Source organism: Meiothermus ruber DSM 1279, from assembly GCF_000024425.1.
Classification (GTDB): domain Bacteria; phylum Deinococcota; class Deinococci; order Deinococcales; family Thermaceae; genus Meiothermus; species Meiothermus ruber.
In genome coordinates, this window is sequence record NC_013946.1 from 1,046,991 (window position 1) to 1,102,996 (window position 56,006).

Here is a 56,006-nt window from a genome sequence, read left to right on the forward strand (position 1 = left end):
GCAATTTTGGGGTGGCCTACGCCGAGCCGGGCAGCCGGGGTAAGTTTTTTGCAAGCTTCGAAGTAACGCTGCTCGAGCGCCTGGCCGGGATGCTGGCGGGGGGACTGGAGCGGCACCGGCTGGCTGTGGCCGAGCAGCGGGTGCGCCGGGCGCTGGAGCGGCTGGCCCAGGTGCCCCCGGGCGACCTCGAGGCGCTGGTGCGGGCCCTGGGGGAGAGCCTGGGGGTGCGCTGGGCTTTTATCGACCGACTGATCACGCCCGAGCGGGCCCTGGCGGTAGCGGTCTATGGCGGGGCCTCCTTTGAGTACGACCTGCCAGGCACCCCATGCGCCGATGTTTTTGCTGGCAATTTCTGTGAGTACCCGCGGGGGGTCACGGCCTGTTTTCCGGAGGATCGGCTGGCTGCCGAAATGGGGGCGGAGGCCTACCTTGGGGTTCCTCTGCGCGGTGAGGGCGGGCGGGTGCTGGGCATCCTGGTGGCCATGCACGACGCCCCGCTACCCGAGGACGAACGCGACCTGCGACGGGAAATTGTACTGGCCTACGCCCAGCGGGCTGCGCTGGAGCTGGGGCAACAGGAGAACCGCGCCCGCCTCGAGGCCACCGCCCGGGTGCACAGCCTGCTGCGCCCGGCCCAGAACAGCCAGGAGGTGATTCAGATCGCTGTGGAGGCCGTGCTGCGGGAGACCCGGGCCACCACCGCCCTGCTCTCGCTGTACCGTGAGAACGGGGACTATCTGGAAGTGGTGGCGGCGGCGGGCTACCTGGCCGAGGTCGCGCGGGGACGGCGGATGGAACGGGGAATGGGCTTGTCCTGGCGGGTGTTTGAAGAGGAGAAGCCCCTTTACTTCGAGGACGCCTCGCAAACATCCCAGGCCATTTTCTTTTCTGGAAAGCCCAGCCGGGCGGCCTACCTGGGGGTTCCGCTGCGCGATGCGCAGGGGCGAATTCTGGGGGTGCTATCCGCCGATACCGCTGAGCAAGGCGGCGTGTTGTTCCCCGAGGATCGCCACTTTCTGGTGGCCCTGGCCGAGGCCACCGGGGCGGCCATGGCCCGCCTGGACGCGCTGCACCAGGCCCAGATGGAGGCCCGACGCTTCCGGGTTCTGGCCGAGCTCTCGGCCCGGCTGGAGGGATTGGAGGCCCCCAAAGAGATCCTGGAGGAGGCCCTGGAAGCCCTGTACCGCATCAGCGGCTTCCAGGTGGCCTGTTTTCATGAGGTTGCCCCGGAAGGCCTGCGGCTTTTGATGGTGGCTGGAGAGCCCTCGGAGGACTGGCTCCAGCGGGCCTGGCATGAGACATACCCCCCCGGCCACGGACTGCGGGGCCGGGTGCTGCTAACCGGGGAAGCCCTGTACGTTCCGCACTATCCGGATCACCCCCTGGCCCTGGCTGCTTCGGTGGCGATGGGGCTCAAGTGCGCTGCTTATGCACCGGTGCGTTTTTCCGAGCGGACGGTGGGGGTGTTGAGCCTGCTGGATTTCCGTACGGCCTACCTCGAGGATCCGCTGCCCTTGCTCAATTTCGCGGCCCGCCGGCTGGCCAACGCCCTGGAGAAAGCGGAAAACCTGCAACAGCTCCGCACCACCCGTGAAGAGGCCCTTAAGGCCCTGGGTCTGGCGCTGGAGTACCGCGACCTCGAGACCGCCGGGCACACCGAGCGGGTAACGCGGCTGGCCCTGGAGCTGGCCGAGGGGATGGGCCTGAGCGAGCCAACCCTCACGCATCTGCGCTGGGGGGCCTATCTGCACGACCTGGGTAAGCTCGCTATCCCCGATGGCATCCTGAAGAAGCCGGAAAAACTGACGCTTGAGGAGTGGGAGCAGATGAAGGCCCACACCGTTCTGGGTGAGGAGATGGCCCGGCGCATGGGCTTCCTACCCCCGGCCACCCTAGCGGTTATTCGCCATCACCACGAGCGCTGGGACGGCTCGGGCTACCCCGACGGGCTGGCCGGGGAGGCCATCCCCTTGCTGGCCCGCATCTTTGCCCTGGCCGACGTGTACGACGCGCTCACCTCCCAGCGGCCCTACAAACGGGCCTGGCGCCCCGAAGAGGCCCTGGCCGAGATCGCAGCCCAGGCTGGGCGGCACTTCGACCCAACGCTGTGCCGGATCTTCCTCCAGCGGGTGGGGGGCTAAAGGCTGAATAGCGCCCAGCGCCTGGTGTGGGCCGCAGTTGGTTATGGCTTGCGTCGAAGCGCTTTTCTTCACGGCGGCTACGGGTGTGCGGATGGATCGAGCCTTCCAAAGGTAACGCTGCATGTAGCGCTCCGGTTCCGTACACTGTAGCTATGCTGCACACGCTGGGGGGGTTGCGGCTGGCCGGGAGCAACTTTGGGCGTGAGAAGCCCCTGTTGCTGCTGGCCTACCTGGCCCTGGAGGGCCCCAAGCCCCGGCGGTTTCTGGCCGAGCTGTTCTGGTCGGAGGCCGCCGACCCCCTGAACTCGCTGGCGGTGGCACTGGCTAAGCTGCGCAAGCTGGGGGTGGCCTACAGCGATGAGAGCCGGGCCTGGGTAGACCTCGAGTGCGACGCCCTGGCTTTACAGGACGCGCTACGGGCGGGCCGTTGGGAGGAGGGCATCGCCCTGTACAAGGGGCCCTTTGCCGAGGGGTTGCGATCGGGCGAGGTGGGGAGCGAGCTCGAGGAGTGGGTCTACGAGGTGCGCGAGCGCCTGGCCCGCGAGGTGCGCCAGGCCTGCTTGGTGCTGGCTGAGAAAGCGGCTACCCAGGCCAACTTTGCCGAGGCCGCGGGCTATGCTGAGCAGGCCTACCGGGTGGCTGGAGCGCCGCCCCTGGAGCCCGAGGAGCTGCCCAGGGTCTACCGCTTGCTGCTGGCGGGCGAGCACCCCCTGGCCGAGACCCTCGAGCGCGAGGCCAGGGAACTGGGGATTACCCTGGGGGGCTCGAGCCAGGCCGCGCGGGGCCGTCTGCGCCAGGAGCTGGTGGGGCGGGAGCGCGAGCTGGCGGCCCTGCTGGCCCTGGAGGAGGGGGCCTGGGCCTGGGTGCGGGGTGGGGCGGGGCTGGGTAAAACCGCTTTGCTGCGCGAGCTCGAGGTGCGCACGGGCTGGCTTTACCTGCCGGCCCGGTCTGGGCTGCCCTATGCCACCCTCGAGCCCCTGCTGGAAAACCCGCAGGGCGGCGAGGAGGCTTTGCTGCGGCGGGCAGTGCAGTTGCGCGAAAACCTTTTGCTCGACGACTGGGAGCAGATGGATAGCGAAAGCCAGCGGATATTGACCCGTTTGCGCGGCCTGCGTCCCCCCATACGGGTGGTGATGGCGGGTCAGGACGCGCCGCCTTTTGCCATAGATAAGCTGGTAGAGCTGGAACCGCTCACCGCCGAAGAACTGGCTGGTTTTCCCGGTGCCCTCGAGGCCACCGGGGGCATCCCGGCCTTGGTGGGGGCCTGGTTGCGGGGAGAACCCATCCAGACCGCACTGGAAGCCCGCCTCCTGGGCCTAAGCGAGCAGGCCCGCCAGGTCTATATGAGCTTGGCGCTGCTGGAAACTCCAGATCTCTTTTTGGTGCGGCAAGCCCTCAATCTGAGCGCCAGTGAGATGGCCCAGGCCGTAGACACCCTCCTCTCAGCCGGCCTGATTGACCTCAGCGGGGCTGTGTTCGGGCGCGAGGCGGCCCAGCGCTACATCGCCGAGCGCCCCACCCTCGAGGCCAGACTCAGCCTGGGGCTGGCCCGCCTGCTCAAGCCCCAACAGGCCCTCCCGCTTTACCGCCGCGCCAAGGCCCTGCTTGAAGATGCCGACCTACCCCGGCTTCAGCAGGCCTATATCACCTGGGCCCAGGAGCTGATTTGCCGGGGTTTCCCCAGGCGTGCTGCCGAAGAACTGAAGGAAGCACCCAACCACCCCGAGATCACCCTGCTGCGGGCCCGCGCCTTCGAGCGAGCAGGCCTGTACAAAGAAGCCCTGGAAGTGATGCGCTTCATGCCGGATACTCCCGAGCACCTGGCCCTCAAAGCCACCCTCTACCATCGTTTGGGCCGGGCCGACGAGGCCCAGGCCTGCGCCGAGCGAGCCCTGTCGGGTGGAATTGAGGCCAGGGCTGAGGCGCAGAACACGCTGGGCTTGATTTTTCATGCCCGGGGCGATTTCCAGAATGCTGCGTCTGCATTTCGTCGTGCGGCTGCACTCTGGCTGGCTTTGGGGGATGAAAACCGGCGTTTGGGCGCATTGAACAACCTGGCTGTGGTGCGTTCAAGAATGGGAGAAGATGTTGAGCAGGTCTACCGGGAAGTATTTGAGATAGCAAAAGACAACCCAAGAGTCCAAGCCCAAATACTGATTAACCTTGGGAAAGAGTTCGAGCGACAAAAGCGTTTTGTGGAAGCGCTGGAAAGTTACCAGCAAGCCGAGCGGGTTGCCCAGGAATCGGGCAACCTAAGACAGGCTGCTTTGGCTCAGAACAACATAGGCGTTGTTTTTCACATTACAAAAGAAGTGGACAGTGCCCGCATTTATTATCACCGGGCTATTCAAGCTGCACGTGAAGCCGGGGAGGTCAACGTATTGGCGATGGCCCTGGGTAACTTGGCCGAACTGGATGGCGATGTTGAAGTCTGGAAGGAAGCCATCGCCGTCTCGGAGAACGCAGGCAACTACGATCTAGCCCAACAACACAAGGATCTCTTGCGGGCGTTCATGGAGCGTTCAGGCTAGCTCTGCAAGCATTTACCCATGCCATTGAGCGCGTACCTACTGGACGAAATACTCTGGCTGGAGGTAGATGATGCGATGGGGAATTCACATGTTTTTGCTGATGAGCTTGCTTGGCTGTGGCCCTACTGGGGAGATGGCTGGGCCACCCGTTACGGGTACTGTCTACCCCTCACCCCGCAGGGCTACCTGGATGGAAGAGGTGAGGGTAACCATCCCCTGGACATCGCGTTCGACCCCGGCAGCGAAGCTGGCGGAGGTTCCGCTGGAAGTGCGCACTGAGCCCGCTCCTTCGGGAGCAGGCAGCGTGGTGATTTTCAAAGTGCCCGACAACTTTTGGGGGGGGCCGCAGAATTTTGAAATTGTGGAAGGGGCCAACCGGGTGACCGGAAGTCTCACCGTGCTGGGCCAGACTGTGTTCGAACAACCCGAACCCGAAGCCCTGGCCGTTATTCAACCCTCGGTTCCTGATAGCGGTTTCGAACAGAAAATCGCAGATGGCGGTTTGCGGGTCGTTCCGTTTTCGGGGGGGAGTAAATCGGTTCCGCTGGGTGGCCGATCGGGCCCCTGTGCCGGTAGGTTGGTTAGGGTAGCGCGCGACCCAGCCAGGCTGACCAGCCCTGTTTCCATCGGGGCCTTGCTCGAGCGGCTCGAGCAGAGCGGGGGGAGTTCTGTGGTGGATGTGGATGGGGTTTTAGGGATTGATCCGGTTTCTGGACATGATCTCGACCCCACCATCCTAACCGACCCTTCCCCAAATACCAAACCCATCAACGCCCGCACAGCCGTAAAAGCGCGGCAGGGAAGCAACTATACCGGGGTGGGAGCCACCATCGCGGTGGTGGATTCCGGTGTTAGTAACTTGACCGGCTTGACCCTGCGGAGCGGCGGGGCCGACTTTGTCAATCCAGACACACCCAACCCCCTGCAAGACGAGTACACCCAGGGCGGGGTGGTGGTGGGCCACGGCACCGCGGCGGCGGTGCTGGCCGCGCACGCGACCTACGGCATCGCCCCAGGGGCCGGCATCCTGCCGATTAAGAGTTGCGACAAAGACGGGAAGTGTCGGCTCGAGGCGGTCATCCGGGGCATCTGCCACGCGGTGGCCTATGCAGAGAAGAACCCCCAGGAGCAGCTGGTGCTCAACCTGAGCCTGGGCAGTGACACCCCCAGTGAGATTGTCTACATCATCCTCAAGGATGCCCTGATGAAGCGTGGTGTAAACGGGATCTCGGTGGTGGCGGCAGCGGGCAACGACTGGGCCATCCGCAGCAGCAAGAGCGGGGTGCTGCACCACTTTCCGGCTTCTTTTGGCGGCAACCGGGGGCTTTCCGTGCGGCGCGAGCCGGGGCGCTCCATGGCCGTGCTCAAGGGGCTGTTCAGCGTGGGGGCGGTGGGGGATTACTCCGGCACCTTGCGGGTGAGCGGGTTTAGCGGCCAGGGCGACTTTGTAGACCTGGTGGCCCCCGGCGAGCGGGTCTTGAGCCTGAGCCCTGCGGGCAGCCCGAGGGAGTATACCGGCACCTCGTTCGCCGCGCCCATTGTGAGTGGGGCGGTGGCGGTTATTCGGCAGGCCACCAGCCTGGTGCCCCTTACCCCGGAGGCGCTCGAGCTCGCTTTTCTTGCCAACTACACCAACCCAACCACCCTTGGTGCACCCGAAGAGGCCCAGGGCCGGGGCCTGCTGGACTTGACTCGAGCTCCCTAGATGAGCACGCTCACCGACTGGTTGGTATGCACCCGCCGGATGGCCTGGGCTAGCAGGGGGGCGGTGGGCAGGATGGTATAGCCTAGGGCCGGATTAAGTGCGATGGTATCAGTAAAAACCACCTCGCGGATGGCAGGGTGGGCCAGGTTCTCGCGGGCGTTGCCCACCAGCACGGCGTGTGAGGCCATTACAATCACTTCCGGGGCCGCGCCCGCGGCAAGCAGGGCCTCCACTCCGCGCCGGATGGTGCCGCCGGTGGAGATGATGTCGTCAATAATCAGGGGACGCTTGCCCGCCACGTCCCCAATCACATAGCTCACCTGGGTTTCGCGGGGGCCGGTGCGGCGTTTGGCCAGGATGGCCAGCGGCAGGTTCAGGCGCTCGGAGAGCCGTCGGGCCTGCTCGGCCCGCCCCGAGTCGGGCGAGACCACCACCGCGTTTTCGGTGAGGTTCTGACGCTCCAGATACTCAGCAAAAAGCCGCACCGCCGAGAGCTCGTCCACCGGTTGATAAAAGAAGCCCTGAATCTGTGGGGCGTGCAGGTCTACGGTGATCACCCGGTGGATGCCCACGTGCTCCAAAAGCCCCGCCACCAGGCGCGCGGTGATGGGCTCGCGCCCCTGGGTCTGTTTGTCCTGACGGGCGTAGCCGAAATAAGGAATCACCGCGTTGATGCGCCCCGCGCTGCTGCGGCGCGCTGCGTCGGCTAGCACCAGAAGTTCCATCAGGTGGTCGTTGACTGGAGGGGCGGTGGACTGCAGCAGATACACGTCGTCGCCGCGGATGCTCTCCAAAAGCCGCACCTGCACCTCGCCGTCGGGGAAGCGTTCTACGGTGGCCTTGCCGAGCGAGATGCCCAGGGCCCGGGCCACCGCCTCGGCCAAGGGACGGTTGGCGTTGCCGCAAAACAATTTGACCTGCCCACCGTTGGCGTGCCGTATTTCTTCTGCCTGTTCTGATCCCAGCCACTCTGTTATCGATGCGCCCCCCATGCTGTCTCCTCCTCGAGTACTAGCAAGCCGACCCCATCTGCTCTATCTGGTGTTTTCAGTATACCTTGGGTAACTGACCCCAAAACCCTGGCAGCCCCCGGAACTGGCCTTAATCAAAGGCATCCTGGTCAAACCAGCCTGAGAGGAGCATTGCTGCGGGGTCTGACTGCCAGAGCGAGAAGCGCTTGGCCCCTACCTAACTGCTTAGAACCTGGCTGATTAACTGAGCCAGACGTTCGGAGGCCCTTTCTAAAAAGGTCTCGAATGCGATGGGGGCCTCGCTGCCTGCCTGGTCGGTAATGGCCCGCAGAAGGGCCATGGGCAAGCCCAAGCGTCTGGCTGTCCACAAAGCAGCGGCCCCCTCCATCTCCACGGCATCGGCGGCGAATACCCGGCGCACCTCTTCGGCCTCACCGCGGTGGGCCAGGAAGCGGTCGGCGCTGGCAATTCGCCCTAGTTGAATGGGTAGGCCCATGGCCTGGGCAGTACGCAACACCTTTGAGGTGAGCCCGGCGTCGGCGGGGATGAAGCGCTCACCGGTGGCCAGCTCGCCTGGGGCACGCCCGAAAGCCGTGATGTCCACATCGTACTGCACAGCGTCCTGGGCCAGTATGAGATCCATTGTTTTGAGTGTGGGGTTCAAAGCCCCAGCAACCCCTACCCAGAAGGCCTGCGCAGGGTTAAATCGAACCTTGGCATAGGCCACCGCGGCGGAGGCGGCCACCTTGCCCACCCCGGTTTCCACCAGCACCACGGGATAGCGCCCCAGCGATCCTTGGTGAATGATCCAGGGGCCGTCCAAAGTCTCTTTTAGGCTCAATAAGCGGCGCAAAGCCTGGGCCTCGAGGCCCTCGGCAGCGAACAGGGCAACCATGGGCATACCAGGCTAGACTAACATTCACCACCGGCCTATGCCAGCGCGCTGAGCCCGCTTGCTGCATCACCATAGCCCCCTGTGGGGTTCTAAGATACTTTTTGATCTAAGTATAGAGTTTATTGTGAAATTTGCACCAAAAATGCAGCCAGTGCAGTTATGCCAAGTAACACGAGGCCCCTATCCGGGGGGTGCTTAATTGGGGTGACTTATGCCAATCTGTACTTAAGACGCATAAACGGAGAGGACTATGAAGATAGGTCGTATTAAACCAATAGGGCTGAGACCCGCTGGGAATGCACTTGTCATCACAGTCTTGGTGGCTCTGATTATGGTTATTTCGCTGCTTTCCATTACCACCAGCCTGACCGTGAGCAACCGCCAAGTGGCAACCAACCAGGGGCTGGCTAACCGCGCACAGTTTGCCGCCGAGTCTGGGTTGCTTAGGGGGCTACAGAGCTACCAGATGGCCCTTAATTACCTGAAAGGAATCAGGGTAGATCTGTCCGGGGGCAACGCGGCGGCTGTGCGCGCGGCTTATGTGCAAGCGCTGTATCGCTTCTGCTATGGCAACAGCACCGCTGGGCCCTCCTTGAGCGCTTTCGAGAACACCCTAAATACCATGCAGACCGGCACCTTGTGCGAGGCTTTACCCATAGACCCCACCCTTTCCCCGGCTGAGGTCGGCAACGAGCGCCTGGCCATCCTCATCAATCCCTTGCTATTCGACAACACTGTTTACAACGGCCAGGTGAGCAACCCAGCAGAGTACTGGGGCCGCCTGGCCCTGGGCATGGGGGGCTCGGAGGGTGTGCTGGGTTCGTCAGATGGCCTGGAAGACCGTTACGTGGTGCAGGTCGATTTTACGCCGCGCCGTATTCTCATCCAAAATAGCGCGCCAGTGCTGGTGTTTGGTGATCCCAACAATGCCATTATCGCTACGGGCCGTGTCGTGCAGGGGACCACAGTGCTGGCCGAACGCCGGGTGGCTCGAGGTGTGTCCACGGCCGGCAGCCTGGGGGTTACCAGCGTCACCATCCAGAACCCCAGCTTCTCCTACTTCGCTTTTTTCGTAAACAACACCGTGCGTTCCAATGGTAGCCGGGTGGTGCTGCGCGATGGCTTTACCGTGAATGGCCCTGCTTTTACCAATGGTCGTTGGGCCTTTGAGCAGCGCGTACCCGCGGCTACCTTCAACTTTGGCGGGCAGTTTGGCAGCGCGGGTTGTGAACAGGGCGCCGAGAGCTGTACCGAAGCCCAACGCCTGGCCGGTAAAGGCTACTACCTGGGGGACGGGAACACCACCAGCACGTTTGCAACCGTCCCGGAAAACGACTCAGCCACCGGGCTGGCTGGGATTAATCCCAGTTTTGCCCGCCTGCGGAACCCTGCGGGGAACTTTTTGTGCCGCGACGAAAACGGGGGGCAGGTGGTCTGTGCTGACGATGCCCCGGCCAGCACCTGGCTGTACGATGTGAACTGGCAACGTAACCCAATTCCTATGCCGGGCCGCGATGCCATTGCACGCTTTGAGCAGAACGCGGCCGGTGGCACCCCTACCACCAGCAGAGACGATAACGGCAACCTGCTTCGCGATGCCAACGGACGGATTGTGGTAAGCAACCCTACCGATACCGCTGGGTTCTTTATCGACAGCAGTCTGTTCACGGCCTCAACCAGCAACCAGGCTTCTAGCGGCTGGAGAAATGTTTCAGGTGGTACGGTGGTGATCAACCCGGCGACGGTTCCCCAGCCGAGTGCCAGCGTGCTGCAAAACAACACCGGCCGCTATGTGGGAACGCCAACCGTTCGCGTGTACGTAGAAAATGGCCGTCAGCGCATCAGTGTGACGGCTACCTACGTCACTGGATACGCCCTGGCGGTGCAACAAGAATGCTACACGCCCCCTCCTCCCGGTGGTGGTGGCGGCGGCGGTGGTGGCGGCGGCGGCGGTGGCGGCGGCGGCGGTGGCGGTGGCGGCGGCGGCGGCGGCGGGGTATGGCTGCCTGAGCTGCAAAAACTGGCCGACTACCTTTTCAACTTGGGCTCCATGGCCCACGCCCAGAGCTTCACCATCACCATCACCTGCTCCCGTGGTGGAACGCCGCGCTACCGCACCTACTGGACCAACAACCCGAACGACCCTAATATCATCCAGAACCCCAGGCCCACCCTACGCCAGACCATTACTGTGGTCTACGAGGTGGATGAGCAGGGCCAGGTTAGCAAGATAGCCGATAACAGCGCAGGTGTTCAGACCCTTCCCAGCGGCGGCCTTATCTTGAGCAACAGTGCGGTGCCCAGGTCGGCCATTCCTCCCATCCAGGGGCCGCCCCCGGGGGGACGCTTCAACGGTGTGATTTACAGCAGTGGTAACCTGGCCGTGCGTAGCGTAAGCGATGTTAATAACGCCAGCGAGGCCAGCAACATCCGGGCTGTGGCCAGCTACCAGCAGCTATCCATTGCTGCAAGAAACCACATCCTGATTCAGTCAAACCTGCGCTACCAGAGCCCTATCCCCGATCCCCTGCCGGCTGACCCTGGCCAGTGGCCGCGCAACCTCCTGGGTTTGTATGCGGGTCAGGACGTGCGGCTTGATCCTCAAGGCTATCTATCTATTACCAGCAACAGCAACCGCAACTTGCTGGTAGACGGCGTGGTCATGGCCCAGAATGGGGAGGTGCGGGGGCATAATTCCGCCTTCGATGCTTGTGCCAATGCCGCTGATTTGCGGGATGGCGGTAGTTTTCGGGTGTTTGGGGGTGTGATCCAGAATCGCTTGGGAGCCATTAACTGTGGAACGGTGGGTGGGGTCTTCCGCGGGTATCGTTCCAACCACACCTACGACCGGCGGCTGCTTGATCCGGCCTACCGACCGCCCAGCTTCCCGGAGGTGAGCAATGCCACCCTCAACACAACGGTTAACACGGTTTTGCAAGGCAATGCGGGCTCGGCAGGTAGCCAAGGCTTTTGGCGCTTAATTGGTCAGTAGGTTATGCAGATCAGGCGTCTCGAGCCCATCCTGCCCAGAAGATCGGGCCTCACGCTGGTTGAGATACTGGTGGTGATGGCTATTCTGGGTGTTTTGCTGGCCATTGCCTCGGTTAATCTCAACGGGGCGCGCCAACGGGCGCTGGTGCGCGAAGCAGCGGCCTCAGTGGCCACAGCGCTGCTGCAGGCCCGCAGCGAAGCCCAGCGCTACAACAGCAACGTGGTGGTGAGGTTGGAAGTGGACGGCAGCGTGTTTACCATTACCCAGGTTCGCAACGGCACACTGGTTAGTCGCACGGTGCGACTGCCCGCTGGAACAGTGGCCTTTGTGCCGGCTGGGGGGCCGAACACCCTAACCTACCGGGCGCCGTTTGGGGTGCTGGAGGGGGGAGGGGCTGCGTTCTGCTTCAAGCTGGCCAGCCAGAATCCGCCCTGCGACACGACGACAACCTCGATGCCCCGCAGCATTGTGAGTGTGGTGGGGTTGGTTGGGAAGGTGGTGGTCTTCAATTAGAGCGGTAGGTAAGCAGCAAATGTGCGTCCCAACCGGGGTGACCCTGGTTGAGTTGCTTATATCCATTGTTTTGTTGGGGGCTTTGCTGGCTGCTGTGGCTGGGGCTGTGGCGACCATGTTTGGAGCTACCCGCAGCGCGCAATCGGGCATCAACGCCAACGCCCAGGCTCGAGAGGTGATGGAAACCCTTAGGGCTCAGTGGACCAACGGTTCAGCGGCCCGGGCGGCTTACGATGCCAACTGTATCAAGATCGCCCTGCCAGATGGGGCCATCGTTACGGTGGGGGCGGTAAACCCTGCGACCAATACCTATACGCCACAGCCGGTCAACGTTGTACCTCCTGAGGGCATCTGTCCGGCTGGAGGCTATAACCAGTCGCTCAAACGTATACAGGTGACCATACAGCACAATGGGCGAGCGCTAAGCCATCTAACCCTGGAACTGCCCCGGCCCTAGGAGAAGCCTATGCGTAAACCTGGGATTACCCTTGTCGAACTGCTGGTGGCCCTGGCCATCCTGGGGGTTTTGATGGCAGCGTTTGCCGGGTTTTTCGTATCCACACTGCGTACCACCAGCGACCTGGATCGTCGTAATGAGCTGCTACTGGATGGTCAGATTGCCCACCAATTGCTGGTCTCAAGGCTCCAGGAGGCTTGGTTTGTATATCCCAGCGGGCAGGCTGTTACCCTTAACGCACCTGCAGCATGGCAAAGCACCAACCCGAGCTCGGGAAGTAATCTCTGGACTGTGGGCAGCAACTTCGTGGCGGCGGTGCTGCCCCCCTTGCGGGTAGGTTCTGCCTGCAGCCCTGCCAGGCCCGATCAGACCGACGGCTGCTACCGTTTTTTTGCTTACTATCCCCTCCACCGGGCGGCCTATGTGGCCAATACGGCCAACGACATCCTGGCCCGCTTACCAGCCGAACCGGCCAACGCGGGGGGCTGGGTGCTGATGCAGTACACGGCTTTTCTAGAACCCTCGGCGGTGGTATCGGGTAGCACCTCCCCCACGGCGGGGGCCTTGAGTACCATGGGTGGGGCGACGACGGCTTTGGTGGCCGATTATCTGACGCCCGGTGGCTCTCTTTTCACTGTGGTGGATGTGGCCGCGGGGCCGCCAGCCATTCGTCAGATAAAGGTAACCCTGCAGCTTAGCCGCACCGTCCAGGGGCGAACCATTGCCGTGGGTGGGCCCGGCACCTCGCTGAGCTCGACCGTGCAGCCCCGCAACCAGGGGGTCTTGGCGCCGTAGGCGCTCTTGTTAGGCCTCCTGGGCGATCTCGATGGTTTCCTGCACATGGAGGTTGCTATGCAGCAGCCGTTCGGCCCAGGCCTTGGCGCTTTGGGGGTCGTGGTCGCGGTAGTTGCCGCACTCGAGCTCGCTCACCCCTGGCACCGGCTCGGTGTGGTTGACCACGTCCTGTAGTGTAGCCCTAAAAGCCTCCAGCACCTTTTGGGGCCCCGGCTGGCCCAGCACCACCAGGTAAAAGCCGGTACGGCAGCCCATGGGTGAGATATCCACCACCCCTTCCAGGTGGCTGCGGATATAGGTGGCCAGGAGGTGCTCGAGGGTGTGGATGGCCCCGGTGCTGAGGGCCTCCTGGTTGGGCTGGGCGAAGCGCAGGTCGTACTTTTCGATCAGGTCGCCTTTGGGGGTTTCCTTCACCCCGGCCAGCCGCACATACGGAGCCCGGACTTTGGTGTGGTCGAGGCGAAAAGACTCGGGGATCACAAGGGGTTTGGGCATACCCCCAGTTTACCGCCTTGCGGGGCTTTAGCCTTTAAGCTTCCGCCACAGCTCTGGGGTCAGCAGCAAGAAGACCGGAATCAGCTCGATGCGCCCCGCCCACATCTGAACAATCAGGATCAGCTTGGAGAGGGGCTCGAGGCCGGCGTAGCTGCCCATGGGCCCCACCTCGCCCAGCCCCGGCCCGATGTTGCCCACCGCCTGGGCGCTGGCGGTAAAACCCACCACAAAGTCGTTTTCGAGCAGGGAGATAAGCACCGCGCCCGCCGCTACCAAAGCCGCGTAGAGGGTGATGAAAGCGGCCACCGAGCGCATTACGTCCTCTCCCAGGCTTTTGTTGCCCAGGCGCAGGGTCATGACCGCCTGGGGGTGCAGTGAGCGGATCAGTTCCCGTCGCACAATTGCCCCCACCACCAGCCAGCGAATCACCTTGATGCCACCCGCCCCCGAGCCTGCACAACCCCCCACGAACATGGCCGCCACCAGAATGGCCTGGGCTGCCGGAGCCCACAGCGCAAAGTCGGCGCTGGCGTAGCCGGTGGTGGTGATGATGGAGGTGACGTTAAAGAAGGCATGGCGGATGGCGTCGCTCCAGGTATAGTTCATGTCCTGGGCGTGGTGGGTTATCAGAAAGGCGGCCAGTGCTGTGCTAAACACCAGAACAATAAGGGTATAGACCCGCAACTCCACATCCCTCAGGAGCGGGCGGGGGTCGCGGGTGAAGAAAAGCCGGTACTGCAACACGAACCCCGCGCCCCCCAAGAACATGAACAAGGTACCGAACCACTGGGCCAGTGGGCTGTAGGTCTCGAAGCTGCGCGGGTTGGGACTAAACCCGGCGGCGGGCAGGGTGGTGAGAGCGTTGCAGATGGCCTCAAAGGCCGGCACCCCGGCGATCCAGTAGCATAGAGCAGCCGCCAGGGTGAGGCTGGTATACACCTTGAGAATGCTCAGCGCGGCGGTGCGCAAACGGGGGGTAAAGGGTTCTTTCTGGATGCCGGTGCTCTCGGTGATGAAAAGCTGACGGCCCGCCACGGCCAGATGGGCCAGCAACGCCACCACCAGCACCAGAATCCCCACGCCCCCGAACCACTGCATCAGGCTGCGCCAGAAAAACAGGCTGTAGCCGAACTGCTCAAAGTTGGCCAGCACCGTCGCGCCGGTGGTGGTGAACCCGGACATGGCCTCGAACACTGCATCGAGGTAGTTCATGCCGCCCGCCACCCAGAAGGGAATTGCGCCCAGCAGGGGCACCAGCAGCCAGATCAGGGCGATGGAGAGCAGAGCCTCGGCGCGTCCCGGTTCGTGCCTGGGGTCGCCCAGGCTACGGAACCACCAGCCCAGCGAAAGCCCCACCGCGGTGCCCAGAAGAAACCCCCAGGGCGACTCGCCCAGCGCCAGCGAGAGCACCTCGAGCCCCAGCATGACCGCGCCCAGGGCCAGGTAGACCACGCCCAGGAAGTAGTAGGCAAAGCGCAGGTTGGTTATCAGCCAGGGTTTTGTTTTTCTTTTCATGGGGTTGGTTCCTCAGGCCCTGAGCCGGCGCCAAAGCTCAGGCGTAAATAGCGAAAATACTGCAATAAGCTCGATGCGCCCAGCCCACATCTGGAAGATCATCACGGCTTTGGAGATGGGGTGCAGGTCGCCGTAGTGGGCCATGGGCCCCACCGCGCCCAGCCCCGGCCCCACATTCCCAATGGCCGCGGCTGAAGCCGAAAAAGCCACCACGAAGTCTTCCTCCAGTATCCCCATCACCAGCACCCCCAGGGCAAACAGGCTCACGTACAGGGTGATGAAAGCCGCCACCGAGCGCATTACGTCCTCGCCGATGTTCTTGTTGCCTACCCGCAAGGGCAGTACCGCCTGGGGGTGCAGGGCCCGCTGCAGCTCCCGCCGCACCAGGGCCCCTATAATCAGCCAACGGATGACTTTGATGCTGCCCCCCACGCTGCCGGCGCTACCCCCGATGAACATCAGCATGACCAGCAGGGTTTGGGCCGGGATGACCCACTGGGCAAAGTCGGCGGAGGCAAAGCCGGTGCCGGTGATGATGGAGGTGGTCTGGAAAAAGGCGTGGCGCAGGGCTGGCTCGAGGTCGTAGTCGTGGCGCGCGTAGAGCACGGTTGCCATCAGCAGGCCCACCACCAGGACGATCAGGGCGTAGGCCCGGAATTCGGGGTCGCGCAGGAGGGCGGTGTACTCGCGGCCAAAAATGGCCCGGTACTGCAAGAGCAGGTTCACCCCAGTCAGGAACATCACTCCGGCCGCGATCCACTGGGTGAGCGGGGTGTAGCTTGCAAAACTCTGGGGGTTGGGGCTGAAGCCGCCGGCAGAGACGCTCGAGAAGGTGTTGGTGATGGCTTCGAACAAAGGCACGCCGGTAACCAGATAGGCGGCTAGGGTGACGAAGGTCAGCAGCAGATAGACCCGCAGAATGTAGCTGGCGGTTTGGTGGAGTTTGGGGGTGAGCTGCTGTTTTTGTACGCCGGTGGTCTCGGCAAAAAACATCTGCCGCCCGGCCAGGGCCAGGTGGGGTAGCACCACGATAAACAGCAGCAGAATCCCCATGCCGCCAAACCACTGGCTGAGGCTCCGCCAGAAAAAAAGCCCGTAGCTGAACTGGTTGAAGTCGGCCAGGATGGTGGCCCCGGTGGTGCTGAAGCCCGAGGTGGCCTCGAACAGCGCATCCAGGTAGCTAAGGCCCCCCGAGATCCAGAAGGGGATGGCCCCCAGCAGGGGCACCATGATCCAGAGCCCGGCCACCGTCAGCAGGGCCTCGGCCCGGCGGGGCTCGGCCTGGGGGCTGCCCAGCCGGCGCAGGAGCATCCCCAGTGACAGCCCCAGGCCAGCCCCCACAAAAAATCCTCGGGCGTCCTCACCCAGGAGCGCGTCCACCAGCCCCAGGAGGCCCATCACGCCCCCCAGCGCGACGTAGACGGTGCCGGTCATATAGGTGGCGACCGGGATGGGGTTGGCTGCGCGCGCTTTAGCGAACCTGGGCCAGGACTTCATTGGCTACCTGCCGGTCGGTAAGAACCAGGAGTTTATCGCCACCGGTAACGGCCAGCATGGGGGAGCGCAGGTAGACCCGGGTACCGCGCTCGAGGGCCACCGCAATGGCCCCCTGGGGGAGCTGGAGCTTATCGAAGGGTGTTTCGCGGAAGTCGGCTGGCAGCTCGAATTCCAGCAGCTCGACCTGGTCTTCGATCAGCGCCAGATGGTCTACGTTGTCGGGGGCGATCCAGTCCACCACCTCGCGCACCGCCGCGGCGCGGGGGGTGAGGGGGATGTCAATGCCCACGTGCTCGAAGAGGCGGCGGTTCTCGCCCCGGTTAACCCGGGTGATCACCTTGGCTACCCCAACCTGCTTGGCCAGGAGTGAGACCAGCAGGTTTTTCTCGTCGTTTTCGGTGACCGCTACCATCACGTCCACATGGTCGAGGCCTTCGGACTCCAGCAGCTCCAGGTCGGTGCCGTCGCCCTCGAGCACCAGCGCCCCCGGCAGGTGTTCGGCCAGCCAGGCGCAGCGGTCGGGGTTGTGGTCAATAACGGTGACCTCGAGGCGGTGCTTGAGCAGTTCTTTGGTGACCATGTACCCCACATTGCCGCCCCCCACCACCATCACCCGGCGCACCCGTTCGCGCGGAGCGAAGCAGGCCTGGATGGCGTCGAAGCCCTGGGGGGTGGTCATGAAGAAGATGCGATCCTCGGCCTCGAGGGCGAGCTGGGCAAACTCGGGGTCGGTGGCCGCGATAAAACGGCCCTCGCGCAAAATACCGGCCAGCAGGCTGCCCGGAGGCCAGTCCAGCAGGGCGAGCTGCTTGCCGATGTAGGGGCCGCCCTCCCGCACCTGGTACTCCACAAAGCGCAACCGGCCACCGGCCAGCACCTCGGTGTCCACCGCCCCAGGGATTCGGATGACCTCTACAATTTCTTTGGCCAGCGAGCGTTGGGGCCAGAAGACCTGGTCGATGCGGGTGCCCAGAATTTCCACCGTGCGCGGGTCGGTCAGGATATCCACATAGGACTGCTTTCCCACAAAACACAGGGTTTCCTTGGCCCCCAGGCCCTTGGCCAGCATGCAGGCAATCAGGTTGACCTCGTCCCAGTTGGTGGTGGCGATAAAGGTGTCGCACAGATCTACCTTGGCTTCCCGCAGAATCTCGGGGTCGGTGACGCTCCCAATCACCACCTGCACGTCCAACCCCCCCAGGCGCTCCTTGGCCTCGGGGTTGGTGTCCACCACCACCAGGTCGTGCTGGGTGTGCAGGGCTTTAGCAATCTGTGAGCCGATCTCGCCGCCGCCGGCAATTACGATGTACATAGCTGGCTCCGTTGGGGTGTAGGGCGAACCTTGGATATACCCCCCTGCCCAGGGCGTGGGAGGTGCGCATTCCCCGCCCAGGGGGTGGACCAGTACCTCTGATCTTGTAGAAAGTCCAAGCCCAGGCCGACTTGATAAGACTTCATAACCCAAACAGGCACTAGCTTACACCTGAATTGTTTCCGTAGCTACGTTTTTAATCACCGGAACCGCCGGTTTCCAGGCCACCCGGCCCACCATCTCGCCGTGCAGGTCGTAGGCCTCGGCCTGGGTAATCCGAACCTGGATGATGTCGCCAATTTTGACCGTGCCGTCGGTCTCGGCGTAGACCAGTCCGTCGATGCCTGGGGCGTCGTACCTGGAGCGGCCCACCACCAGGCCGGGCAGCTCGCCGTAGTCGTCCACGATGACCTCGAGGGTCTGTCCCAGCCGGGCCTGGTTCTTTTCCAGGCTAATCTGCTGCTGCAGGGCCATCAGGCGGGCCCGGCGCTCCTCTTTGACCTCCTGCGGGACAGCCCCCGGCAGGCTGTTGGCGTCGGCCCCTTCCACCTCGGAGTAGGTGAAGCAGCCCACCCGGTCGAGCCGGGCCTCGGCGATAAAGTCCAGTAGCAGCTCAAAGTCTTCCTCGGTTTCGCCGGGGAAGCCCACGATAAAGCTCGAGCGAATCGCCAGGTCGGGGGCGATGGCGCGCCATTCCTGGATGGTTTTGAGGTGGCTTTCAGCCCCCCCGGGGCGGCGCATGGCCCGCAGAACCCTGGGGCTGGCGTGCTGGAGCGGCACATCCAGGTAGGGCAGCAGCTTGCCCTCGGCCATCAGGGGGATGAGGTCGCGCACGTGGGGGTAGGGGTAGACGTAGTGCAGCCGCAGCCAGGCCCCCAGCCCGGCCAGCTCGTTGACCAGATCCACCAGGTGGGCCCGTACCTGCTTGCCTGCATAGTCGGAGGTGCGGTGGCGGATATCCACCCCATAGGCCGAGGTGTCCTGGGCGATTACCAGCAACTCCTTGGTGCCGGTGCCCACCAGCCGGGTGGCCTCGAAGAGAATCTCGGCGGCGTCGCGGCTTTGTTGCAGGCCGCGCAGCTTGGGGATGATGCAGAAGCTGCACTTGTGGTTGCAGCCTTCCGCAATCTTCAGGTAGGCGTAGTGGCGGGGGGTCAGCTTGACCTGCGGGGGAACCAGGGCCGTAAAGGGATTCTGCTCCAGGGGAACCACCCGCTGTACGGCAGCCAAGACCCGGTCTACCTCGCCGGGGCCGGTGACCTCGAGCACCTGCGGGTGGGCCTGCTGGATGACCTCGGGCCGGGCCCCCAGGCAGCCGGTTACAATCACCTTGCCGTTCTCCGACAGGGCCTCGCCGATGGCGGTAAGCGACTCCTCTACCGCCGGGGTGATGAAGCCGCAGGTGTTGACTACCACCACATCGGCCTCCTGGTAGGTGGGCGAGGTTTCGTATCCCTGGGCCCGCAGGCGCGAGAGAATCTGCTCCGAATCCACCAGGGCCTTAGGACAGCCCAGACTGACAAACCCGACCTTGCCTGCCATTTCCTCTCCTGTGCGCCCGATGGCGCGACAACAGTCCCGAGTATAGCAGGTTTGTGGGGTTTGGGTATGGATCACACAGCTTTGCGCTGGAGCTCGAGCTACTGTCCAAAGCGCTGGGTGACCACCTGCCCCGCATTGCCCATGCGGCCCCGGTCTTGGCCGTTGACGATGGCCCGCACCACCCCGGCGTTGCCGACCCGCACCACCACCGGCAGGGGGTAGCTGAGCTGAGTACCGGCGGCTACGGTGCCCTCGTAGAGCTGCCGGCCTGTGCGCCCATCGGTAACGCGGATCCAGCTGGTGCCCTCAAACCGTAGCGTCAGGCCCGTGGCGGGCGCAGAAGTGGTGGGATTGGGGGAGGGCGAGGGGCTGGACGCGGGAGGAGCAGGTGTCAGGGTGAAGCTCAGGCTGCGATCGGTTTGCAGGGTGATTACCTGTTCGTACTTCTGGTAGCCGGGCGCTTCGATGCGAAGGGTGCGCTCGCCGGCCTCCACACGGGCCTCGAGGGGGGCTTGTCCAAGCAAGAAGCCATCGAGGTATACCCGTGCACCGGTGGGCTGTGTGGCGATGCGCAAGCTGATTTGCTGTGGAGGGGATGGCGCGACAGGGGCCGGTGGGGTGGGGGTGGAGGTTCCAGGGCGGTACAGGCTGCGGTAGCCCCACCAGCCCAGCAGCAGCAACAGGATGACCAGGGGCACCACCCAGAGCCAGCCAGGGTTTGGGGCGGTGGGCGCCTTAGGGCTGGAAGCGCTCTCCAGCGCTGCAGGCTGGGCTGTACTCATCGGGTAAAGGGCCAACAAAGGGGCCGCATCTAGACCCAGCAGTTGGGCGTAGCGCTTGAGATAGCCTCGAGCCAAAGGGGGTTCGGGTAGCTCATCGAAACGACAGTCTTCCAGGGCTTCCAGAATAACCCGCCGCACCTTGAGCACCTCGGCTGCCTGGGCCAGATCCAGCCCTTTGGCTTCACGGGCTTCTTTTAGCCGCTTACCCAGCTCGCACATTTCGCCTCATTCTAAGCCTTAAACTCTGGCTGCACATAAGTAACGCCCGGGCCTGGGCGCTACTCCTGGGTGAGCGCAAGCGCAATTTGGGCGGCCAGACGGGCGTTTTCTTCCAGTAGGCGCAAATTGGCCTCGTCGGTCTGGCCCCCGCTCAGCTCGGAGATGCGCCGGAGCAAGAACGGCGTGAGGGCTTTGCCGCCGATGCCCAGCCGGGCGGCTTCCTGGGTGGCCTGTTCCACCCAGCGCTGTACCTGGGCGAAGTCCAGCCCCTTTGAGATGGGGTTGAGCACCAGGCTGGCCCCCGGCAACCCCAGCGCTCGAGCGGCCTTGTAGGCCCGGGCGGCTTCCAGGGGCGACTCCACCCGGGCGGGTAGGGGATAGGGGCTCGAGGGGCTGTGAAAGGCCGGCAGGTGGTTGGTTTTATAGCCCAGCAGGGCCACCCCCAGCGACTCCAGGCGTTCCAGGGTGGCCGCAAGGTCGAGGATGCTCTTGGGGCCGGCCGATACCACCACAATGGGGGTGCGGGAGAGCTCGAGCAAGTCCGCCGACTCGTCGTAGGGATGGGGGTGCACGCCGCCAATGCCGCCGGTTGCAAAGACCTGGATGCCGGCCCTGTGGGCCAGGAAAGTGGTGGAAGCCACCGTGGTGCCTGCGCTTTTGCCCTGGGCCACCAGCGCGCCCAGGTTCCATAAACTAGCCTTGTCGGCGCTCTCGTCGTTTGCGATGGCCTCGAGCTCCTCGGCGGTCAGACCCACCACCACCTGGCCTTTCAGGATGGCGATGGTGGCCGGGATTGCGCCGGCTTCTCGTACGGTCGCCTCGAGCTTGCGGGCCAGCTCCAGGTTCAGAGGGCGGGGCAGGCCGTGGGTAATGACGGTGGACTCCAGGGCCACGACGGCGCGGTGGGTTTGCAGGGCTTGGGAGACTTCGGGGTGTAGACGCATACCCACAGCATAAAGCAGGGGATGCAGCCCAGCACACAGTGCGAGCCCCCCAGGTGGCTACGCTGCAGGGCATACCCGGTTGCGCCCGGCCCGCTTTGCGGCGTAGAGCTGCTCGTCTGCGGCGGCCAGGAGCTTTTCGTGGTTGGGGAGGCTGGGGTCGCTGCTCACGCCGATGCTCACGGTGACCTTGAGGTCGGGGTGTAGCGCGGCCCAGTTGTGCTGTTCGATGCGCTGCCGTATCCGTTCACAGGCGATCAGGGCCCCGGGCAGGTCGGTCTGAGGAAAGACCAGGGCGAACTCCTCGCCGCCGTAGCGGGCCGCAAAGTCCACGCCGCGGCAGCTCGCCTCGAGAATCTGCCCGACGATGCGCAGCACATCGTCGCCAACCTGATGAGAAAAGGTATCGTTGATCTGCTTGAAGTGGTCTATATCAACCAGGGCCACGCTTATAGGAAACTTGTAGCGTTTGGCTGCGGCAAACTCACGCTCGAGGTTCTCTTCCAGGTAGCGGCGGTTGTTGAGCCGGGTCAGGGGATCCTGACGGGCCAGCCGCTCCAGCTCGGCGGACTGCTGGCGCAGCTTGTCCAGCAGGCGCGATTTTTCGGCGTTGGCTTCCTTCAAGCGTTCGATGGCCAGGGCCAGCTCCCGGTTGGCGCGGGCCAGCTCGGTGTTGCGCAGGCGTTCAATCTCCGCTTCCTGGCGGGCTTTTTCCACCTGGAACCCCGCCAGCAAGGCGGTGGTTTTTTGCGCCTGCTGTTCTTTGTGCAGCCTGCGTTCGATCTCGAGGCCCCGTCGCAGGTGATACAGCGCCAGTTCCAGCTTTTGCTGGGCCTCGAAGACATCGGCGATGGCCTGGTGGTACTCGAGCAACAGCTTTTGCGGCCCCAGAAGGGCGGCCTGCTCGAGGCCTTGCTGCAGTAACTGGATGGCGGCGGTAGACTGCCCCATCCGGCTCAGCAGAGAACCTACCTGCAGCAGCGCGCTCAGGGCGCCCAGGCGGTTGCCCGACTCCTGGTAGAGACCCTGGGAGGCCTGAAACAGACCCAGCGCGGTTTCCAGATGGCCCAGGGCGGCGTGGGCGCGGCCCAGGTTTTCCAGGCAGGCAGCCCGCACCTGGGGGCTGCCCAGTTGGTCGGCCAGGGCCAGGGCCTGCTGGTGGTAGTCCAGCGCCTCCTGCAGGCGGCCTAAGCGCTGGAACACCGTGCCCAGGTTGGAAAGCACCCTGGCCTGGCCCTGGCGATCGCCCTGGGCCTGCATGAGGGCGAGGCTTTCGCGGTAGAGCTGCGCCGCCCCCGAGAAATCGCCGATCTCGAGGTAGACCAGGCCCAGGCTGTTCAGGGTTTCAGCCTCGCTCAGGCGGTCGCCCAGCTCGCGCTTGAGGGCCAGGCTGCGCAGGAAGTACTTGGTGGCCTCCTGGTGGTTGCCCAGGGTGTACTGCACCGAGCCCACGCCGCTCAGGGCGTTGGCTTCCAGCGCTTTGTGCTCGTATGCACGGCTCAGCTCGAGCGCCTCGAGGTAGTACTCGAGGGCCTTGGGAAAATTGCTTTGTAAGAAGTGGAGTTGACCCAGCGCGCTGAGGGCCTCGATTTCGCCCTTAACCTCGCGGGCCTGGTGCAAAACCGCGAGGGCTTCCTCGAGGCAGCCCTGGGCTGCTGGCAGGTTGCCCTGGCGGTAGTGAAAATCGCCCAGGTTTTTGAGGGTCAGGCCCCGCCCTACTGAATGGCTGCCTGCATTGGACAAAATCAGCATCTCCTCGACGACCTGCCCGGCCCGTTGTAGGTCGTTTAGCCGTAGAAACTGGTATAGTTCATCGAGCAGGCGCAGTTTCTCTGGTATGGCCTGGGTCTGATTGAGCTGAGCCTCGAGGGCCTGGAGGGTCGGGTTCATAGATTTGGGCCGGGCTTACTGCTTTCAAAATTCCTGCATTTTATACCTCATAACGATTCTTGGCTGCAATAAGGGTTCTGTGAGAAACCCCGTTTTTTGCCAGCGACGCCCATGAGCGAGGAAGCCCGCCCGGTGGCTAAAATCCACGCCAGCCCTAATTGCGTCAAAAGCCGCAGTTTTAGGTTTTACTGTATGCCATCCTGCCCTTATGGCAAGGTGGTTGATACTGGCCCTTACCGGTTTTTTGCTGTTCCTGGCCCTGGCCGGCTGGGCGGCCTACGCTTTTCTGATCCGTCCGGCCCAGACACTGGTCAACGATTTTCGACAGATCATCGCGCTGGACAGGAACGTAGAGCGACAGACCGCCTACACCCCTCCAGCCAACGGTCAGCTCAGCCCCGAACAGCTCCAGCGCTTTTTGCAGGTGCAGCGCTATGTCAAACAACAACTGGGGGAGCGCTACCAGCGCATCGAAGCCCGGCTTAATCAGCTAGCCAGCCAGCAGGTGGGACAGCTTGTGCTGGACTACCGCACCGCGCTTGATCTTTTCCGCGACTCGAGCTCGCTGGTACTGGACGCCAAGGGCATCCAGGTGCAGGCCCTCAACCAGCAGGGCTTTTCTGCGGAGGAGTACGCCTGGGTGCGGGCGCAGGTCTACGCTGCGCTGGGCTATGGGGTGCCCAACCTCAACCCGCAGGAGATTCTGCGCCAGATAAGCTCGAGGGACTTCAACCCGCGGGTAGATCTGTTCAAGCCCGAGGCCCCGGCGGCCAACGTGCGGCTGGTGGAGCCTTTTCGCGATGAGCTGGTGAGCTACTATCCTTTCACCTGGTTTGGGCTGTAGGGGGCTGTATGGTGTTGCCAAATCATGCGTGGCTGGAGCTTTGATACCGGCTCCACCTGAACTTCACCGCCCTGCGCAGTCAGGGGTGAAGGATTCAAGCCGACCCAAGGTAGCAGAAAAGCATTTCGGCAGTATCGTTTAGGCTTGCCAGAGTGAACGATACCGCCGAAATGCGTATGAAGACGTTTGGGGTACGCCCGTAAAGGCTCCTAGCAGACCGAGTCGGTGGGCCTGGGGTTGGATAGCCCAAACCAGGGGCGTAGCCGCAGCCCGGCACCGGTGCCCAGCAAAGCCATGACCAGCCAGACCCAGCCGTGCAGGCTGAAGGAGGCCACCCCCCCGATGTAGGCCCCGATGTTGCAGCCGTAGGCCAGCCGGGCCCCGTAGCCCATCAAGAGCCCGCCCAGCACGGCTGCCAGCAGGGCTTTCCAGCCCAAGCGGGGGTTTTTGCCGAATACCCCGGCAGCAGCGGCGCTGAGCAGCGCGCCCAGCAGGATGCCCAGGTTGGTCAGGGCGGTGGGGTGGCCCAGGGGGGAGCGTTCCAGGGGCGACTCGCCGTTCCAGAAGCCCCAGAAGGCTGGCTGGGCCAGGCCCAGGGCCTCCACGGCCTGTGAGCCCCACAGGGTCAGGCCGTAGGTGACCCCCCAGGGGCGCCCGCTCACATAGAGCACCGCTGCGTTGAGCACGGCCAGCACCAGCGCCGCCACCCACAGCGGCCAGGTGCCGCGCAGCACCCGGGCCCAGCCCTGGGAGCCTCGAGGCTGGGAAAGCGGTGGAGGCTGGCGCTTGCGAATGATCCACTCCGCCAGCAGGGCCAGCCCCCCCACCAAGGCCAGCGTGACGGCCAGGGCCCCCCACAGGCCCAGGTGTTCGGCCAGCGAGATGGGTGGCAGGGTGCCTGTGGCTCCCGGCCCGGTTGTCCAGAAATCGAGGTTCCAGGCCCCCAGCACCGAGCCTCCCATAAAGCTCACCAAGGCCACCAGGCCCAGCAGGCTGCCGCTGCCTGTGGCATACAGCGTACCCGAGGCGCACCCCCCGGCCAGCTGCATTCCCACCCCAAACAAAAAGGCTCCCAGCAGCAGGCCGGGCCCGATGGGGGCCAGGTAGCCGCTCAGGGGCTGGCCGCCCAGTCCCTGCCCCAGGGCAAACAGAAGGGCAAAAAGGGTCGCGGTTACGCCCAGCAGCAGCATATGGGCCTGCAAAGCCCGTCCCTGCCCCACGCTCAGGAGCTGGCGGAAGGCCGAGCTAAAGCCAAACCGCGCGTGAAATAGGCTAAAGCCCAACCCCACCCCCAGCAGCAGCAAAAGGCCCTGGGCTGGGGGCAGTTGCACGTATAGCCACCCCGCTCCCAGCAGCCCCAGCCCAAGCAGTGCGTACTGGGGCCGGGTGGCCTGTTGGGACGGGGTTGAAGCAGCAGGCCTGGATGGTGAACCCTTGCGCAGTAGCGACATCTATCCTCCCCGCTGGCCGGCTTTTTGACGACCAGTGAAGGTTAGATTATCAAAGATTACAAACCTTGTAAACTAAGCGAAAATAAAAAGGCCACCGGCCGGGTTTGCCATGCGGATGACCTCAGGTTTGCGGCTGATGATGGGCCTCGAGGAAGCCCCAAAGGGTGTTTTCCAGATCCCCGATGGCCTTTTTGCTCCCCACCACCAAAAGCGGGGTGGCGTTGCCGTCGTAGAGGTACAGCACCCGGATGGGGAAGAGCCAGTAGCTCACGAAGGCCAGCGCTGCCAGGGCCAGCGCGCCATACTCCAGCAGCACGGGGCTAATTTTTAGGAGCTGGGGGATGTTAAGCCAGCCCAACGAGCGCAGTCCCAGGCTAACCAGGCCCACAAAGAGTCCCACAAACGCCACCGCCAACAGCCAGTCGCGCATCTGGTAGGAGCGCTCGAGTCGTGTGACCTGCGGAAGGTGAATACGAACGGAGACGCTGCCATTCTTGAAGCATAGCCAACCGGTCTCAATACAGGCTTCGCGAAAACGCGAACCGCTGGCCGAAAAGCGATGGGGTAGGGTGATTTTCTGCATGCAACCTCCCGGTAAAGGATACCCTTTGGTAAGCAAGGGCCATCAAGACAGGCCCATTTTGGCATGAGGAAGGGGTTTTGCGTAGGGTGGGCAAATGGGCATTCCCGTGCAAATTGAGGGGCCTGACCTGGGCTAAAATTTCGATATGGTATCGCGGTTCCGGCGCTTCTTTGCGGGCCGCCCCGTGGCGCAGGTGGTGGTGGTGTTGACCGCGCTTAACCTGAGCACGGTGCTGGCGTTTACCCTGCTGGTGCCGGCCAGGCCGCTCGAGGTGCCCACCGTTCTGCCCTGGCAAGACCCAGTGCAGGCTGCCTGGCGGCTGGGGGCAGCCCTGGCTTTGCTGGGGGTGGTCTTTTGGGCGGTGCGGCCCGGCCATCGCCAGGCCTGGGAGTTTGCCGTCCTGATCCTGATAGGGGTGGTGGTGGTGGCCTGGCTTAGCCAGAACTACCTACCTTTTTTGGCGCTGGGCCTGATTCCAGTGGTGGCCCGCTACTGGTTGCCGCTGTGGGCGGTGCTGCTCATCGTGCTGGGTCTGGGCGCTTTATCGGTCTGGTGGGCGCAGCGGGAACCCCTCCAGATCACCTTTGAAATTTTGCTGAGCCCGGGGCCGCAAGGCAACACCTCCTGGAGCGCTTTGCCAACGCCCGCTGAGTACCCTAATCTGAGCCTGGCCTTTTTTATCTTCATCGCGTTTTTATACTCAGGGTATGCCCTGTTTACCCTCGAGCTGCTGATAAGGGAGATTCGGGCCCGCGAGGAACTCGAGCGTACCCGCCGCGAACTCGAGCAGACCTCCCGCCAGGCCGGCATCCTGGAGGAGCGTCAGCGCCTGGCCCGCGAGATCCACGACACCCTGGCCCAGGGGTTTGCCAGCATCGTGGTGCAGCTCGAGGCCGCCGAGATGGCCTCGGAGCACGAGGCTTCGGCCACGCATTACCTGGAGCAGGCCCGCCAGGCCGCCCGGGAAGGCTTGTCGGAGGCCCGCCGGATGGTCTGGGCCCTGCGCCCGGAGATCCTCGAGAACACCTCGCTGCCCGAGGCCCTGCAACGCCTGCTTCAGCGCTGGCAGCAGGAAAGCGGGGTCAGAACCCAGTTTACCCTGACTGGAACGCCCCGGCCGCTGCACCCGGAGCTCGAGGTAGGCCTATTGCGCATCGCCCAGGAGGCCCTGACCAACATCCGCAAGCACGCCAAGGCCCGCCATGCCAACCTGACCCTCTCCTACCTGGACGATCTGGTTTTGATGGATGTGCAAGACGATGGGGTGGGTCTCCAGGCACCCACCACCGGTGGCTTTGGGCTGCGCTTGATGCGCGAGCGGGTGGAGTCGCTGGGGGGGCAGATGACGCTGGAAAGCGAGCCGGGAATGGGAACCACCCTGGCCGTTAGCCTGCCGCTGTACCGGCTTCCCTCGGCAACAAAGGTGGAAGCGCTATGATTCGGATTCTTCTGGTTGACGACCATCCCGTGGTGCGGGCGGGTCTTTTAGGGCTGCTCTCCTCGCAGCCCGACTTTGAGGTGGTCGGTGAGGCCTCCAACGGCCTCGAGGCCCTGGGCCTGCTCGAGCGAGCTGGGGCCGATGTGGTGCTGATGGATCTGCGCATGCCCCAGATGGACGGGGTAGCGGCCATACGGCAGGTGCGGGCGCGTTTTCCCAGGGTTCAGATTCTGGTACTCACCACCTACGACACCGACTCCAAAATTGTGCGCGCGGTGGAGGCCGGGGCTACCGGCTACCTGCTCAAAGACGTGCCGCGCGAAGAGCTCTTCCGGGCCGTGCGGTTGTGCGCAAAGGGTGAGGCAGTACTCTCACCCCCGGTAGCAGCCCGCTTACTGGGCCGGATGCGCGGCACTGCCGAGGAAACCCTATCGGTGCGCGAGCTCGAGGTGCTGGCTTTGGTAGCCAAAGGTTTTTCCAACAAGGAGATCGCCCGCGAGCTCAAGATCAGCGAAGCAACCGTCAAAACCCACCTCCTGCACACTTTTGAAAAACTGGGTGTGGACGACCGCACGGCCGCGGTCACGGTGGCCATAGAAAGGGGTATTCTCCGGCTTGAAGGCTAAAAACTCGGTATTGTGTAGGGGTATGAAGCTCCTGCGCTACCTTGTACCGGTGGGCATTGGACTCCTGATCGCTTTGGCCGACCTCGGCAACGTGGATCTGCTCTTTGCTGGAACCCTGCTGCTCTTGATGGGGTTTGTGGTGGGGTGGTGGTGGCCCCAGCAATGGTGGCTGAGTGGGCTTTTGATGGGGGGAATTCTGCCTTTGGTACAGCTATGGGCCTCGGTGGTGCAGTTTCCCATGCCCTATGTGCCCGACCCGCTGCAGGGCCTGTTGTTGCTGGTTCCCGCTCTGCTGATGGCGGGGTTTGGGGCCATCGTACACAACAAAACGCCCTACACCCCCGCCGCGCTGCGCGCCCGTTTGCGCCGGGCCCAGCAGGCCGACCACCACGACCACGAGCAGCCCTGAGCCCTGCTACCCAGCCTCGGTGGCCTTGCGCACCTCACGCACGAACTGCTGGGTTTTTTCGTCCAGGTCGTGTGTGGCCCAGGGCGCTGTTTTGGCTCCCGGCCAGCGCTCGAACAGGGTATTGAGCCATTGCAGCAGGAGGTCGGGGGTCATGGGCCCCGAGGACTGGTAGTGTGTGTGGGCGTTGTGCAGGGTTACCTTGCTCAGGGCCTCGTAGTGGCTGGGGGAGGTGTGCCTGACCACGATGCGGAAGGTATCGCCCGAGTCCTGCCCCACGCACTCGAGCACCTGATGCTCGGCCAGGCTGTTGATTTTATGTAGCGTGAGCATGCCCTTATGGTAAGGAGCGGCCGGCCTGGTTTCCAGAGGCCCCCCAAAATCATAGGGCGGCTATCCTGCCATAGGGCACCGATAGCCGCCGTGGGCGAAAGTTGTTGGGGAGGGGAGGCCTTTATCCCTTTACCACAATGTTGAGGAGTTTGCCCGGTACATAGATTTCCTTGACCACTTCCTTGCCCGCGATGTGCTGCTGCACGTTGGGCAGCGTGCGGGCAAGGCGCTTGATCTCCTCCTCGCTGGCCTGGGTACTGACGGTGGTTTTGCCGCGCAGTTTGCCGTTGACCTGCACCACCAGCTCGAAGCTATCGGCCACCAGGGCACTTTCGTCCAGGCGGGGCCAGGGGGCCTTGAACACCGAGTCGTCATAAAACTCGTGCCACAGTTCCTCGGCCAGGTGGGGGGCGAAGGGGGCCAGCATCTGGATGTAGCGCAGCACCGCCTCGCGGTAGACCGGGGTCACGCCGTGCTCTTTGCGGTAATCGCCCAGGGCGTTGAGCAGCTCCATCAGGGCGGCAATGGCGGTGTTGAAGCGCAGGGCCTCGAGGTCCTCGGTCACCTTTTTGATGGTCTGGTGCAGCTTCTGGTACAGGGCCTTGTGCGGGCCTTCCAGCGTGGCGGGCTCGAGCAGGTCGGGCTGGGCTTTCAGCTCCACCCGCTGTTCGGCCACCAGCCGGTACACCCGGTTCAGGTAGCGCCAGGCCCCCTGCACCCCCTCCTCGGTCCAGATCATCTCGTTCTCGGGCGGGGCGGCAAACAGGATGGTCACCCGGGCGATGTCGGCCCCCTGCTCCTTGACAAAAGGCCCCACCATCACCCCGTTGCCCAGGCTCTTGCTCATCACCGCCGGTTTCCAGAAGTAGGTTTTGCCCCCTTCTTCGCGCAGCTCGGCCCCGCTCTTCTGGGCCTCCTCGAGGGTGAGGCCCTGCTCGAGCTCGAGCTTGCTGCGGCGGGCGTCATCCAAAAAGTAGATGCGCCCTTCGCGAACCTCCACCTCGCCCACGTTGGTCCAGCCCATCACCATGCCCTGGGTGAAGAGGCCCTCGAAGGGCTCCTCGGCCTCTACCAGGCCCAGGTCGTGCAAAAACTTGGTGAAAAACCGGCTGTACAGGAGGTGCAGAATGGCGTGCTCGATGCCCCCGATGTACTGATCCACCGGCATCCAGAAGTTGGCCTTTTCGGGGTCGAAGGGCGCTTGGGGGTTCTGGGCATCGGTGTAGCGCAGGAAGTACCAGGACGAGTCGAAGAAGGTGTCCATGGTATCGGTGTCGCGCCGGGCCGGGCCGCCGCACTTGGGGCAGGTGCACTCGTAGAACTCGGGGTGCGCGGCCAGCGGGCTTTTACCCTTGGGCCGGATGTCCTCCACATCCTTCAGGGTGGGCAGCACCACCGGCAACTGCTCGTAGGGCACCGGCACGATGCCGCAGCTATCGCAGTGGATCATGGGGATGGGGGTGCCCCAGTAGCGCTGGCGGCTGATCAGCCAGTCGCGCAGGCGGTAGTTGACCTTGCCCTCGCCGATACCCTTTTCCTCCATCCACTCGATGATCTTCTTCTTGGCCTCCTCCACATACAGGCCATTCAGGAAGCCGGAGTTGATGGCCGGGCCGTCCTCGGTATAGGCCTTGCCCTGCCAGCCCGCGGGCGGCTCGACGGTGCGGATAATCTCCAGCCCGAACTTCTCGGCAAACTCCCAGTCGCGCTCGTCCTGGCCGGGTACGGCCATGATGGCCCCGGTGCCGTAGCCCGCGAGCACATAGTCGGCGATCCAGATGGGGATCTCCTTGCCGTTGGCCGGGTTGATGGCGTAGGCCCCGGTGAAAACTCCGGTCTTCTCGCGGTCTTCCATCTGCCGCTCGACCTCGCTCTTCATGCGGGCCGCTGCCACATAGGCCTCCACGGCGGCTTTCTGTTCGGGCGTGGTGATGAGTGGTACCAGCTCGTGCTCGGGGGCCAGCACCATGAAGGTGGCCCCGAAAATGGTATCGGGGCGGGTCGAGAAGACCCGAATTTTGGCGGGGTGGCCCTTCACCTGGAAGTCGAACTCGGCCCCCTGGCTCTTGCCAATCCAGGCCCGTTGCATGGCCTTGACCTTCTCCGGCCAGCGGGGCAGCTTGTCCAGGTCGTTCAAAAGCCGCTCGGCGTAGTCGGTAATCTTAAGGTACCACTGCTCGAGCTCGCGCTTTTCCACCAGCGCCCCACTGCGCCAGCCGCGCCCGTCAATGACCTGCTCGTTGGCTAACACGCTCTGCTCGACGGGATCCCAGTTGACCAGGCTTTTCTTGCGGTAGACCAGGCCTTTCTCGTACATCTTGAGAAAGATCCACTGGTTCCACTTGTAGTACTCGGGCAGGCAGGTGGTAACCTCGCGGCTCCAGTCGTAGCGGATGCCCATCAGGGCCAGCGACTCCTTGGACTGCTTTATGTTGCCAAAGGTCCAGTCGGCGGGGCTTACCCCAAACTTCAGGGCGGCGTTTTCGGCCGGCAGGCCAAAGGCATCCCAGCCGAAGGGGTGCAGCACGCTGTAGCCCTGCTGTACCCGGAAGCGGGCCAGCGCATCGCCCATGGTGTAGTTCTTGAGGTGGCCCATGTGCAGGTCACCCGAGGGGTAGGGGAACATCACCAGGATGTAGGCTTTTTTACCGGCCTTGCCCTCGGTGGCCTTCAGAAGTCCGATTTTTTCCCAGTATTGTTGCCATTTGGGCTCGAGCTCGTGGGGGTTGTACTTGTCGGTCGTGACCATGGCGTTTCTCCGGTTTCCAACGGGTCATTGTATTGTGGCTGGGCTAAAAGGGGAACACCAAAAAAACTCCCCTGTGCTAAGGGGAGCCTCCCGGATGAGGGGCTTCCCTTAGGTTGGAGCTAGCCAAAAGCCACCCTGCATAGCTTCATGCTAGCACATACCCAGGAAACCGGGCGCGGTATGGCGGGGTGCTGGCGATAGGCCAGGGGGCGCGGCTAGATCAATGGGGCCTCCCCGCTGGAGGGAGGCCCCAGGTTGTCGGGCGGTAGGCTAGGGCTTCCGGGCCTGCACGCCCGGCTGCAAAAACTCGTTGGTGAAGAAGGTGCTGGCCGGCAGGTCGGTTTGGATCCGGCCGGTGGATTTTAGCAGGTTGAGGCTGCTCACCCAGGCCTGGGGGTTGCTGAAACCCAGCCCATTCTGCCGGGTGTAGGGCGACTCGTAGAGCCGGATGGAAGCCTGCAAAACGGCCATGCGCTCCTGGCCCAGGTTGGGTACGAAGCGCCGGGCGGCCTCGAAAGCCCGCTGGGGCTCGCGCAGGGTCAGGGCCAGGCCTTCTTGCGAGGCAGCCAGGAAGCGGCGCACGCGGTCGGGGTTTTCCAGCACCCGGTCGGTGGTGATAACGCCGTTGCCGGGGCTGCGGTTGTAGGGGCCGGCGGGTATGACGTTGAGTTTGACGCCTTTTTCACGCAGGAAGACCGGCTCGTTGTTGATAAAACCCATGGCCACATCCACCCGGCCCGAGACCACCGCCTCGGCCTGGGTAAAGCCGATTTGCAGAATCTTGACGTCGCTTTCCTTGAGGCCGGCGGCCCGCAGGATGGCCTGGAGTGAGGTCAGCGAGACCCCGAACATCCCCGGCATCCCGATGGTTTTTCCCTTGAGGTCGCGCACCGAGCGGATGTTTTTCTCGGCCAGGGAAAACAGGGCATTGGGCACCGACTGGTACATGGCCATCACGTACTTGAAGGGGGTGGCCTGGGGGTTCTTTGCGCGCAGCGCGATCACGTCTTCGGCGTCGCCCACCACAAAGTCGAGCCGACCCTGGGCCAGCAGGGGATACAGCTCGCTCACAAAGCCGTGCTGAAACTCGACCTCGAGGCCCTGCTTGGCGTACAGGCCCTCCACCACCGCTGCGTAAAACGGGGCAAACTGCACATCCGGCAGATAGCCCAGCCCCACCCGCACCTTTTGACTTTGGGCCAGTCCCAGCGAGATCAACACAGCCAGCAGTAGTACAAGTTTGCGCATCTTTGTATATCCTCAACACACCGTGCTAACCATCACAGGCTCGAAGCAGGCACGAACTGCGTCCGAACCAACCGACTTAACCCGGGTTGTGATGAGGATTTTTTAGGTGGTATTACACATCCTACTTCGCCCAGGCACAGGGGCACCTGGGCTTCACCCCTTCTCCCATCCGGACTGTTACCGTCGGCTTGCGATTCTCACGCAATCGGGCCTGGATGTACGGCTGGATTTCCAGGCTTCGCGGGCTGAGGCAGACCTGCCATCACCGCCGGTGGGGACTTGCACCCCGCCCTGAAGGAATCGGGCCATCCGGCCCACCCAGAGTTTAAAGGGAAACCCGGCCTGCGCAAAGTAGGGCAGGCCAGCTTTGGAGTTCCTGCTTGCAGTTAATCCACGCCCACCCAGTATGCTGAACCCATGCGTGCCCGGCGCCTACCGCCTACCGCCAACCGGTCGCCTATGCCCGAAAATCCCCCAGGCCTGCCCCCCACGGTGATCCGGCTTACCGGCCTGGGGGTTCAGTTTGATGGGCGCGAGGTGCTTAAGGGCGTAGACCTCGAGGTGCGGAAGGGCGAGTTTATCGCCATCATCGGGCCTTCCGGTGGGGGCAAGAGCACCCTTTTGCGGGTGATTGCGGGTTTGCAAAAAGCCCACCAGGGCCGGGTGGAGGTGGCAGGACAGCCCGCCATGGTCTTCCAGGATTATCGGTTGTTGCCCTGGCGCAACGTGGAGCAGAACATCCGGCTGCCCATCGAGCTCACCGGGCGCGGAAAAATCGAGACCCATCTGGGCATGAAGCCCTACCTGAAGCTTTACCCCCACCAGCTTTCCGGTGGGATGAAGGCCCGGGTCGCCATCGCCCGTGCCCTGGCCCAGGAGGCCGAGGTGCTCCTGATGGACGAGCCCTTTGCGGCGCTGGATGCGTTGGTGCGGGAGCGCTTCAACCTCGAGCTCAAGCAACTGCACGAGCGCACCGGCAAAACCATTCTGTTCGTGACGCACAGCATCCGCGAGGCGGTGTACCTGGCCGACCGGGTGGTGGTGCTGACCGGGGGCCGGATTGACACCATCCTGGAGACCAAAGACCAGGGGCGTATCACCGCCTTTACCGACGGCCTCGAGGCTGAGCTGCGCGAGCGGCTGGGGGTGGCAGACTCCACCTTCATCGAGCCGCCGCCCAAGCCCCTGCGCCCACCCTGGGAAATCTTCGGGGTGCTGGGCCTGGGGGGCCTGTTTTTCCTGATCTGGAGCCTTCTGGCTGCACGTGTTCCGCTGTTTGTCCCCTCGCCGGCGGAGGTGGGGCGGGCCATGGCAACCAACTTCCCCTTGCTGCTGCAAAGCGCCTGGGCGACGCTCGAGGCGGCCTTCTTAGGCATCGCCGGCTCGCTTTTGCTGGGGCTGCCGCTGGGGTATGCCATGGGGCGCAGCCGGGCCCTGGAGCGGCTGCTCTCGCCCTTTATCGTGGCTTTGCAGGCAGTGCCCACCATCATCATCGCGCCTTTGCTGGTGATCTGGTTTGGCTATGGCCTTAGCTCCAAGACCATTACCGTCATTCTCATCTCGATTTTTCCCGTTTTGGTGAGCACCATGGTGGGGGTGCGGGAGGTGGATCGGGTTTACCGCGAGGTCTTCCAGACCATGGGGGCCAGCGCCTGGGGGGTGTTTAGCAAGCTCGAGTTCCCCGGGGCTTTGCCGGTGGTGCTGGGGGGGCTGCGCCTGACCGTTTCGCTGGCCTTGATTGGGGCGGTGGTGGCGGAGTTCGTGTTTGGCGGGGCCGGCCTGGGCTACCTGGCCAACAGTGAGCGGCTCAACTTCCGCTACGCCAACGCCTTTGCTGCGGTGGGGGTTACGGTGGTGCTGGGCATTGCCCTGTACGGGCTGGTGGCCTGGCTGGAAAGCTACGTGCTGCGCTACCGGCGGCGCTAGGCTCCGCTTGCAAACCGGCGGGGTCTGGGTTGAGATAGTAGGGTGCGGCTGGAACTGGAAAGCCTGCTCGAGCTGGCCGATGAGGGGGTGCACACACGGGGCGAGGCGCTTTTTTTGCGGGGGGCGGTGCTCGAGGCCGCCCGGAGCCGGGGCCGCCTGCAGGCGCGGGTACAGGGGAGCGCCCCTTTCCCTTACCGGGTCGAGATTAATCTGAGCCAGGGCGGGTGGGCCTGTACCTGCCCTTATGCCTGGGGGCCGGTGTGCAAGCACGTGGTGGCGGTGGCGTTGGCCGCCCTGGAAGCTCCCGAGATCTTCACCAGGAAAAAGCTGGGCCGGCGCGCACCCGTGAACTTGCAGGCGATACTCGAGCTGTCCGACGACGAACTGCTGCGCTTCTTGTGGCAACTGGCCGAGGTGCGCCCCGAGCTTATGCACGAGTTTGCCTACAACCTAATGCAGCGCTTTGAGTGATGTAAAACCCTGTGGTTCGTGCCGCTTCGGAGGCTGGCCTTATATCGTGTCGCTCGAGCGCTCGGTCAGAGCTTTAGCTAAAACGGCCCCCACCAGCAGGATCCACATGGTTAGGTAAAAGCCCACCAGCGCCAGCAAAAACCCCGCAATGGGCCCGTAAATCAGCTCGTACTGGGTGCGGGGCAGCAGCAGGGGCAGCCCTAAGCGCAGCCCCTCCCAGGCCAGAGCCGCCAGGGTAGCCGCGGCCATAGCGGCCAGCACCCTGGGGGTGGGGATGGGCAGCAGCATATAGGTCAGAAAGAAGAGCAGCATCGCCCCCAGAATGGGCACCACCACCTCTGTTCCATTGCGCAAAAAGCTGAGTTCTGCAGGCAGGTAGCGCAGCACAAAGCCCATGACCAGCCCCAGCAGGGCCAGCAGAATCAAGGCCAGTCCCAGCAGCAAGGGGGCCAGCAGGCCCGCGATGCGCCCGCGCAGGGCGGTCAGCAGGGCCGCCGCCCGCCCGAAAGCCCGCTGCGGGGGCCTGGCTTTAGCAGTGGGCGTTGGGGGGATGGCCGGTTCAGGCCGTGGGGCAACCCCGCCAAAGATGATGCCCAGGGCATAGGCCAGGGCGGCAAAGAAATTGCTGCTGGCCCACAGCAATACCAGCAAGCTGGCCAGCGTGAGGGGAAAGGCCCCTCGAGTCAGAAAGTTCACCAGGGTCTGGGCCAGGTCGGGCTGGGTGGGGAAGAGCAGCACCACCAGTTCGATGAGCCGCACCAGCACCGCGTTGCGCAGGCCCTCGTTGCCGGAGAGCACAAAGCCAAAGACCCCGGCCAGCAGAATCAACAGGGGCATCAGGCTGAATAGGGCATAGTAGGCCAGCGCCGCCGCGAAAAACGGGATGTGCGAGCGCGTGTATAGCTGGTAAACCTGCCCGATGATGTGCAGCATGGGTGGGAATCACGACCGCTCAATACGCAATAAATCCGGGTCTGGATGTTGACAGTGTGTTGTTAGTCGCGCACCTGCCCGCTGCCCAGGGCCACGAACTTGGTGGTGGTGAGCTCCTTGACCCCCATGGGGCCGTAGGCGTGGAGCTTGCTGGTGGAGATGCCAATCTCGGCCCCCAGGCCCAACTGAAAGCCATCGTTGAAGCGGGGCGAGGCGTTCACCAGCACCAGCGAGGCGTCCACCTCCCGCAAAAAGCGCATGGCGTGGGCGTGGTGGTTGGTGCAGATGGCCTCGGTGTGGTGCGAGCCATAGCGGGCGATGTGCTCGAGCGCCTCTTCCAGCGAGTTAACCACCTTTACGGTCAGGATCAGATCCAGATACTCGGTCTGCCAGTCCTCGGGGGTGGCCGGTCTGGCCGGGATGAGGGCGCAGGTGGCCTCGTCGCCGCGCAGCTCCACCCCGGCCTTCTGCATGGCCTGGGCCAGCATGGGCAAAAACACCGGGGCGATGCGCTGGTGCACCAGCACTTTTTCCAGGCTGTTGCAGGTGCTGGGGCGCTGGGTTTTGCCGTTCAGGGCTATCTGCACTGCGCCCCCTGGGTCGGCGCTTTCGTCCACAAACAGGTGATTGACCCCCTCGGCGTGGGCCAGCACCGGCATCCGGGCCTCGCGCTGCACCAGCTCGATGAGTTCCTTGCCGCCCCTGGGGATTATCAGATCCAACAGGCCGGCCAGGTGGCACATCTCCAGGATGGCGCTGCGGTCGGTGGTGGGCACCAGTTGGATGGCTTCCCTGGGCAGCCCGGCTTCCTGCAGGGCGGCTTGCATCAGGCCGACCAGGGCGCGGTTGGAGTGCCAGGCCTCCTTGCCCCCCCGCAGCAGGATGGCGTTCCCGGCCTTGAGGCAGAGGGCGCTGGCCTCCACCGTGGCGTTTGGGCGCGACTCGTAGATGAAGCCAATCACCCCCAAGGGGACGCGCATCCGCCCTACCTGCAGGCCGTTGGGCCGGATCTGCAAGCCTTCAATTTCGCCGACGGGGTCGGGCATCTCGGCGACCTGCTGCAGGCCGGTTCGCAGGTCGCGCAGCACCTTTTCGTCCAGTCGCAGCCGGTCGAGCTTGGCCTTGGAGAGGCCCGCGGCCTGGGCGGCCTCGAGGTCCTGGCGGTTGGCGGCAAAAAGGGCCTCTTGCTGGGCCTCGAGCTTCGCTGCTATAGCCAAAAGTGCGGTGTTCTTGGCCCTGGGCGAGGCCGTCGACAAAGCCCGCGCGGCAGCCCTGGCCGCCTGGGCGTATGCCTTGAGTTCGGGAGAGGTGACCATGGTCATTCCAACATATCACTCGAGCTCCGAGGCCAGGGCAAAGTAGTCGCGGTGGATGGCCTCGTCGGTGTTTTTGTAGCCCAGCAGGGCCTCGATCTCCCTGGTTTTTCGGCGCTTGATGCGGGCGAGCTCGGCGGCGCTGTAGTTGACCAGGCCCACCCCGATCAGGTTGCCCTGCTCGTCCAGGCACCTGACCGCCTCGCCCACCCCAAACTGCCCGCGCACCTCGAGGATGCCCGCCGGCAGGAGCGAGGCCCCGCCCTGGCGTAAGGCTTTCGCCGCCCCGGCGTCCACCACCACCTCCCCCTGGGGCTTGGGGAGCTGGTACAGCCAGAGCTTACGGCCGCTGTAGCGGCGCTGCCCCCCGGCAAACAGCGTGCCCACCGGGGCGCCTTGCAGGGCCTCGGCGATGCTCTGGGGCCGGGTGCCGGGCAGCAGCAGGGTGGGAATCCCGGCGGCCTGGGCTTTTTCCGCGGCCAGCAGCTTGCTTTTCATCCCGCCGGTGCCCACCCGGTTGGGACTGTCGCCTGCCATGCGCAGCACCCCGGCATCCACCCGCTCCACGTAGGGGATGGGCTGGGCTTCGGGGTGGGTGCGGGGGTCGGCCTCGTACAAAGCCTCGATGTCGGAGAGCAAGATCAGCAGATCGGCCCCTACCAGCGAAGCAATCAGGGCCGAAAGCTGGTCGTTGTCGCCAAACTTGATCTCCTCCACCATTACCGTGTCGTTCTCGTTGATGATGGGCACGATGCCCCACTCCAAAAGCGTCTCCAGGGTCTGCCGGGCGTTCAGGTAGCGGTGGCGGTGGGCCAGATCTTCGGCGGTGAGCAACACCTGGGCCACCTTCAGGTCGTACCAGCTAAAAGCCTGCTCCCACAGGAGCATGAGGGTGGGCTGCCCGACGGCGGCCAGGGCCTGTTTGCCGGGCATGGACTTGGGCTTTTCGGTCAGGCCCAGCTTTTGCATGCCGGTGGCCTGGGCCCCCGAGGAGACCAGCACCACCTCGCGCCCCTCGGCCCGCAGGGCGGCCACCTGGGCGGCAATGGCCAGTTGGTGCTGCCGCCCCTGGGGCCCGCTCAGGACGGCGCTGCCCACCTTGACTACCAGCCGGCGATGGGTTTGGGCGGTGAGGGGAAGACGACCGTGCATAGCCTGCGTTATCGTAACGCTTCTTGGGGCATTTCTCACCCAGGCAGGCCGCCCACCCCTCCAGCGCCCGTGCGTGGCTGCTTGGACTCTCATTCCCTGAGGGCATGCAGCCCATCCCTACGGGCTGTTATTCGCAGCGTGTCCATCAGCTCTAGGCCGCGCCCCTCCAGCAAGCCTCACCTGTACCGCTCGGGGTCATAGTTGAGGAGCAGGTCGTAAAGCGCTTGAACCCCCTCCAAGATGACCGGATGACGCTCACCCCAACAGGCCTTGCCCTCCGGGGAGGCAATGTAGCGCACCAGGTCGCTCACGGCCTCGGTGTAAGGCTTTGGCCTGGCTGGGGTCAACGGCCCCTTTCACGTCGAAGGTGGCGGTTCCTTGCCGGAAGTCAAAGCCGTGATGCTCGTACCTTGTCAACACGAAGTTACCTGGCTAATCCCATCCACATCCTTCACCCAACTGCGTAAGTCCTAACCCTTTTTGATGCAGCATAACCGAGCCTCCTGGGTTGCAGGGCGGAAAGAGGATACCGGGAAGGTCAAAAAAACAAGATGGTGCTGGGTGTGTTTACTAAGTAAAAATTGTGGAAGGGAGAAGGCTTGCCCCCTTCCCCCTCTTGGGTGGCCCTGCGCTACTTTCAGCGCGTTGTCTGCAGGTTTGAGTCCACCAGGCGCTCGAGCTCGTCCACCATGCTCGCTAGCACCGCAAACCCCCGCTCCACCGGCTCGGGGCTGTTCATGTCAATCCCAGCGATTTTCAGCGCGTCCAGCGGATAGACCGAGTCGCCGGCCTTGAGGAAGTCCAGGTAGCGTTTGGCAGCGGGTTCGCCCTGCTCCAGTACATCCTTGGCCAGGGCATTGGCAGCGGCGATGCCGGTGGCGTACTGGTAGACATAAAAGGGGCTGTAGAGGTGGGAGAAGTTCATCCAGCCCGCACCCAGGCGTTCTTTGTCCAGCTCCACCTCGCCGCCGTAGCCCTCGGCGAAGAGTTCGGCCAGCCGCTCGATCAGGAAGGGTGCGGTGAGGGCTCCGCCTTTCTCGATGCGCTGGTAGAGCTCGAGCTCGAAACGGGCCAGGGTGGGCATCACAAACAAATAGCGGTGGAAGTTGCTAAAGGCCTCCTCCAGCACCGCCAGCTTGTACTCGGGCGTCGGGGCCTCGCGCAGCAGCATGGCCCGCACCATGGCCTGGTTGAAGTTGGAGGCCACCTCGGCGACGAACAGGCTGTAGCGGGCGTACACGATGGGCTGGGTTTGCCGGGTGAAGTAGCTGTGCATGGAGTGGCCCAGCTCGTGGGCCAGGGTGCTCAGCGAGAAGAGGTCGTCCGACCAGCTCATGAAGATGTAGGGGAAGGTGCCCTTGAGCCCTGAGGAGAAGGCCCCGGCCCGCTTGCCCTGGTTCTGCCCCCAGTCCACCCAGCGCTCCTCGAACAGGCCCCGGCGCATGGGCTCTACGTACTCCCGCCCCAGGGGTTCCATGCCCCGGCAGATGGTCTCGGCGGCCTCCCAGAAGGTGATTTTGGGGCTTGGCACCAGGGGGGCCGGCGCGTCGTAGCTTCTGAGCTGGCCGCCCATGGCCTTTTTGCGGATGCGCCAGAAGCGGTGCCAGGTGGGCAGGTGGGCCTGGAAGGTGGCCAGCAGGTTGTCGAAGACGGCTTTGGGGATGTTGTCACCGCAGGTGCGGCTTACCGCCAGGGCCATCTCGAGGCTGCTGGCATAGCCGCGGGTGCGGGCCTGGAAGGCAAAGCTCTTGACGCTACCCTGCAGGGTGGAGGCCAGGGTGTTTTTGAAGGCCAGATGCCCATCGGCGTAGGACTCCCAGGCAGCCCGGCGTACCTCGGGGCTCTCGTGCACCAGAAGCTCGCCGATGGTGCTGTGGGAGACCGGGAGGGTCTGGCCCTGGTACTCCACCGGCCTGAACTGCATATCGGCGTTGGTGGCCGCCGCAGCGGTGGCGCTGTGCCCGCCCAGGGGATCGGAGACGGCGGCCAGCACGGTCTCCACCTCGCTGCTGCGCACGTGGGGCCTGCGGGCTTGCAGGGCTTCGAAGTAGTGCCGGTAGACGGCCAGGCCCGGTTCGGCCTGCATGAAAGTCTCGAGGGTCTCTTTGGGCAGGCTCAATAGCTCGGGCTCGAGGTAGGCCCCGGCGGCGGCGAGCGCTGCAACCACGGCGCGGGCCTCGCCCACCATGCGGATGAAATGGGGGTTGGTGCCCTCGGTCGAGAGCTGCAGCGAGGCGTACTGGGCCACCTTCATGGCCTCCAGCATCCGGGTGTAGTAGGTTTCCAGGGCCTGCAGCAGCACCTGCGGCGACTCGGCCAGCCGCCCGGCAAACGGCTTGACCTCCTCTACGCTTTGGGCCGCTTTTTCCAGGGCGGCCCGCCAGTGGTCTTCGGAGGCAAACAGGGCTTCCAGGTTCCAGGTCTGTTCTTTGGGTAGCTCCGAGCGTTTGGGTAAGGTACTCATCCAGGGCATTCTAGCTGACCCGCCGGTCAGTTGGCTAGAAACTCCCGGAACCACTTGCCGGAGTCCTTCAGAACGCGCTTCTGGGTGGGGTAGTCCACGTATACCAGCCCAAAGCGGGGCCGGTACCCCTCGGCCCACTCGAAGTTGTCCAGCAGGCTCCAGTAGAAATACCCCTCCACCGGTACCCCCTCCTGTTTGGCCCGCAAGACCTGGGCCAGGTGATCCTGGATGAACTGGATGCGCTGGGGGTCGTGCACCTGCTCGCCCTCGAGTTTGTCGGGGAAGGCCGCTCCGTTCTCTGTAACGATGATGCGTTTCACCCCGCTATAGGCTGCAAATTTCTTGAGTAGGTGATAGATGTTTTCCGGCCAGACCTCCCAGCCCATCTCGGTAAGCTCCTTGCTGCCCCGCTCGGCGTGGGGCACTTCCCGGCCCCAGGTGCCGGGGTTCAGCAGGTCGAAGCGCACCAGTTGGCGGAAGTAGGTCTGCAAGCCGATAAAGTCGAAATCGAAGGCCAGCCGCTCCATATCGCCCGGACGGATGTAGCGCTGCAGGGCCAGCAAAAAGGGGGTGGTTTTCCAGGGATAGCCCAGCCCCAGGGCGGGCTCGAGGAACAGCCGGTTGGCGATCACGTCGTAGTTGGCGGCGGCCATGCGGCTCAGCCAGGTGGGGCCCGCCGGCTGCACATAGGAGGCCGAGAAGGTGGTGCCGATCTGGGCATCCGGCACATGCGCCCGCAGAACCCGCCCCCCTTCGGCCTGGGCTAAAGCCACGTGGTGGACGGCCGGCAAAAAGTTGCCAAAACCTTTGCGGCCCGGGGCGTGGGTGCCTTGCAGGTAGCCCAGCACGGTGAACACCGTGGGCTCGTTGAGCACCATCCAGTGCTTGACCTTGTCGCCAAAGGCCTTGCTGCACACCTCCACGTACTCGCTAAACCAGCCCACAATGTCGCGGTTGGTCCAGCCGCCCCTGTCTTCCAGCACTTGCGGCAGATCCCAGTGGTACAGGGTCACCCAGGGCTGCAGGCCCAGCTCGAGCGTCCGGTCGATCACCCGATGGTAGAAGTCCAGCCCCTTCTGGTTGACCGGGCCGGTTCCACCGGGCAGGATGCGCGGCCAGGCCAGCGAAAAGCGGTGCACCTGCATGTTCATCTCCCGGATAAAGGCGATGTCGTCGTGGTAGCGGTGGTAGAAGTCGCAGGCTACATCGCCGTTCTCGCCGGTTTTGATCTTGCCGGGGGTATGGGAGAAGGTGTCCCAGATGGAAGGGCTGCGCCCGTCCTCGTTCACCGCGCCCTCGATCTGATAAGCTGCGGTGGCCACCCCCCACAGGAAGCCAGGGCCAAAGTCGCTTTTGCTAAAGGTGGTCATTGCATCAATCTACCCGCTCGGGCTGGAGTGGTACAACCTGCACCTGTGCCCCGTTGGGGTCGGTGAGGGTTTGGGGAGGGCGATTTCGCAGGGCGATTTGATAGGCGAGCAGCCCGGTTGAGTGGGCCGGTGCGGTGCGGCCCCTGGCCCACAGGTTGATGCCGATGTGGTGGTGGTAGCCGTCGGCGGCCAGGAAGCGGGCGCCGGGATAATCCCCCTGCATGAGCCTCATCCCCAGCCCCTCGAAAAAAGCCTGCGCTTCGTCCAGATCGCGCACATGCAGGTGGATGTGTCCCAGGGCGGTCTGGGGGTCGAGCCCCTGAGCGGCCCTCGCTTCGGCCAGGAGGGCTTCCAGGTCGAGCCTTCTGGAGACCATGGCCAGACGGCCTTCCCGGAAGGGCCATTGGGCTCTGGGGCGGTCGCGGTAGAGCTCAATCCCGTTGCCCTCGAGGTCGGTCAGGTAGAGCGCCTCCGAGACCCCGTGGTCAGAGGCCCCCTGAAAATGGGGATAGCGGGCCTCCACCAGCCGCCGGAAGACCGCGGCCAGGGCGGCCCGGCTGGGGAGCAAAAGGGCAAAGTGGTACAGCCCCAGGGTGGGCTGGGGGCGCAGGGGAGCACTGGGCTCATGCTGCAAGGTGAGGGTGAAGCGGCGGCCTGGCAGGGCCAGCTCGGTCTGCAGCCCCTGGCGCTGGACGACCTCGAGGCCCAGCAGATCGCGGTAGAAGGCCAGTTGGCGCTCGAGGTTCTGCACCCGCAGGGTCAGGCCGGTGAGGGCCAGGGTTTTGGTGGCGTCAAGAGTCACTGTTTTATGATATCCAAAGTGCTATGAAAAGTAAAGCATAAGAGGGGACAAGATTCGGATATGCTGTTGGGGTGCGGGTTTTTGTGACCGGGGGAACCGGTTATTTAGGGAGTACGCTGCTGCGGCTGGGGTCGGGTCGGCCCTGGGTTTTGGGTGCCAGTTACTGGAGCCAGCCGCCGGCGGTGCCGGGGGTGGCCTGGGTGCGGCTGGATGTACGGGATGCGGCGGCGGTGGAGCAGGCCTTGAAGGAGTTTCGTCCCGAGGTGGTCATCCACACCGCCTACAGCAAGGCCAGTCCAGCGGCGCTCGAGGCCATCACCGTACAGGGCACGGTTCATGTGGCCCGGGCCTGCCGGGCTCTTGGGGCCCGGCTGATCCACCTCTCCACCGACCAGCTTTTCGATGGCGAAAACCCGCCCTATGCCGAGTCGGCTGCGCCCAACCCCCTCACCGAGTACGGCCAGGCCAAGCTCAGGGCCGAACACTGGGTGCAGGCGATACTCCCCACCGCCACCATCGTCCGCACCTCGCTCATCTGGGGCCTGAACCCCCTCGACGTGACCAGCCAGATGGTGCTGGAGTTGGCCGATGGCAAGCGGGAGGGCGGGCTTTTTAGCGACGAGTACCGCTCCTTTGTGTACGTAGAGGATCTGGCCCAGGCCCTGGGGGAGCTGGTGGGTCTGGACTATGCGGGCATCCTGCACCTGGGGGGTGCGGAGGTGTTGAGCCGGCTCGAGTTTGGACGACTGATTGCCCCTTTCCACGGACGCGACCCGGCCCGACTTCCGGCCCAGCGCCGCGCCGAGTTTCCCGGCCTACGTCCCGGTAATTGTGCGCTGGATAGCTCGCTGGCTCAGTCCCTGCTCCAGACCCGGCTGCGCGGGGTGCGGGAAGTGTTGCGCGCGCACCGCCCTGTGGGATAACCCTCGCCGCTTTGCGTTATCCTGGGCCTGATGCTGAAACTTGGCGTGGATTTTGGTCTTTCCAACACCGATGTGGTGCTGCTCGAGGGCGAGACCATCCTGGCGCACCAAACCATCAAAACCGGGCCGGCCAGCAGCCAAGCCCTGGCCGCCGTGTTGCAAAGCCTGGGGGTGCGGCCCGCCGAACTCGCCACCATCGCCAGCACCGGGGGTTTATCGCGCCGCCTGCCCGATGCCCTCGAGGGGATTCCCATCCAGAAAATCGGTGAGGCCCAGGCAGTGGGGCGGGGGGCGCTGCGGCTGGCGGGCCTGGACGAGGCCCTGGTGGTCTCGGCGGGCACCGGCACAGCCATGATTGCTGCCAGGGGTAGTGAAGCCCAGCACTTCACCGGCTCGGCGGTGGGGGGTGGAACCTTGCTGGGTTTGTCCCGGCTGCTGCTAGGGACGGCCGATCCCCTCGAGGTGGCCCGCCTGGCCGAACGGGGCAACCCCAGCGGTGTGGATTCAACTTTGGTGGACGTGATTGGCGGTGGCATCGGCCACCTGCCCCCCGATGCCACCGCGGTCAACTTTGGCCGGCTGGTGGATGGTGTCAACCCCAGCCGCGAGGATCTGGCCGCCGGCCTGGTGACGCTGGTAGGCCAGGTTATCGCCATGATTGCCCTCAACGCGGTGCAGGCTGCGGGGCTCAAGCAGATGGTGATCGTGGGCCACCTGCCCGACCTGGCGCCCGTGCGCAAGGCCTTTGAGCGGGTCTGGTACTTTTACCAGGTTGAGCCCAGACCCCTCATTCCCCCCTTGGCCGGCTGGGCCACGGCCTACGGGGCCGCGCTTTTGGCGCAGGAGGTTTGACACAAAAACCTGTCGTAAACTGAAGCCATGAAACCCCCTGAGGGCTTCTGGGCCTACCTCGAGGACGACAACAACTACGACAACCTCAAACTGGTTTTGTCGGATGGGGTGGGGGAGGAGGTGCTGTGGCTCTCGGCGCTCGAGCTGGCTGGGGGTCTGGCCCATCTCGAAGAAGATGAACTGCTTGACCCCAACGAATCAGCCTGGCTGCACGAGGCTGTGGAGGTGGCCGAGGCGCCGGCGGCCCCCCTCGAGCTGGCCCAGCGCCACCCCCGCCTCGAGGGCGCTTACTGCGCCGCCCAGGTTGAACTTTATAACCCGCCAGGCCTTCTGCTTTTGCGCCGGGTGGTAGAGGAGGGGGGCGATCTGCTGGAGATCACCACCCCCAACGGCTCGGTTTATACCTTCGAATACGATCGGGTTCGCGCCTACCTGCGCCCGCTTTTGCCCCACTAGCCCACCGAATCAACCCATGCGCATTACCTCAACGGCCAACCCCCGCATCAAGGCGGCTGCTGAACTCAAAGAACGCAAGAACCGCGAGCGAACGGGTACGTTTTTGATTGAAGGCGCTCGCGAAATCGAGCGGGCGTTGGCAGCCGGCCTCGAGGTCATCGAAGCCTACTGCGGCGAGCCTCTCAGCCCCGAGGAGGCCCGCGCCGTTGCTCATTTATCTCGAGCCCTCGGCCTGGAGGTGCACGAGCTTTCCGAGGCAGCCCTCAAGAAAATCAGCAGCCGCGAGCACCCGGCCGGGGTGCTGGCGGTGGCCCGGATGCCCCGCCCTTCCCTTGCGGCCTTCCAGCCTTCTTCCAATGCTTTGCTGCTGGTCTCGGTGGGGCTGGAAAAACCCGGCAACCTGGGGGCTTTGCTGCGCTCAGCCGACGCCGCCGGGGCCGATGCGGTGCTGGTGGCGGGGGGGGTAGACCTCTACAGCCCCCAGGTCATCCGCAACTCCACCGGGGTGGTGTTTTCCTTGCCTACCTTTGCCGCCCCCGAGCAGGCCGTGCTGGACTGGTTACTGCAGCACAATATCCCCATAGTAGCCACCACCCCCCACACCCACCAAACCTACTGGGACGTGGATCTGCGGGGGCCTGTGGCCATTGTGCTGGGCACGGAACACCAGGGGTTGAGCCAAACCTGGCTCGAGCGGGCCGCACGAAAGGTCAGGATTCCCATGCAGGGCCAGGCCGACAGTCTTAACGTCTCGGTAACAGCCGCCCTGATGCTATATGAGGCTGTACGGCAGCGCCAACCCCGCCCGTTGCCTTAGGGAATCCCTCGAGCTTGTACCGGGTAAAACAGGGAGTCGCTTAGCTGAAGCTACTTGATATAATCAGACTCAAGTGTCTTGGGTCTTTCTTCCCAGCCCTCTTGACATTCTTATGGAAAGACCCGAATAATATAGAGCTGGGTTGACACTCAAAACCCACGACTGTCAATAAACCCTGTAAGGAGGAAATTCTATGGCAACCGCAACCATGCTCAGACCCCTCGGTGATCGTGTGGTGGTCAAGCGCATCGAAGAAGAAGCCAAGACCAAAGGGGGCATCGTGTTGCCCGATACCGCCAAGGAAAAGCCCCAGCGGGGCAAGGTAATTGCCGTGGGTAGCGGGCGGGTGCTGGACAACGGCACTAAAGTGCCTCTAGAGGTAAAAGAGGGCGATACCGTGGTGTTTGCTAAGTACGGCGGCACCGAGATCGAAATCGACGGCGAGGAGTACATCATTCTCTCCGAGCGCGATCTGCTGGCCGTTTTGTAAACCGACAGAAGTCGTTTATTAAGGGTGTTTTGAAAGGAGCAGAACCATGGCGAAAATGCTAGTTTTTGATGAAGCTGCACGCCGTAGCCTCGAGCGCGGCATGAACGCGGTAGCCAATGCTGTAAAGGTGACCCTGGGCCCCCGTGGGCGCAACGTGGTGCTGGAGAAGAAATTCGGCAGCCCCACCATTACCAAAGACGGGGTTAGCGTAGCCAAGGAGGTCGAGCTGGAGGACCACCTCGAGAACATCGGCGCCAAGCTGATGATCGAGATCGCCTCCAAGACCAACGACATCACCGGTGACGGTACCACCACTGCTACCGTGCTGGGCCAGGCCATCGTGCGTGAGGGTCTGCGCAACGTGGCCGCCGGGGCCAACCCCCTCGACCTCAAGCGCGGCATTGAGAAGGCCGTGGATGTGGCCATCAAGAGCATCCAGGAGCTGGCCGTACCCGTCAACGACCGCAAGGCCATCTTCGAAGTGGCTAGCGTATCGGCCAACAACGACGCCGAGATCGGCAACCTGATCGCCGATGCCATGGAGAAGGTGGGCCGCGAGGGTGTCATCACCGTTGAGGAGTCCAAGAGCCTCGACACCGAGCTCAACTTCGTGGAAGGGTATCAGTTCGACAAGGGCTACATCTCGCCCTACTTCGTCAACAACCCCGACACGATGGAGGCCCAGCTCGATGAGCCCTTCATCCTGATCACCGAGAAGAAGATCAGCAACGTGCGCGAGCTGCTGCCGGTGCTCGAGCAGGTTGCCCAGACCGGCAAGCCCCTGCTCATCATTGCCGAAGACGTCGAGGGTGAGGCCCTGGCAACCCTGGTGGTCAACCGCCTGCGCGGTACCCTCAACATCGCTGCTGTCAAGGCCCCTGGCTTTGGTGACCGCCGCAAGGAGATGCTCAAAGACCTGGCGGCCATCACCGGTGGTACCGTGATCAGCGAAGAGCTGGGCTTCAAGCTGGAGAACGCCACCCTCTCCATGCTGGGCCGCGCCGAGCGGGTGCGCATCAACAAGGATGAGACCACCGTGGTGGGCGGCAAGGGCAAGAAGGAAGACATCGAGGCCCGCATCAACGGCATCAAGAAGGAGCTCGAGACCTCCGACAGCGAGTACGCCAAGGAGAAACTGCAGGAGCGCCTGGCCAAGCTGGCTGGTGGCGTGGCTGTGATCCGCGTGGGTGCTGCTACCGAGACCGAGCTCAAGGAGAAGAAGCACCGCTACGAGGACGCCCTCTCCACGGCCCGCGCCGCAGTGGAGGAAGGCATCGTGCCCGGTGGTGGTGTGGCCCTGCTGCGCGCCGTGCCCGCCATCAAGAACCTGATCAAGGAGCTCGATGGTGATGAGGCCACCGGTGCCAAGATTGTGCTGCGCGCCATCGAAGAGCCCGCCCGCCAGATTGCTGCCAACGCCGGCTACGAGGGCAGCGTGGTGGTCAACAACATCCTCAGCAAGAAAGAAAAGAACTACGGCTTCAACGCGGCCACCGGTGAGTACGGCGACATGATGGAGTGGGGCATCGTGGACCCGGCCAAAGTGACCCGTACGGCCCTGCAGAACGCCGCTTCCATCGGCTCGCTGATCCTCATGACCGAGGCTGTGGTGGCCGAGAAGCCCGAAGAGAAGAAGGCCCCTGCTGCGCCCGCTGGCGGCATGGGTGGCGACATGGACTTCTAAAGCGATTTACAGTTCGAACCCCCTCTTCGCGCAAGGAAGAGGGGGTTTCTTGACGTGAAACGGTCTATTCCCAGTGGCCCTGCTGGAACTGCGTTGTGCGTCAGGGGGTTTTCAGGGCGGTTTGGCTCCAGGCGGCCAGGGCCTCGAGGGCCGGCTGCAGGGCCTCGCCCAGGGGGGTGAGGGCATACTCCACCCGGGGGGGCACCTCCTGGTACTCGGTGCGACTGATGAGGCCCATCTCCTCCAGATCCCTCAGGCGCAACGATAGACTTCTTGGTGGCAGGGCGGTGGCTTGCTGCAGGGCCCCAAAGCGCAGCGCACCCTGCTGCAGCGCGCGCAATATGGAGTAGACCCCACGCTGGCCCAATAATTCCAGCACTTCCTCGAGGGGCTGTTTTTTAGATTGGACCATACATATACCGTATCCAAGAGATTTTCGAACCAAATACACCAGCACTACAAAGCGACCATATGGTTAGTTTGGGAAATTTTCCAGAATAAAGGTGAAGACCGGCTTATCGCTCGGGTGGTTTGGGAAGGTACTGCCGGCCCCAGCGATCTATGGCCTCGATTACCGCCTGTAGGGCCTGCCCCGCCTCCGTCAAGGCATAGCTGGTGCGCGGGGGCATGGTGGAGTGAATTGTTTTGGAGATGATACCCAGGTGCTCAAGCTTCTCCACGCGCTGGGCCAGGGTGGCCGGGTTGCAGCCGCCCACGGCCCTGGAAAGCTCGTTAAAGCCTTTCGAACCATCCAATAAGCTGCGAATAATGTGTAGCGTCCACTTCTCCTGCAGTACGTTGATGGCTTCGTATACAGGGCAAAAGCTGTGGTCTACTTCGGTGGTTTCCGGGGCAATGGCTTTAGCCATACTGCTTTTCATCTTAGCACACTATTACTTTCTTTGCCCAAACGCTTGACATAACAAACTGCTATAAAATAGTATGCGCTTGTTGATCCGAAGCATGAGCCGGATCAAGCTGGAGGAGAAGCACATGAATTGGAACCTGGACAGCAGTCATACCACCGTGGCCTTTGCCGTAAAGCACATGGGCTTCTTTACTGTGCGCGGCCAGTTCAAAAAAGTGGCCGGTACCGTTACGACCAACGAGCAGGGGGTGCCAAGCCAGATTAGCGTTTCGATTGAGGCCGCCAGCATCGAGACGGGCGAGGCCCAGCGGGACGCTCACCTGCGTTCGCCCGACTTTCTAGATGCCGAGCAGTATCCTCAAATACGCTTTGAGAGCAGCCAGGTTGAAGCCCTGGGGCAGAACAGATACAAGATTCACGGCAACCTGACCATCCGGGACACCACCCGTCCAGTGACCCTCGAGGCCGAGGTAAGCCCTGCCATCAAAGACCCCTGGGGCCTCACCCGTATTGGGGCAACGGCCACGGGTGTGATTAACCGCAAGGACTGGGGGCTCACCTGGAACCAGGTGCTCGAGTTTGGCGCTTTGCTGGTAGGCGAAGAGGTAAAACTCAACATCGAGGTCGAGGCGGTTGCGGCGCAGGCCGAAGCAGCGGCCTAAATCCCTCGAGCCCTGCCCGGCACCTGCCAGCAAAGGTGGGTGCTGGGCTTATCTGGGCCTCGCCTTGCGGCAGGATCGTGCTTTAGGTTGATGTGAGAAGCCGGCCGCGGCGCTAACTTAAGCTATGCGCTTTACGCTGGCGCTGTTTGTGTTATGGTTGGCGGCCTGCGCCCCGACTCACCTGGGGAGCGTGCCCTACTACCCCTACAACCTCGACGATTTTCCCATCTTCACCAGCCCCGCAGGCCAGCCCCTATATGGCTGGCGGCGCTATGAGGAGCGCCGCTGGACGGCTGTGGCCCGTAGGCCGCCTGGCGCTTTTGACTTCTCCATCATCCTGGAGCTGGGCCACCCGCACTGGCCCAGGCCTCCTTTCCCCAACCCCGTGGACGCCTGTCGCTTTGCTAGGGGTGAGGCGCAACCGGCCTCCATACGCTTGGTGCTGCTCGAGGCCCCGCCGGGTTTTGGCGTGCGGCTGCAAGAAGCCAATTACAAATTAAGCTGCGGCCGCCTCGAGCGCGACCCGGAGGGTTTTGAGGTGCTGCGCTACGCCACCTGGCTCGAGGTGCTCTACCGCTTCGAGATACCCCCGGTGGCCCCCGGCACCTACGGTTTGCGCTGGCAGCTTTGGGAGGGGGAGCGGATGCTTGCTGAGGAAGACCGGCGCTTTACTTTAAGCGCAGGCCGTTAGCGCTGGAAGTGCATGGTGGGTATGTGGTAGGGCCGATTGACGGCTTTAGGCTTTGCCGCTAAACTTTGACTCAGTATAACTTTGTAATGAGTCAAAAAAGGCGTGGAGGTTGGCTGTGATTGCAGACAAAAAACTCTCAACCAAAGGCGGTGGCTGGCTCCTGGAGAAGCCCGAGCAGATCTTCACCCCCGAGGACTTCGACGACACCACCCGCATGATTCAAGAGACCGTGCGGCAGTTTGTGGAGAAAGAATACCGCCCGGTGGCCGAAGCCCTGGAGCACGGCGAGCTCGAGCACAACATCCCGCTGCTCCGAAAGGCCGGTGAGCTGGGCCTGTTGGGCGTAGAGGTCGGTGAGGAGTACGGCGGCCTCGACCTGCCCAAAACCGTCAGCACGGTGATTGCCGAGGCCCTGGCCGGCACCGGCGGCTTCAGCGTGACCTACGGGGTGCAGACCTCCATTGGCCTGCTGCCGCTGGTCTACTGGGGCACCAAGGAACAGAAAGACAAATACCTGGCCAAACTGGTCTCGGGTGAGCTAATCGCGGCCTACTGCCTGACCGAGCCGCAGTCCGGCTCCGACGCCATGGGGGCCAAGACCCGCGCCGAGCTTTCCGCCGATGGCAAATACTACATCCTGAACGGCACCAAGATGTGGATCTCCAACGCCGGCTTTGCCCACCTCTTTACCGTCTTCGCCAAGACCCCGGAGGGCCTGACCGCTTTCCTGGTCGAACGCGACACCCCCGGCCTGCGCCTGGGCGGCGAAGAGAAGAAGATGGGCATCAAGGCTTCCAGCACCCGCCAGGTCTTCCTGGAAGACGTGAAGGTGCCGGTCGAGAACGTGCTGGGCGAGCTGGGCAAGGGTCACAAAATCGCTTTCAACGTGCTCAACGTGGGGCGCTACAAGCTGGGGGCGGGGGCCATTGGCGGCGCTAAAGGGGCCCTGGCGCTCTCGGCCAAGTACGCCCAGGAGCGCGTGGCCTTTGGAAAGCCCATTGCCCAGTTCGGCCTGATTCAGCAAAAGCTGGCCGAGATGGCCGCGCGCATTTTTGCCGGCGAAAGCGCGGTCTACCGCACCATGGGCATGATTGACCAGGCCCTGAGCAACCTGGACAAAGCCAACGCCGCCGAGGCGGTGCTCGCCGGCATCGAGGAGTACGCCATCGAGGCCAGCATCATCAAGGTGCTGGGCTCCGAGGTGCTGGACTACGTGGTGGACGAAGGGGTGCAGATCCACGGCGGCTATGGCTACTCCGCCGAGTACGAGATCGAGCGGGCCTACCGCGACAGCCGCATCAACCGCATCTTCGAGGGCACCAACGAGATCAACCGCCTGCTGATTCCGGGCATGCTCCTGCGCCGGGCCATGAAGGGCGAACTGCCCCTCTTCGATGCAGCCATGAAGCTGCAAAAAGAGCTGCTGGAGCCCAGCTTCGAGGAGCCCGAGGACAAGGAGCTGGCCCAGCTCGAGGGCCTCAAAAAGCTGGCCCTGGCGGTGCTGGGTCTGGCCGCCCTCAAGTACGGCAAGCAGATCGAAGAAGAGCAGGAGGTGCTGGCGGTGGCCGCCGACATTCTGATTGATGTGTTTGCGGCTGAAAGCGCCCTGCTGCGGGCCCGCCGGCTGGGCGGTGGGGTGTATGCCGAGATGGCCGCGCTCTACCTGTACCAGGCCCTCGACCGGGCCCAGGCCGCGGCGCTCTCGATTCTGCCGCGCCTGGCCGAGGGCGACGATATGCGTCTGATGGCCTCGGCGGCCCGCCGCCTGACCAAGCACGACCCCGCCGACCTGGTGGCGCTGCGCCGCCGGATTGCCCAGAAGGTGCTGGAAGCGGGCGGCTATCCCCAGCCTAAAGCCTGAATTCTCCGATATCCTTTGGGGGCGCATGGCCATGCGCCCCCTGTCTTTTCGATGCTACAATCACCCTAACGCAGCCTCGAGGTCTTCGAACGCAGCCAGGGCTGGCAGGGCGTGCGGCTGGGGTCGGGCGGCGCGCAGGTGGCCTGCCTGGGCCTGGAGGTGCGCCTCGAGGATGTCTTCGGTGTGGCCTGAGCCTGCCATTACCAAACTCCACGCGGTAGACTAAGGCCAAATGACCGCACAAACCACCGACCTGGCGCTGGAAGTTCGCAGGTTCCTCGAGGCCGAGGTGCTGCCCCTCGAGCCCATCTTCCTGAAGCACGGCTTCAAGGCCGTTCTGCCCGAGCTGGAGCGGGTTCGGCAAAAGGTGAAGGAAAAGGGCTGGTGGCTGCCCCCGCTGCAAAAGCCGCTGGGTATGGGCCTGGGCCTGGGGGTCTTTGCCCGCCTGAGCGAGGAGCTGGGCCGCAGCCCCCTGGGCCACTACGTCTTCAACACCCAGGCCCCCGACATCGGCAATATGGAGGTGCTGCTCAAACACGGCACGCCGGAGCAGAAAGCGCGTTTTCTGGAGCCTTTGGCAAAGGGCGAGGTTCGCAGTTCCTTTGGCATGACCGAGCCCGGGTACCCCGGTTCCAACCCGGTCTGGATGAACACACGGGCGGTGCTCGAGGGCGACCAGTGGGTTATCAATGGGCACAAATGGTACACCACCGGCTTCGAGGGCTCGAGCTTCTGTATCGTGATGTGCATCACCGACCCCGAGCAGCCCAACCCCTACGCCCGGGCCAGCCAGATCATCGTGCCCACCGATGCCCCCGGCTTCCAGCAGGTGCGCAAAATCTCGGTGATGGGGGAGGAGGGCGAGGACTGGATGAGCCACTCCGAAATCCGGCTTGAAAACGTGCGGGTGCCCCAGGAGAACCTGCTGGGTGCGCGCGGCAAGGGCTTCGCCATCGCTCAGGAGCGGCTGGGGCCGGGGCGCATCCACCACTGCATGCGCTGGATTGGCATCGCCCAGCGCAGCCTCGAGCTGATGTGCGCCTACGCCGCCCGGCGCGAGCTTGCCCCCGGCAAGCCCCTGGGTTCGCGCCAGGCCATCCAGCACCTGATCGCCGAGTCCCAGGCCGAGATTCACGCGGCCCGGCTGATGGTGCTGGATGCTGCCGAGAAGGTCGAGCAAAAAGGGGCCGAGGGGGCTCGAGTGGAAATCTCGCTCATCAAATTCTTTGTGGCTGGGGTGTTGCAGCGGGTGCTGGACCGGGCCATCCAGGTGCATGGGGGCCTGGGGATGTCCGACGACCTGCCGCTCTCGTTCTTCTACCGCCACGAACGGGCCGCCCGCATCTACGATGGGGCCGACGAAGTCCACAAGACCGTGGTGGCTCGAGCCCTGCTCAAGGACTATGGCCTGGATATCTCGCTCTGACCCAAGGGTACTGCCATGACCGACCAACTCGCCCCCATCCGACCCGGCGAAGAGCTGGACATCGCGCGGCTACAGGCCTACCTGCTGGAGCACCTGCCAGGGGCCGAAGGCCGCCTCGAGGTGCTGCAGTTCCCCAGCGGTTTTTCCAACCTGACCTACCTGCTCAGGCTGGGCGGGCAGGAGCTGGTGCTGCGCCGCCCGCCGTTTGGGGCCAACATCAAGACCGCCCACGACATGGCCCGGGAGTACCGGATTCTCTCGGCCCTCAAGCCGGTCTACCCCAAGGTGCCCCGGCCCTTGCTCTACTGCCCGGATGATTCGGTGATCGGTGCGCCCTTTTACCTGATGGAGCGCCTGCACGGGGTGATTCTGCGCACCCAGCCCCCGCCCGACCTGACCCCCGAGCGTATGCGCAAGATTTGCGAGGCCGCGCTCGAGGCCCTGGTCGAGCTGCACAGCCTGGACTATCAGAAAGCTGGCCTGGGCGACCTGGGCCGGCCCGAGGGCTATGTGGAGCGGCAGGTGCGGGGCTGGACGGAGCGCTACCAGAAGGCCCGCACCGAGGCGGTGCCCGGCATGGAGCAGGCCATGGAGTGGCTGGCCGCCCACATCCCGCCAGGCTCGAGCGCCGCCCTGATCCACAACGACTTCAAATACGACAACCTGCTACTGAACCCCGCCGACCTAACCCAGGTAATGGCCGTGCTGGACTGGGAGATGGCCACCCTGGGCGACCCCCTGATGGATCTGGGCACCACCCTGGGCTACTGGGCAGAGCCCGACGACCCGCCGGGCCTGCGGCGCTTTGGCCTGACCCACCTGCCGGGCAACCTGCGCCGGGCCGAGCTGGTCGCGGCCTACGCGGCCCGCAGCGGTCGTAATGTGGATAACATCGTGTTTTATTACGTGTTCGGGCTCTTTAAGGTGGGCGTGATCATGCAGCAGATTTTTTTCCGCTACCAGAAGGGCTACACCCGCGACCAGCGCTTCGCGGTGCTGATACACCTGATCCGCGAAATCGGTCAGAAGATACAGAAAGCCATCGCCACAGGCGAGGTTTAGAGGTATAAGGTACTTTGTATGGCGTGTTGCTGGGCGCTACTACAAAAGCCCAGCAATTCAAACTAGGGATATACCTTATGCGATACACCGAACTCGCCTTTACCGGCCCGGCCACCTTTTTCAAAGCCCCCTACCGGCCCCTTACTGAGCCCTGGCAGGCCGAGGTGGGGCTGTTGGGCCTGCCCTACGACTTTGCCGTGGGCTACCGCCCGGGCGCCCGTTTTGCCCCCAATGCCCTGCGCGAGGCCAGCGGACGCTACGCACCGGGGCCGGAGGGGTGGTTCGACCTCGAGACCGAGACCTACCGCCTCCAGGGGGTGCACCTTGTGGACGCGGGCGACGTAGACCCGGCCCAGCTCGAGTACCACGAGACCTTCCGCCGCATTACCGAGGCGGCCCGCGCCCTGCGCGGGCGGGTGAAACTGCCGGTGTTTGTGGGGGGCGACCACTCGGTTACCTACCCGGTTTTACGGGCCTACGACGACCTCGAGGAACTCCACATCGTCCAGCTCGACGCACACCTGGACTTCTCGGACAGCCGCAACGCCACCCGCTTTTCCAACAGCAGCCCCTTCCGCCGGGCGGTGGAAGATGTTCCGGGGCTCAAGCAGATCACCGTGGTGGGGCTGCGCGGCCTGCGCACCAACCCCGAGGCCTACCAGGCCGCCAAAAACCGGGGCCACACCCTGATTACCGCCCGCACGGTGCGCGAGAACCTGCATGGGGTGCTCGAGCGGCTCCCTAAAGGCCAGCGGGTTTACATCAGCTTCGATGCCGACGTGCTCGACCCCTCTATTCTGCCCGGCACCAGCAGCCCTGAGGTGGAGGGCCTGAGCTACACCCAGGCCATGGCGGTGGTGCGGCAAACGGTTACGCAAAACCAGCTTGTGGGCTTCGACCTGGTCGAACTGG

50 protein-coding genes and 1 riboswitch (2 of these 51 cut by a window edge) are annotated in these 56,006 nt (G+C 63.7%); of the genes, 25 read left to right on the plus strand and 25 right to left on the minus strand.

From position 1 onward, the window contains the following. The 3 genes from MRUB_RS05315 to MRUB_RS05325 all read left to right on the plus strand — a co-directional run. Positions 1-2,141, plus strand: partial view of a GAF domain-containing protein gene (locus MRUB_RS05315; RefSeq protein ID WP_013013333.1) — the 3' portion only. The gene continues 1,801 nt to the left of window position 1, outside the view; 2,141 of the gene's 3,942 nt are visible here — the last part of the coding sequence; its start codon lies beyond the left edge, outside the window; the stop codon is at positions 2,139-2,141. Positions 2,142-2,293: 152 nt separating this feature from the next. Further along, positions 2,294-4,672, plus strand: a complete 2,379-nt coding sequence (locus MRUB_RS16190) for a tetratricopeptide repeat protein (protein WP_013013334.1) — start codon at positions 2,294-2,296, stop codon at positions 4,670-4,672. Positions 4,673-4,862: 190 nt separating this feature from the next. Then, entirely contained in the window at positions 4,863-6,377 is a 1,515-nt protein-coding gene (locus MRUB_RS05325) for a S8 family peptidase (protein ID WP_015586482.1), read from the plus strand. Here MRUB_RS05325 and MRUB_RS05330 read toward each other — a convergent pair. Together MRUB_RS05330 and mtnN are read right to left on the minus strand one after the other, a co-directional pair. Beyond that, positions 6,374-7,369 carry a ribose-phosphate diphosphokinase gene (locus MRUB_RS05330; RefSeq protein ID WP_013013336.1) on the minus strand — a complete coding sequence of 332 codons (996 nt, stop codon included), beginning with the start codon at positions 7,367-7,369 and terminating at the stop codon, positions 6,374-6,376. The two genes, MRUB_RS05325 and MRUB_RS05330, sit on opposite strands and share 4 nt — an antisense overlap. A 196-nt stretch (positions 7,370-7,565) precedes the next feature. Beyond that, positions 7,566-8,243: a 5'-methylthioadenosine/S-adenosylhomocysteine nucleosidase gene (mtnN, locus tag MRUB_RS05335; protein WP_024050047.1), complete on the minus strand. Its 678-nt coding sequence runs from the start codon at positions 8,241-8,243 to the stop codon at positions 7,566-7,568. A gap of 331 nt (positions 8,244-8,574) precedes the next feature. On the opposite strand from mtnN, the gene MRUB_RS05340 reads away from it, so the two are divergent. The 4 genes from MRUB_RS05340 to MRUB_RS05355 are packed head-to-tail and all read left to right on the plus strand — an operon-like array spanning position 8,575 to position 13,000. Next, entirely contained in the window at positions 8,575-11,235 is a 2,661-nt protein-coding gene (locus tag MRUB_RS05340; protein WP_152024878.1) for a hypothetical protein, read from the plus strand. Positions 11,236-11,238: 3 nt separating this feature from the next. Beyond that, positions 11,239-11,748, plus strand: a complete 510-nt coding sequence (locus MRUB_RS05345; RefSeq protein WP_013013339.1) for a pilus assembly FimT family protein — start codon at positions 11,239-11,241, stop codon at positions 11,746-11,748. Between the two features lie 19 nt (positions 11,749-11,767). Beyond that, positions 11,768-12,205, plus strand: a complete 438-nt coding sequence (locus MRUB_RS05350) for a prepilin-type N-terminal cleavage/methylation domain-containing protein (protein WP_013013340.1) — start codon at positions 11,768-11,770, stop codon at positions 12,203-12,205. Positions 12,206-12,214: 9 nt separating this feature from the next. Further along, on the plus strand, positions 12,215-13,000 hold the full coding sequence (locus MRUB_RS05355) for a PilW family protein (RefSeq protein ID WP_013013341.1): 786 nt from the start codon (positions 12,215-12,217) through the stop codon (positions 12,998-13,000). Between the two features lie 9 nt (positions 13,001-13,009). Here MRUB_RS05355 and MRUB_RS05360 read toward each other — a convergent pair whose 3' ends face one another. The 8 genes from MRUB_RS05360 to MRUB_RS16195 all read right to left on the minus strand — a co-directional run bounded on the left by MRUB_RS05360 (position 13,010) and on the right by MRUB_RS16195 (position 23,193). Then, positions 13,010-13,495, minus strand: a complete 486-nt coding sequence (locus MRUB_RS05360) for an S-ribosylhomocysteine lyase (RefSeq protein ID WP_013013342.1) — start codon at positions 13,493-13,495, stop codon at positions 13,010-13,012. A gap of 27 nt (positions 13,496-13,522) precedes the next feature. Continuing rightward, the gene (locus MRUB_RS05365; RefSeq protein ID WP_013013343.1) at positions 13,523-15,010 is read right to left on the minus strand and encodes a TrkH family potassium uptake protein; all 1,488 of its coding nucleotides are present in this window, start codon (positions 15,008-15,010) and stop codon (positions 13,523-13,525) included. A gap of 12 nt (positions 15,011-15,022) precedes the next feature. Beyond that, positions 15,023-16,507 (minus strand): TrkH family potassium uptake protein, encoded by a 1,485-nt coding sequence (locus MRUB_RS05370; protein ID WP_013013344.1) that lies wholly within the window; start codon positions 16,505-16,507, stop codon positions 15,023-15,025. Continuing rightward, positions 16,482-17,819: a Trk system potassium transporter TrkA gene (trkA, locus tag MRUB_RS05375; RefSeq protein WP_013013345.1), complete on the minus strand. Its 1,338-nt coding sequence runs from the start codon at positions 17,817-17,819 to the stop codon at positions 16,482-16,484. Before trkA ends, MRUB_RS05370 begins: the two co-directional genes overlap by 26 nt. Before the next feature lie 165 nt (positions 17,820-17,984). Further along, complete coding sequence (gene rimO / locus MRUB_RS05380) at positions 17,985-19,361, minus strand: 30S ribosomal protein S12 methylthiotransferase RimO (protein ID WP_013013346.1); 1,377 nt, start codon at positions 19,359-19,361, stop codon at positions 17,985-17,987. Between the two features lie 98 nt (positions 19,362-19,459). Then, on the minus strand, positions 19,460-20,362 hold the full coding sequence (locus MRUB_RS05385) for a RodZ domain-containing protein (RefSeq protein ID WP_013013347.1): 903 nt from the start codon (positions 20,360-20,362) through the stop codon (positions 19,460-19,462). Positions 20,363-20,421: 59 nt separating this feature from the next. Further along, positions 20,422-21,306, minus strand: coding sequence for a pseudouridine-5'-phosphate glycosidase (locus tag MRUB_RS05390; protein ID WP_013013348.1), 885 nt, complete (start codon positions 21,304-21,306; stop codon positions 20,422-20,424). Between the two features lie 57 nt (positions 21,307-21,363). Beyond that, positions 21,364-23,193, minus strand: coding sequence for a diguanylate cyclase (locus MRUB_RS16195; RefSeq protein WP_013013349.1), 1,830 nt, complete (start codon positions 23,191-23,193; stop codon positions 21,364-21,366). 208 nt (positions 23,194-23,401) lie between these two features. Here MRUB_RS16195 and MRUB_RS05400 point away from each other — a divergent pair, with 208 nt between their 5' ends. After that, positions 23,402-24,037, plus strand: coding sequence for a hypothetical protein (locus tag MRUB_RS05400; protein WP_013013350.1), 636 nt, complete (start codon positions 23,402-23,404; stop codon positions 24,035-24,037). Between the two features lie 209 nt (positions 24,038-24,246). On the opposite strand, the gene MRUB_RS05405 is transcribed toward MRUB_RS05400, so the two are convergent. Together MRUB_RS05405 and MRUB_RS05410 are read right to left on the minus strand one after the other, a co-directional pair. Then, positions 24,247-25,488 (minus strand): YeeE/YedE family protein, encoded by a 1,242-nt coding sequence (locus MRUB_RS05405; RefSeq protein WP_013013351.1) that lies wholly within the window; start codon positions 25,486-25,488, stop codon positions 24,247-24,249. A 121-nt stretch (positions 25,489-25,609) separates the two neighbouring features. Then, entirely contained in the window at positions 25,610-26,071 is a 462-nt protein-coding gene (locus MRUB_RS05410) for a hypothetical protein (RefSeq protein WP_013013352.1), read from the minus strand. Between the two features lie 145 nt (positions 26,072-26,216). On the opposite strand from MRUB_RS05410, the gene MRUB_RS05415 reads away from it, so the two are divergent. The 3 genes from MRUB_RS05415 to MRUB_RS05425 are packed head-to-tail and all read left to right on the plus strand — an operon-like array spanning position 26,217 to position 28,544. Further along, on the plus strand, positions 26,217-27,509 hold the full coding sequence (locus MRUB_RS05415; RefSeq protein WP_013013353.1) for a sensor histidine kinase: 1,293 nt from the start codon (positions 26,217-26,219) through the stop codon (positions 27,507-27,509). Then, entirely contained in the window at positions 27,506-28,135 is a 630-nt protein-coding gene (locus MRUB_RS05420; protein WP_013013354.1) for a response regulator, read from the plus strand. Before MRUB_RS05415 ends, MRUB_RS05420 begins: the two co-directional genes overlap by 4 nt. A gap of 22 nt (positions 28,136-28,157) precedes the next feature. Continuing rightward, positions 28,158-28,544, plus strand: a complete 387-nt coding sequence (locus tag MRUB_RS05425) for a hypothetical protein (RefSeq protein ID WP_013013355.1) — start codon at positions 28,158-28,160, stop codon at positions 28,542-28,544. Positions 28,545-28,550: 6 nt separating this feature from the next. Here MRUB_RS05425 and MRUB_RS05430 read toward each other — a convergent pair whose 3' ends face one another. The 3 genes from MRUB_RS05430 to MRUB_RS05440 form a co-directional block, all read right to left on the minus strand. Then, positions 28,551-28,874 carry a hypothetical protein gene (locus tag MRUB_RS05430; protein ID WP_013013356.1) on the minus strand — a complete coding sequence of 108 codons (324 nt, stop codon included), beginning with the start codon at positions 28,872-28,874 and terminating at the stop codon, positions 28,551-28,553. Between the two features lie 121 nt (positions 28,875-28,995). Continuing rightward, positions 28,996-31,623 carry a leucine--tRNA ligase gene (gene leuS / locus MRUB_RS05435; RefSeq protein ID WP_013013357.1) on the minus strand — a complete coding sequence of 876 codons (2,628 nt, stop codon included), beginning with the start codon at positions 31,621-31,623 and terminating at the stop codon, positions 28,996-28,998. 270 nt (positions 31,624-31,893) lie between these two features. Further along, on the minus strand, positions 31,894-32,871 hold the full coding sequence (locus MRUB_RS05440; protein WP_013013358.1) for an ABC transporter substrate-binding protein: 978 nt from the start codon (positions 32,869-32,871) through the stop codon (positions 31,894-31,896). A gap of 153 nt (positions 32,872-33,024) precedes the next feature. Then, a riboswitch (FMN riboswitch) is annotated at positions 33,025-33,174 on the minus strand. Between the two features lie 114 nt (positions 33,175-33,288). Here MRUB_RS05440 and MRUB_RS05445 point away from each other — a divergent pair. After that, on the plus strand, positions 33,289-34,797 hold the full coding sequence (locus tag MRUB_RS05445) for an ABC transporter permease subunit (RefSeq protein WP_235438169.1): 1,509 nt from the start codon (positions 33,289-33,291) through the stop codon (positions 34,795-34,797). 42 nt (positions 34,798-34,839) lie between these two features. Continuing rightward, positions 34,840-35,268, plus strand: coding sequence for an SWIM zinc finger family protein (locus MRUB_RS05450; protein WP_013013360.1), 429 nt, complete (start codon positions 34,840-34,842; stop codon positions 35,266-35,268). Between the two features lie 39 nt (positions 35,269-35,307). On the opposite strand, the gene MRUB_RS05455 is transcribed toward MRUB_RS05450, so the two are convergent. The 7 genes from MRUB_RS05455 to MRUB_RS05480 all read right to left on the minus strand — a co-directional run bounded on the left by MRUB_RS05455 (position 35,308) and on the right by MRUB_RS05480 (position 43,302). Next, positions 35,308-36,201 carry a YhjD/YihY/BrkB family envelope integrity protein gene (locus tag MRUB_RS05455; protein WP_013013361.1) on the minus strand — a complete coding sequence of 298 codons (894 nt, stop codon included), beginning with the start codon at positions 36,199-36,201 and terminating at the stop codon, positions 35,308-35,310. 62 nt (positions 36,202-36,263) lie between these two features. Beyond that, complete coding sequence (locus tag MRUB_RS05460) at positions 36,264-37,517, minus strand: glutamate-5-semialdehyde dehydrogenase (protein ID WP_013013362.1); 1,254 nt, start codon at positions 37,515-37,517, stop codon at positions 36,264-36,266. A 15-nt stretch (positions 37,518-37,532) separates the two neighbouring features. Further along, complete coding sequence (proB, locus tag MRUB_RS05465; RefSeq protein WP_013013363.1) at positions 37,533-38,666, minus strand: glutamate 5-kinase; 1,134 nt, start codon at positions 38,664-38,666, stop codon at positions 37,533-37,535. A gap of 176 nt (positions 38,667-38,842) precedes the next feature. Beyond that, the gene (locus tag MRUB_RS16200) at positions 38,843-38,977 is read right to left on the minus strand and encodes a hypothetical protein (protein WP_024050054.1); all 135 of its coding nucleotides are present in this window, start codon (positions 38,975-38,977) and stop codon (positions 38,843-38,845) included. Positions 38,978-39,303: 326 nt separating this feature from the next. Next, positions 39,304-41,130 carry an oligoendopeptidase F gene (gene pepF / locus MRUB_RS05470; RefSeq protein WP_015586488.1) on the minus strand — a complete coding sequence of 609 codons (1,827 nt, stop codon included), beginning with the start codon at positions 41,128-41,130 and terminating at the stop codon, positions 39,304-39,306. A 26-nt stretch (positions 41,131-41,156) separates the two neighbouring features. Further along, positions 41,157-42,500, minus strand: a complete 1,344-nt coding sequence (locus tag MRUB_RS05475; RefSeq protein ID WP_013013365.1) for a GH1 family beta-glucosidase — start codon at positions 42,498-42,500, stop codon at positions 41,157-41,159. Between the two features lie 4 nt (positions 42,501-42,504). Further along, positions 42,505-43,302 (minus strand): VOC family protein, encoded by a 798-nt coding sequence (locus MRUB_RS05480; RefSeq protein WP_013013366.1) that lies wholly within the window; start codon positions 43,300-43,302, stop codon positions 42,505-42,507. Between the two features lie 71 nt (positions 43,303-43,373). On the opposite strand from MRUB_RS05480, the gene MRUB_RS05485 reads away from it, so the two are divergent. The 6 genes from MRUB_RS05485 to groL all read left to right on the plus strand — a co-directional run bounded on the left by MRUB_RS05485 (position 43,374) and on the right by groL (position 48,524). After that, a complete protein-coding gene (locus MRUB_RS05485; RefSeq protein ID WP_013013367.1) occupies positions 43,374-44,225 on the plus strand; it encodes an SDR family oxidoreductase in 852 nt (283 codons plus the stop codon). 30 nt (positions 44,226-44,255) lie between these two features. Next, positions 44,256-45,077, plus strand: coding sequence for an acetate and sugar kinases/Hsc70/actin family protein (locus MRUB_RS05490; protein WP_013013368.1), 822 nt, complete (start codon positions 44,256-44,258; stop codon positions 45,075-45,077). 27 nt (positions 45,078-45,104) lie between these two features. Continuing rightward, on the plus strand, positions 45,105-45,533 hold the full coding sequence (locus MRUB_RS05495) for an RHS repeat domain-containing protein (RefSeq protein ID WP_013013369.1): 429 nt from the start codon (positions 45,105-45,107) through the stop codon (positions 45,531-45,533). Positions 45,534-45,549: 16 nt separating this feature from the next. Then, positions 45,550-46,350, plus strand: coding sequence for a TrmH family RNA methyltransferase (locus MRUB_RS05500; protein WP_013013370.1), 801 nt, complete (start codon positions 45,550-45,552; stop codon positions 46,348-46,350). 193 nt (positions 46,351-46,543) lie between these two features. After that, complete coding sequence (groES, locus tag MRUB_RS05505) at positions 46,544-46,840, plus strand: co-chaperone GroES (protein WP_013013371.1); 297 nt, start codon at positions 46,544-46,546, stop codon at positions 46,838-46,840. 46 nt (positions 46,841-46,886) lie between these two features. Then, positions 46,887-48,524, plus strand: coding sequence for a chaperonin GroEL (groL, locus tag MRUB_RS05510; RefSeq protein WP_013013372.1), 1,638 nt, complete (start codon positions 46,887-46,889; stop codon positions 48,522-48,524). 100 nt (positions 48,525-48,624) lie between these two features. On the opposite strand, the gene MRUB_RS05515 is transcribed toward groL, so the two are convergent. Together MRUB_RS05515 and MRUB_RS05520 are read right to left on the minus strand one after the other, a co-directional pair. Next, positions 48,625-48,936, minus strand: a complete 312-nt coding sequence (locus tag MRUB_RS05515; protein WP_013013373.1) for a winged helix-turn-helix transcriptional regulator — start codon at positions 48,934-48,936, stop codon at positions 48,625-48,627. Between the two features lie 103 nt (positions 48,937-49,039). Beyond that, positions 49,040-49,393, minus strand: coding sequence for a winged helix-turn-helix transcriptional regulator (locus tag MRUB_RS05520; RefSeq protein ID WP_015586490.1), 354 nt, complete (start codon positions 49,391-49,393; stop codon positions 49,040-49,042). A 73-nt stretch (positions 49,394-49,466) separates the two neighbouring features. Here MRUB_RS05520 and MRUB_RS05525 point away from each other — a divergent pair, with 73 nt between their 5' ends. From MRUB_RS05525 to MRUB_RS05535, 3 genes are all read left to right on the plus strand, one after another. Then, a complete protein-coding gene (locus MRUB_RS05525; RefSeq protein WP_013013375.1) occupies positions 49,467-50,054 on the plus strand; it encodes a YceI family protein in 588 nt (195 codons plus the stop codon). A 124-nt stretch (positions 50,055-50,178) separates the two neighbouring features. Then, a complete protein-coding gene (locus tag MRUB_RS05530) occupies positions 50,179-50,745 on the plus strand; it encodes a hypothetical protein (protein ID WP_013013376.1) in 567 nt (188 codons plus the stop codon). 115 nt (positions 50,746-50,860) lie between these two features. Next, positions 50,861-52,606, plus strand: a complete 1,746-nt coding sequence (locus tag MRUB_RS05535; protein WP_013013377.1) for an acyl-CoA dehydrogenase family protein — start codon at positions 50,861-50,863, stop codon at positions 52,604-52,606. 60 nt (positions 52,607-52,666) lie between these two features. On the opposite strand, the gene MRUB_RS15925 is transcribed toward MRUB_RS05535, so the two are convergent. Then, on the minus strand, positions 52,667-52,807 hold the full coding sequence (locus tag MRUB_RS15925) for a hypothetical protein (RefSeq protein WP_013013378.1): 141 nt from the start codon (positions 52,805-52,807) through the stop codon (positions 52,667-52,669). A gap of 31 nt (positions 52,808-52,838) precedes the next feature. On the opposite strand from MRUB_RS15925, the gene MRUB_RS05540 reads away from it, so the two are divergent. The 3 genes from MRUB_RS05540 to MRUB_RS05550 all read left to right on the plus strand — a co-directional run. Continuing rightward, positions 52,839-54,032 (plus strand): acyl-CoA dehydrogenase family protein, encoded by a 1,194-nt coding sequence (locus MRUB_RS05540; protein WP_013013379.1) that lies wholly within the window; start codon positions 52,839-52,841, stop codon positions 54,030-54,032. A gap of 15 nt (positions 54,033-54,047) precedes the next feature. Beyond that, a complete protein-coding gene (locus MRUB_RS05545) occupies positions 54,048-55,094 on the plus strand; it encodes a phosphotransferase family protein (RefSeq protein ID WP_013013380.1) in 1,047 nt (348 codons plus the stop codon). A gap of 77 nt (positions 55,095-55,171) precedes the next feature. Next, positions 55,172-56,006, plus strand: partial view of an arginase family protein gene (locus tag MRUB_RS05550; RefSeq protein WP_013013381.1) — the 5' portion only. It continues 83 nt past the right edge of the window; 835 of the gene's 918 nt are visible here — the first part of the coding sequence; it begins with the start codon at positions 55,172-55,174; its stop codon lies off the right edge, out of view.

Coding starts and splice junctions, on each gene's coding strand:
- MRUB_RS16195 (WP_013013349.1), bottom strand. CDS start 23,193: ATGAACCCGACCCTCCAGGCCCTCGAGGCTCAGCTCAATCAGACCCAG.
- MRUB_RS05330 (WP_013013336.1), bottom strand. CDS start 7,369: ATGGGGGGCGCATCGATAACAGAGTGGCTGGGATCAGAACAGGCAGAA.
- rimO (WP_013013346.1), bottom strand. CDS start 19,361: ATGGCAGGCAAGGTCGGGTTTGTCAGTCTGGGCTGTCCTAAGGCCCTG.
- MRUB_RS05410 (WP_013013352.1), bottom strand. CDS start 26,071: ATGCAGAAAATCACCCTACCCCATCGCTTTTCGGCCAGCGGTTCGCGT.
- MRUB_RS05545 (WP_013013380.1), top strand. CDS start 54,048: ATGACCGACCAACTCGCCCCCATCCGACCCGGCGAAGAGCTGGACATC.
- MRUB_RS05365 (WP_013013343.1), bottom strand. CDS start 15,010: ATGAAAAGAAAAACAAAACCCTGGCTGATAACCAACCTGCGCTTTGCC.
- MRUB_RS05325 (WP_015586482.1), top strand. CDS start 4,863: ATGGAAGAGGTGAGGGTAACCATCCCCTGGACATCGCGTTCGACCCCG.
- MRUB_RS05400 (WP_013013350.1), top strand. CDS start 23,402: ATGGCAAGGTGGTTGATACTGGCCCTTACCGGTTTTTTGCTGTTCCTG.
- MRUB_RS05500 (WP_013013370.1), top strand. CDS start 45,550: ATGCGCATTACCTCAACGGCCAACCCCCGCATCAAGGCGGCTGCTGAA.
- MRUB_RS05455 (WP_013013361.1), bottom strand. CDS start 36,201: ATGCTGCACATCATCGGGCAGGTTTACCAGCTATACACGCGCTCGCAC.
- MRUB_RS05350 (WP_013013340.1), top strand. CDS start 11,768: ATGTGCGTCCCAACCGGGGTGACCCTGGTTGAGTTGCTTATATCCATT.
- pepF (WP_015586488.1), bottom strand. CDS start 41,130: ATGAGTACCTTACCCAAACGCTCGGAGCTACCCAAAGAACAGACCTGG.
- MRUB_RS05405 (WP_013013351.1), bottom strand. CDS start 25,488: ATGTCGCTACTGCGCAAGGGTTCACCATCCAGGCCTGCTGCTTCAACC.
- MRUB_RS05460 (WP_013013362.1), bottom strand. CDS start 37,517: ATGGTCACCTCTCCCGAACTCAAGGCATACGCCCAGGCGGCCAGGGCT.
- MRUB_RS05540 (WP_013013379.1), top strand. CDS start 52,839: ATGACCGCACAAACCACCGACCTGGCGCTGGAAGTTCGCAGGTTCCTC.
- MRUB_RS05495 (WP_013013369.1), top strand. CDS start 45,105: ATGAAACCCCCTGAGGGCTTCTGGGCCTACCTCGAGGACGACAACAAC.
- groES (WP_013013371.1), top strand. CDS start 46,544: ATGGCAACCGCAACCATGCTCAGACCCCTCGGTGATCGTGTGGTGGTC.
- MRUB_RS05515 (WP_013013373.1), bottom strand. CDS start 48,936: ATGGTCCAATCTAAAAAACAGCCCCTCGAGGAAGTGCTGGAATTATTG.
- MRUB_RS05525 (WP_013013375.1), top strand. CDS start 49,467: ATGCGCTTGTTGATCCGAAGCATGAGCCGGATCAAGCTGGAGGAGAAG.
- MRUB_RS05340 (WP_152024878.1), top strand. CDS start 8,575: ATGGTTATTTCGCTGCTTTCCATTACCACCAGCCTGACCGTGAGCAAC.
- trkA (WP_013013345.1), bottom strand. CDS start 17,819: ATGTACATCGTAATTGCCGGCGGCGGCGAGATCGGCTCACAGATTGCT.
- MRUB_RS05440 (WP_013013358.1), bottom strand. CDS start 32,871: ATGCGCAAACTTGTACTACTGCTGGCTGTGTTGATCTCGCTGGGACTG.
- MRUB_RS16190 (WP_013013334.1), top strand. CDS start 2,294: ATGCTGCACACGCTGGGGGGGTTGCGGCTGGCCGGGAGCAACTTTGGG.
- MRUB_RS05475 (WP_013013365.1), bottom strand. CDS start 42,500: ATGACCACCTTTAGCAAAAGCGACTTTGGCCCTGGCTTCCTGTGGGGG.
- MRUB_RS05490 (WP_013013368.1), top strand. CDS start 44,256: ATGCTGAAACTTGGCGTGGATTTTGGTCTTTCCAACACCGATGTGGTG.
- mtnN (WP_024050047.1), bottom strand. CDS start 8,243: ATGGTTGCCCTGTTCGCTGCCGAGGGCCTCGAGGCCCAGGCTTTGCGC.
- groL (WP_013013372.1), top strand. CDS start 46,887: ATGGCGAAAATGCTAGTTTTTGATGAAGCTGCACGCCGTAGCCTCGAG.
- MRUB_RS05355 (WP_013013341.1), top strand. CDS start 12,215: ATGCGTAAACCTGGGATTACCCTTGTCGAACTGCTGGTGGCCCTGGCC.
- MRUB_RS05345 (WP_013013339.1), top strand. CDS start 11,239: ATGCAGATCAGGCGTCTCGAGCCCATCCTGCCCAGAAGATCGGGCCTC.
- MRUB_RS05530 (WP_013013376.1), top strand. CDS start 50,179: ATGCGCTTTACGCTGGCGCTGTTTGTGTTATGGTTGGCGGCCTGCGCC.
- MRUB_RS05430 (WP_013013356.1), bottom strand. CDS start 28,874: ATGCTCACGCTACATAAAATCAACAGCCTGGCCGAGCATCAGGTGCTC.
- MRUB_RS05445 (WP_235438169.1), top strand. CDS start 33,289: ATGCGTGCCCGGCGCCTACCGCCTACCGCCAACCGGTCGCCTATGCCC.
- MRUB_RS05390 (WP_013013348.1), bottom strand. CDS start 21,306: ATGCGTCTACACCCCGAAGTCTCCCAAGCCCTGCAAACCCACCGCGCC.
- MRUB_RS15925 (WP_013013378.1), bottom strand. CDS start 52,807: ATGGCAGGCTCAGGCCACACCGAAGACATCCTCGAGGCGCACCTCCAG.
- MRUB_RS05385 (WP_013013347.1), bottom strand. CDS start 20,362: ATGTGCGAGCTGGGTAAGCGGCTAAAAGAAGCCCGTGAAGCCAAAGGG.
- proB (WP_013013363.1), bottom strand. CDS start 38,666: ATGCACGGTCGTCTTCCCCTCACCGCCCAAACCCATCGCCGGCTGGTA.
- MRUB_RS05520 (WP_015586490.1), bottom strand. CDS start 49,393: ATGGCTAAAGCCATTGCCCCGGAAACCACCGAAGTAGACCACAGCTTT.
- MRUB_RS05415 (WP_013013353.1), top strand. CDS start 26,217: ATGGTATCGCGGTTCCGGCGCTTCTTTGCGGGCCGCCCCGTGGCGCAG.
- MRUB_RS05370 (WP_013013344.1), bottom strand. CDS start 16,507: ATGAAGTCCTGGCCCAGGTTCGCTAAAGCGCGCGCAGCCAACCCCATC.
- MRUB_RS05420 (WP_013013354.1), top strand. CDS start 27,506: ATGATTCGGATTCTTCTGGTTGACGACCATCCCGTGGTGCGGGCGGGT.
- MRUB_RS05425 (WP_013013355.1), top strand. CDS start 28,158: ATGAAGCTCCTGCGCTACCTTGTACCGGTGGGCATTGGACTCCTGATC.
- MRUB_RS05360 (WP_013013342.1), bottom strand. CDS start 13,495: ATGCCCAAACCCCTTGTGATCCCCGAGTCTTTTCGCCTCGACCACACC.
- leuS (WP_013013357.1), bottom strand. CDS start 31,623: ATGGTCACGACCGACAAGTACAACCCCCACGAGCTCGAGCCCAAATGG.